Annotated in this window: 55 protein-coding genes (1 of these 55 cut by a window edge); 29 read left to right on the forward strand and 26 right to left on the reverse strand. The window is 50.2% G+C overall.

Annotated features, from left to right (window positions below; all coding sequences use genetic code 11):
* Positions 1-163: 163 nt before the first annotated feature.
* Genes nfi through ACFMKP_RS05375 form a run of 4 tightly spaced genes read right to left on the reverse strand, consistent with a single transcriptional unit; the run spans position 164 to position 2,482 of the window.
* Positions 164-871 carry a deoxyribonuclease V gene (gene nfi, locus ACFMKP_RS05360; protein ID WP_382289758.1) on the reverse strand — a complete coding sequence of 236 codons (708 nt, stop codon included), beginning with the start codon at positions 869-871 and terminating at the stop codon, positions 164-166.
* A 15-nt stretch (positions 872-886) separates the two neighbouring features.
* On the reverse strand, positions 887-1,639 hold the full coding sequence (locus tag ACFMKP_RS05365) for a sirohydrochlorin chelatase (protein ID WP_382289760.1): 753 nt from the start codon (positions 1,637-1,639) through the stop codon (positions 887-889).
* A gap of 13 nt (positions 1,640-1,652) precedes the next feature.
* Entirely contained in the window at positions 1,653-2,153 is a 501-nt protein-coding gene (locus tag ACFMKP_RS05370; protein ID WP_382289762.1) for a tetratricopeptide repeat protein, read from the reverse strand.
* Between the two features lie 26 nt (positions 2,154-2,179).
* Entirely contained in the window at positions 2,180-2,482 is a 303-nt protein-coding gene (locus tag ACFMKP_RS05375; RefSeq protein WP_110515122.1) for a DUF3467 domain-containing protein, read from the reverse strand.
* Positions 2,483-2,585: 103 nt separating this feature from the next.
* On the opposite strand from ACFMKP_RS05375, the gene ACFMKP_RS05380 reads away from it, so the two are divergent.
* Genes ACFMKP_RS05380 through ACFMKP_RS05390 form a run of 3 tightly spaced genes read left to right on the forward strand, consistent with a single transcriptional unit; the run spans position 2,586 to position 4,898 of the window.
* Positions 2,586-3,515 carry a DNA methyltransferase gene (locus tag ACFMKP_RS05380; protein WP_382289764.1) on the forward strand — a complete coding sequence of 310 codons (930 nt, stop codon included), beginning with the start codon at positions 2,586-2,588 and terminating at the stop codon, positions 3,513-3,515.
* The gene (locus ACFMKP_RS05385; RefSeq protein WP_382289765.1) at positions 3,512-4,225 is read left to right on the forward strand and encodes an SDR family oxidoreductase; all 714 of its coding nucleotides are present in this window, start codon (positions 3,512-3,514) and stop codon (positions 4,223-4,225) included. Before ACFMKP_RS05380 ends, ACFMKP_RS05385 begins: the two co-directional genes overlap by 4 nt.
* 16 nt (positions 4,226-4,241) lie before the next feature.
* Positions 4,242-4,898, forward strand: a complete 657-nt coding sequence (locus tag ACFMKP_RS05390; RefSeq protein WP_382289767.1) for an alpha/beta hydrolase — start codon at positions 4,242-4,244, stop codon at positions 4,896-4,898.
* A 148-nt stretch (positions 4,899-5,046) separates the two neighbouring features.
* Here ACFMKP_RS05390 and ACFMKP_RS05395 read toward each other — a convergent pair whose 3' ends face one another.
* A complete protein-coding gene (locus tag ACFMKP_RS05395; RefSeq protein WP_382289769.1) occupies positions 5,047-6,276 on the reverse strand; it encodes a hypothetical protein in 1,230 nt (409 codons plus the stop codon).
* A 154-nt stretch (positions 6,277-6,430) separates the two neighbouring features.
* Here ACFMKP_RS05395 and ACFMKP_RS05400 point away from each other — a divergent pair, with 154 nt between their 5' ends.
* Positions 6,431-7,441 (forward strand): MBL fold metallo-hydrolase, encoded by a 1,011-nt coding sequence (locus tag ACFMKP_RS05400; RefSeq protein WP_382289771.1) that lies wholly within the window; start codon positions 6,431-6,433, stop codon positions 7,439-7,441.
* Between the two features lie 332 nt (positions 7,442-7,773).
* On the opposite strand, the gene ACFMKP_RS05405 is transcribed toward ACFMKP_RS05400, so the two are convergent.
* Entirely contained in the window at positions 7,774-9,234 is a 1,461-nt protein-coding gene (locus tag ACFMKP_RS05405) for a hypothetical protein (RefSeq protein WP_382289773.1), read from the reverse strand.
* A gap of 399 nt (positions 9,235-9,633) precedes the next feature.
* Between ACFMKP_RS05405 and modA the strand changes: the two genes are divergently transcribed.
* The gene (gene modA, locus ACFMKP_RS05410; protein WP_382289775.1) at positions 9,634-10,827 is read left to right on the forward strand and encodes a molybdate ABC transporter substrate-binding protein; all 1,194 of its coding nucleotides are present in this window, start codon (positions 9,634-9,636) and stop codon (positions 10,825-10,827) included.
* Between the two features lie 44 nt (positions 10,828-10,871).
* On the opposite strand, the gene ACFMKP_RS05415 is transcribed toward modA, so the two are convergent.
* Positions 10,872-11,216, reverse strand: coding sequence for a zinc ribbon domain-containing protein (locus ACFMKP_RS05415; RefSeq protein ID WP_382289777.1), 345 nt, complete (start codon positions 11,214-11,216; stop codon positions 10,872-10,874).
* Positions 11,217-11,337: 121 nt separating this feature from the next.
* Between ACFMKP_RS05415 and ACFMKP_RS05420 the strand changes: the two genes are divergently transcribed.
* The 4 genes from ACFMKP_RS05420 to ACFMKP_RS05435 all read left to right on the forward strand — a co-directional run bounded on the left by ACFMKP_RS05420 (position 11,338) and on the right by ACFMKP_RS05435 (position 13,341).
* The gene (locus ACFMKP_RS05420) at positions 11,338-11,544 is read left to right on the forward strand and encodes an HNH endonuclease (RefSeq protein ID WP_382289998.1); all 207 of its coding nucleotides are present in this window, start codon (positions 11,338-11,340) and stop codon (positions 11,542-11,544) included.
* The gene (locus ACFMKP_RS05425; protein WP_382289778.1) at positions 11,528-11,719 is read left to right on the forward strand and encodes a helix-turn-helix domain-containing protein; all 192 of its coding nucleotides are present in this window, start codon (positions 11,528-11,530) and stop codon (positions 11,717-11,719) included. The genes ACFMKP_RS05420 and ACFMKP_RS05425 overlap by 17 nt, the downstream gene beginning before the upstream one ends.
* Positions 11,720-12,058: 339 nt before the next feature.
* Positions 12,059-12,850 (forward strand): ABC transporter permease, encoded by a 792-nt coding sequence (locus ACFMKP_RS05430; RefSeq protein WP_382289780.1) that lies wholly within the window; start codon positions 12,059-12,061, stop codon positions 12,848-12,850.
* Between the two features lie 119 nt (positions 12,851-12,969).
* Complete coding sequence (locus ACFMKP_RS05435) at positions 12,970-13,341, forward strand: hypothetical protein (RefSeq protein WP_382289782.1); 372 nt, start codon at positions 12,970-12,972, stop codon at positions 13,339-13,341.
* A gap of 61 nt (positions 13,342-13,402) precedes the next feature.
* Here ACFMKP_RS05435 and ACFMKP_RS05440 read toward each other — a convergent pair whose 3' ends face one another.
* Positions 13,403-13,696, reverse strand: coding sequence for a hypothetical protein (locus ACFMKP_RS05440; RefSeq protein ID WP_382289784.1), 294 nt, complete (start codon positions 13,694-13,696; stop codon positions 13,403-13,405).
* 212 nt (positions 13,697-13,908) lie between these two features.
* Here ACFMKP_RS05440 and ACFMKP_RS05445 point away from each other — a divergent pair, with 212 nt between their 5' ends.
* Positions 13,909-14,205: a hypothetical protein gene (locus ACFMKP_RS05445; protein ID WP_110515137.1), complete on the forward strand. Its 297-nt coding sequence runs from the start codon at positions 13,909-13,911 to the stop codon at positions 14,203-14,205.
* A gap of 55 nt (positions 14,206-14,260) precedes the next feature.
* Positions 14,261-15,325 carry a DUF6745 domain-containing protein gene (locus ACFMKP_RS05450; protein ID WP_382289785.1) on the forward strand — a complete coding sequence of 355 codons (1,065 nt, stop codon included), beginning with the start codon at positions 14,261-14,263 and terminating at the stop codon, positions 15,323-15,325.
* A 220-nt stretch (positions 15,326-15,545) separates the two neighbouring features.
* Here the strand turns inward: ACFMKP_RS05450 and ACFMKP_RS05455 are convergent, their stop codons facing one another.
* The gene (locus ACFMKP_RS05455; protein ID WP_382289786.1) at positions 15,546-16,916 is read right to left on the reverse strand and encodes a cytochrome P450; all 1,371 of its coding nucleotides are present in this window, start codon (positions 16,914-16,916) and stop codon (positions 15,546-15,548) included.
* A gap of 379 nt (positions 16,917-17,295) precedes the next feature.
* On the opposite strand from ACFMKP_RS05455, the gene ACFMKP_RS05460 reads away from it, so the two are divergent.
* On the forward strand, positions 17,296-17,946 hold the full coding sequence (locus ACFMKP_RS05460) for a TetR/AcrR family transcriptional regulator (protein WP_382289787.1): 651 nt from the start codon (positions 17,296-17,298) through the stop codon (positions 17,944-17,946).
* 67 nt (positions 17,947-18,013) lie between these two features.
* Here ACFMKP_RS05460 and pyrE read toward each other — a convergent pair whose 3' ends face one another.
* Positions 18,014-18,667, reverse strand: a complete 654-nt coding sequence (gene pyrE / locus ACFMKP_RS05465) for an orotate phosphoribosyltransferase (protein WP_382289789.1) — start codon at positions 18,665-18,667, stop codon at positions 18,014-18,016.
* Between the two features lie 117 nt (positions 18,668-18,784).
* Between pyrE and ACFMKP_RS05470 the strand changes: the two genes are divergently transcribed.
* From ACFMKP_RS05470 to ACFMKP_RS05480, 3 genes are read left to right on the forward strand one after another with little or no spacing between them, the layout of a single operon-like run.
* Positions 18,785-19,255, forward strand: coding sequence for a phosphoribosyltransferase (locus ACFMKP_RS05470; RefSeq protein WP_054533723.1), 471 nt, complete (start codon positions 18,785-18,787; stop codon positions 19,253-19,255).
* Entirely contained in the window at positions 19,255-20,061 is an 807-nt protein-coding gene (locus ACFMKP_RS05475) for a metallophosphoesterase family protein (RefSeq protein WP_382289791.1), read from the forward strand. Before ACFMKP_RS05470 ends, ACFMKP_RS05475 begins: the two co-directional genes overlap by 1 nt.
* 26 nt (positions 20,062-20,087) lie before the next feature.
* A complete protein-coding gene (locus tag ACFMKP_RS05480; RefSeq protein WP_382289793.1) occupies positions 20,088-20,660 on the forward strand; it encodes a Uma2 family endonuclease in 573 nt (190 codons plus the stop codon).
* Here ACFMKP_RS05480 and ACFMKP_RS05485 read toward each other — a convergent pair.
* Positions 20,657-21,313, reverse strand: coding sequence for a Crp/Fnr family transcriptional regulator (locus tag ACFMKP_RS05485; RefSeq protein ID WP_204756142.1), 657 nt, complete (start codon positions 21,311-21,313; stop codon positions 20,657-20,659). The genes ACFMKP_RS05480 and ACFMKP_RS05485 overlap by 4 nt on opposite strands.
* 222 nt (positions 21,314-21,535) lie before the next feature.
* On the opposite strand from ACFMKP_RS05485, the gene ACFMKP_RS05490 reads away from it, so the two are divergent.
* Positions 21,536-22,582 carry an NAD(P)-dependent oxidoreductase gene (locus ACFMKP_RS05490; protein WP_054533727.1) on the forward strand — a complete coding sequence of 349 codons (1,047 nt, stop codon included), beginning with the start codon at positions 21,536-21,538 and terminating at the stop codon, positions 22,580-22,582.
* Positions 22,583-22,651: 69 nt separating this feature from the next.
* Positions 22,652-23,554, forward strand: a complete 903-nt coding sequence (locus tag ACFMKP_RS05495; RefSeq protein ID WP_382289795.1) for an isoaspartyl peptidase/L-asparaginase family protein — start codon at positions 22,652-22,654, stop codon at positions 23,552-23,554.
* A 149-nt stretch (positions 23,555-23,703) separates the two neighbouring features.
* On the opposite strand, the gene ACFMKP_RS05500 is transcribed toward ACFMKP_RS05495, so the two are convergent.
* Positions 23,704-24,162, reverse strand: a complete 459-nt coding sequence (locus ACFMKP_RS05500; protein WP_382289797.1) for a MarR family winged helix-turn-helix transcriptional regulator — start codon at positions 24,160-24,162, stop codon at positions 23,704-23,706.
* 178 nt (positions 24,163-24,340) lie between these two features.
* Between ACFMKP_RS05500 and ACFMKP_RS05505 the strand changes: the two genes are divergently transcribed.
* On the forward strand, positions 24,341-25,369 hold the full coding sequence (locus tag ACFMKP_RS05505) for a zinc-binding dehydrogenase (RefSeq protein ID WP_382289799.1): 1,029 nt from the start codon (positions 24,341-24,343) through the stop codon (positions 25,367-25,369).
* Here ACFMKP_RS05505 and ACFMKP_RS05510 read toward each other — a convergent pair.
* The 7 genes from ACFMKP_RS05510 to ACFMKP_RS05540 form a co-directional block, all read right to left on the reverse strand.
* A complete protein-coding gene (locus tag ACFMKP_RS05510; RefSeq protein ID WP_382289800.1) occupies positions 25,366-26,226 on the reverse strand; it encodes an ABC transporter permease in 861 nt (286 codons plus the stop codon). The genes ACFMKP_RS05505 and ACFMKP_RS05510 overlap by 4 nt on opposite strands.
* Positions 26,227-26,438: 212 nt before the next feature.
* Positions 26,439-27,323 carry an ABC transporter permease gene (locus tag ACFMKP_RS05515; RefSeq protein WP_382289802.1) on the reverse strand — a complete coding sequence of 295 codons (885 nt, stop codon included), beginning with the start codon at positions 27,321-27,323 and terminating at the stop codon, positions 26,439-26,441.
* On the reverse strand, positions 27,320-28,309 hold the full coding sequence (locus ACFMKP_RS05520) for an ATP-binding cassette domain-containing protein (protein ID WP_382289804.1): 990 nt from the start codon (positions 28,307-28,309) through the stop codon (positions 27,320-27,322). The genes ACFMKP_RS05515 and ACFMKP_RS05520 overlap by 4 nt, the downstream gene beginning before the upstream one ends.
* 171 nt (positions 28,310-28,480) lie before the next feature.
* Positions 28,481-29,698, reverse strand: coding sequence for a serine hydrolase domain-containing protein (locus ACFMKP_RS05525; protein ID WP_382289805.1), 1,218 nt, complete (start codon positions 29,696-29,698; stop codon positions 28,481-28,483).
* 12 nt (positions 29,699-29,710) lie between these two features.
* Positions 29,711-30,256, reverse strand: a complete 546-nt coding sequence (locus tag ACFMKP_RS05530) for a hypothetical protein (RefSeq protein WP_382289807.1) — start codon at positions 30,254-30,256, stop codon at positions 29,711-29,713.
* Between the two features lie 319 nt (positions 30,257-30,575).
* On the reverse strand, positions 30,576-30,833 hold the full coding sequence (locus tag ACFMKP_RS05535) for a CPCC family cysteine-rich protein (protein WP_382289809.1): 258 nt from the start codon (positions 30,831-30,833) through the stop codon (positions 30,576-30,578).
* A gap of 107 nt (positions 30,834-30,940) precedes the next feature.
* Entirely contained in the window at positions 30,941-31,984 is a 1,044-nt protein-coding gene (locus tag ACFMKP_RS05540) for a PD-(D/E)XK nuclease family protein (RefSeq protein WP_382289811.1), read from the reverse strand.
* A gap of 105 nt (positions 31,985-32,089) precedes the next feature.
* Here ACFMKP_RS05540 and ACFMKP_RS05545 point away from each other — a divergent pair, with 105 nt between their 5' ends.
* Complete coding sequence (locus tag ACFMKP_RS05545) at positions 32,090-32,443, forward strand: hypothetical protein (RefSeq protein WP_382289813.1); 354 nt, start codon at positions 32,090-32,092, stop codon at positions 32,441-32,443.
* 109 nt (positions 32,444-32,552) lie between these two features.
* Here ACFMKP_RS05545 and ACFMKP_RS05550 read toward each other — a convergent pair whose 3' ends face one another.
* The 5 genes from ACFMKP_RS05550 to ACFMKP_RS05570 form a co-directional block, all read right to left on the reverse strand.
* Positions 32,553-32,696, reverse strand: coding sequence for a hypothetical protein (locus tag ACFMKP_RS05550; RefSeq protein ID WP_382289815.1), 144 nt, complete (start codon positions 32,694-32,696; stop codon positions 32,553-32,555).
* Positions 32,693-33,592 (reverse strand): aminoglycoside phosphotransferase family protein, encoded by a 900-nt coding sequence (locus tag ACFMKP_RS05555; RefSeq protein ID WP_382289817.1) that lies wholly within the window; start codon positions 33,590-33,592, stop codon positions 32,693-32,695. The genes ACFMKP_RS05550 and ACFMKP_RS05555 overlap by 4 nt, the downstream gene beginning before the upstream one ends.
* Positions 33,593-33,667: 75 nt before the next feature.
* Entirely contained in the window at positions 33,668-34,717 is a 1,050-nt protein-coding gene (locus ACFMKP_RS05560) for an S-adenosylmethionine:tRNA ribosyltransferase-isomerase (RefSeq protein ID WP_382289819.1), read from the reverse strand.
* Between the two features lie 295 nt (positions 34,718-35,012).
* Positions 35,013-35,687: an SDR family oxidoreductase gene (locus tag ACFMKP_RS05565; RefSeq protein ID WP_382289821.1), complete on the reverse strand. Its 675-nt coding sequence runs from the start codon at positions 35,685-35,687 to the stop codon at positions 35,013-35,015.
* Positions 35,669-36,070 carry a nuclear transport factor 2 family protein gene (locus ACFMKP_RS05570; protein WP_382289823.1) on the reverse strand — a complete coding sequence of 134 codons (402 nt, stop codon included), beginning with the start codon at positions 36,068-36,070 and terminating at the stop codon, positions 35,669-35,671. Before ACFMKP_RS05570 ends, ACFMKP_RS05565 begins: the two co-directional genes overlap by 19 nt.
* 212 nt (positions 36,071-36,282) lie before the next feature.
* Between ACFMKP_RS05570 and ACFMKP_RS05575 the strand changes: the two genes are divergently transcribed.
* Positions 36,283-36,702 (forward strand): RrF2 family transcriptional regulator, encoded by a 420-nt coding sequence (locus tag ACFMKP_RS05575; RefSeq protein WP_382289825.1) that lies wholly within the window; start codon positions 36,283-36,285, stop codon positions 36,700-36,702.
* 112 nt (positions 36,703-36,814) lie between these two features.
* The gene (locus tag ACFMKP_RS05580; RefSeq protein WP_382289827.1) at positions 36,815-37,834 is read left to right on the forward strand and encodes an NAD-dependent epimerase/dehydratase family protein; all 1,020 of its coding nucleotides are present in this window, start codon (positions 36,815-36,817) and stop codon (positions 37,832-37,834) included.
* Positions 37,835-37,884: 50 nt separating this feature from the next.
* Here ACFMKP_RS05580 and ACFMKP_RS05585 read toward each other — a convergent pair whose 3' ends face one another.
* Positions 37,885-38,910 carry a fumarylacetoacetate hydrolase family protein gene (locus tag ACFMKP_RS05585; RefSeq protein ID WP_382289829.1) on the reverse strand — a complete coding sequence of 342 codons (1,026 nt, stop codon included), beginning with the start codon at positions 38,908-38,910 and terminating at the stop codon, positions 37,885-37,887.
* A gap of 473 nt (positions 38,911-39,383) precedes the next feature.
* On the opposite strand from ACFMKP_RS05585, the gene ACFMKP_RS05590 reads away from it, so the two are divergent.
* From ACFMKP_RS05590 to ACFMKP_RS05600, 3 genes are read left to right on the forward strand one after another with little or no spacing between them, the layout of a single operon-like run.
* Positions 39,384-40,883, forward strand: coding sequence for a CHAT domain-containing protein (locus ACFMKP_RS05590; protein ID WP_382289831.1), 1,500 nt, complete (start codon positions 39,384-39,386; stop codon positions 40,881-40,883).
* On the forward strand, positions 40,883-41,491 hold the full coding sequence (locus tag ACFMKP_RS05595; RefSeq protein ID WP_382289833.1) for a molybdenum cofactor guanylyltransferase: 609 nt from the start codon (positions 40,883-40,885) through the stop codon (positions 41,489-41,491). Before ACFMKP_RS05590 ends, ACFMKP_RS05595 begins: the two co-directional genes overlap by 1 nt.
* 24 nt (positions 41,492-41,515) lie before the next feature.
* Positions 41,516-42,871 carry a glycosyltransferase family 4 protein gene (locus ACFMKP_RS05600; RefSeq protein WP_382289835.1) on the forward strand — a complete coding sequence of 452 codons (1,356 nt, stop codon included), beginning with the start codon at positions 41,516-41,518 and terminating at the stop codon, positions 42,869-42,871.
* A 2-nt stretch (positions 42,872-42,873) separates the two neighbouring features.
* Here ACFMKP_RS05600 and ACFMKP_RS05605 read toward each other — a convergent pair whose 3' ends face one another.
* Positions 42,874-43,668, reverse strand: coding sequence for a carotenoid biosynthesis protein (locus tag ACFMKP_RS05605; protein WP_382289837.1), 795 nt, complete (start codon positions 43,666-43,668; stop codon positions 42,874-42,876).
* Positions 43,669-43,793: 125 nt separating this feature from the next.
* Between ACFMKP_RS05605 and ACFMKP_RS05610 the strand changes: the two genes are divergently transcribed.
* From ACFMKP_RS05610 to thrC, 5 genes are all read left to right on the forward strand, one after another.
* Positions 43,794-47,189 (forward strand): AAA family ATPase, encoded by a 3,396-nt coding sequence (locus ACFMKP_RS05610; RefSeq protein ID WP_382289839.1) that lies wholly within the window; start codon positions 43,794-43,796, stop codon positions 47,187-47,189.
* Between the two features lie 154 nt (positions 47,190-47,343).
* Positions 47,344-47,706: a response regulator gene (locus ACFMKP_RS05615; protein ID WP_054533752.1), complete on the forward strand. Its 363-nt coding sequence runs from the start codon at positions 47,344-47,346 to the stop codon at positions 47,704-47,706.
* 26 nt (positions 47,707-47,732) lie between these two features.
* A complete protein-coding gene (locus ACFMKP_RS05620) occupies positions 47,733-48,599 on the forward strand; it encodes a GNAT family N-acetyltransferase (protein ID WP_382289841.1) in 867 nt (288 codons plus the stop codon).
* Between the two features lie 188 nt (positions 48,600-48,787).
* Positions 48,788-54,421 carry a PAS domain S-box protein gene (locus tag ACFMKP_RS05625; RefSeq protein WP_382289843.1) on the forward strand — a complete coding sequence of 1,878 codons (5,634 nt, stop codon included), beginning with the start codon at positions 48,788-48,790 and terminating at the stop codon, positions 54,419-54,421.
* Positions 54,422-54,470: 49 nt separating this feature from the next.
* Positions 54,471-56,023: the 5' portion of a threonine synthase gene (gene thrC / locus ACFMKP_RS05630; protein WP_382289845.1), read on the forward strand. Its footprint extends 85 nt past the window's final position; the window shows 1,553 of its 1,638 coding nt (coding positions 1-1,553); the start codon lies at positions 54,471-54,473; its stop codon lies off the right edge, out of view.

Here is a 56,023-nt window from a genome sequence, read left to right on the forward strand (position 1 = left end):
ACATAGAACATAGAACATAGAACATAGAACATAGAACATAGAACATAGAACATAGAACATAGAACATAGAACATAGAGGAGTTGCGCTCGAACCACATAATTAAAGCCCCTCGCCCGCGTGCAGTGGGAGAGGGGTTGGGGTGAGGGGATCTTGATTTTGACCTTATTCAAGTGGCAATTGCAACCCGCCATTATTGGCTTTATCTTTGGAGAGTTGGTCGGCATAGCGCGTGGTTTCGGGTAAACGGTATTTGGTTGTGCAGCGTAAAACCAGATCAACTGCTGTTGGAATGCTTACTCGATGGCCTGGCGAGATGTAGAGTGGCTTGGTGCCAGCGCGGGTGCGCACTACGGCCCCAATCTGTTCGCCTTTATCAAAAACCGGAACCCACGCGCCTTGCTCGTCGGGCACTGGCGCATGTTTGCCACACAAATAGCTTTTGCCAACGCCAATTGTCGGCAGATCGGTCAAAATGCCTAAGTGGGCGGCGATGCCAAAGCGGCGTGGGTGCATAATGCCCATACCATCACAGAGCAGCATATCGGGCAAGTGTTGCAATTGCTCCAACGCCGCCAAAACGGCAGGAATTTCGCGAAACGACAACAAGCCTGGAATATAGGGAAACGTGGTTGGTCGCCGTACCAAGGTTTTTTCGCTTGGCTGCAACGCTGGAAAATTCAATGTAACGATCGCTGCGCGGGTCGTTGCGCCATCATCTTCAAAGGCTGCATCAACGCCGGCGACAGTTTGTAATGGCTGGGCAAAATCATCAACGATTCGCACTTGCTGACGCAGCTGCATTTGGAGATCAATCGCTTGCTCTGGAGTTAAATCCCAGCTATGGATTTGGCTATTTGGAAAACGCTGCATTATTCCTCCGCAACCTCAGCCATGAATTGGCCGCCGCTCAGCCGCCCGATCAGTCAAGACATCGATTAATAATTCATCGTAATCGAGATGCTGCGCCAGCACAATCTGCGCGTGGGCATGGCGTTCGCGGCCTGCCTGAATAATTTCGGGCAAATCTTCGCGCACATGGCTGCCAAATTGAATAAAATAGGGCACGGCCACAACTTGCTCAAGCCCTTGGGCAATCAATCCATCAAGCGCCGCAGGGATGCTCGGTTCATTTAAATCCATAAAACAGACCTGCACAGCGGCCCATGGCGTGGTTTGGCGCACACGTTCGGCCACCGCCTGAATTGGAGCATTTGAGGCAGGTCGCGGGCTGCCATGGACTAAAATCAACAACCCTGCTTGACGATGCTCAAGCGCTGGCCATGCTTGATCGGCACGTTTTTGCACTAATTGGGCCAAGGCTGGGTGCTCGCCAAACGCCGGAGCAAGATTAAACGCCACATTCGGATAATGGGTGGCTATTTGTTCAACTTGTTGACGTAACGTGACCTGCACAAAATAGCCATCAATCAAAAAATAGGGCAGCACTGTAATTTCAGTTGCGCCCTGCTCGACCAAACGGGCGGTTGCTTGGGCCAAATCCGGCTGGCTATAATTAAGAAAGCCAGCTCCGGCCAAGCTAGCTACACCACGTTCGCGCAACCGCGCCGCCAAGCGCAGCATAGTTGCGCCCGAAGCCGCCAACAAACTGCCATGACCAATGATCAATAATCCATGCATTACAGTGCTTCCATTATTTTTGCAAAAAATCGATCATATTTTTAGCATTGGCGCGCCAAGTAGGGCTTGGATCACGCGCAACACAGGCCTGAAAATCGGCCAAGGCCTCGGCAGGCGAATCCAAATCCATATACGCCTCGGCGCGATAGCAATAGGCCATATAGCGATCAGGATGATTTTTAATCACAGCGCTAAAATCATCAACAGCTGCCTGAACTGCGTTGGCTCGCAGCGCCAAACTCCAGCGTAAATCAAACGGCTCCTCGTATTCCACGCTCCAATCCATGGCATTAACATAGGCGGCGCGGGCGGTATCCCACTTGCCATTGAGCATAGCATTATCAGCTTGGTCGATATAGATGAGCGACACGGCTGTGCGGCCAAAATATAAGACTGGATAACACAAGACCACCATTAAAAACCCAAGCACAACGACCCAGCCCAAAGGCAAGCGATGATACCAGCGTTTGCGGCTGGCGGGCAATGGTGAAAGCAGGCGTGATGGGGTGGACATAGACATTCTCCTCAAGGGTAATTTGGTTATTCGTTTAAATTAACTTGGCTAATAAAATGTTCTAAGTTGCCAAGTTTCATATCGTTCAACAACGCGCTTGGTAGCTCAATTACGCCGATTGCATGCTCATAGGCGGCGACATGCTTGAGCAACATCAAGGCAAGCACCTTGGTATGTTGCGGGCTCATCATTATCCGTGCTACTGGCTGCACACTAGCAGTGTTATTGCGCACATCTTCGACACAGGCAAAATCGATGGTGAAATCGTAAGGGCTGCCGCTAATTTGCACCTGATTCGCATAGGCAGCGCGTGAATGTTGGTCGCTCATACACAATTCTCCTTAACATAAGTATTCTAAAACAATCCAATCAAAGCCGACTCGTTCAATGCTACAATAGCGCCAGCCTGTGTTAGCGAAAGAAGGAGCCGCTATGAGCGATTCAGAAGCGCAACAGCCGCACCGCCGCAACCAGTTAAACGATTTGCTGGGCCGCGAATGGCTGTATGCAACGCGATCGATTGCGCTTACTGGTACGCCGCCAACGCCACTCAATGATTTAACACCCGAAGAATGGGCGGCTTGGTCGGGGCCAGTTTTAGCCAGTGCCTACCCAACCCGTGGCTCTGCCTCAGCAGCGCATCACATTCGCAAAGCGCATCCATCGCCCAAACCACCAGCCTTGCTCAGCGAAATTATTCGGTTTTTTACCAAGCCAAACGGCTGGGTGCTCGACCCGTTTGCCGGGGTTGGTGGAACCTTGCTTGCTTGCGCTCAAACCCAACGCCAAGCAATCGGCATCGAATTATCGCCGCAGTATATTGAACTCTATGGCCAAGCGGCTGATGCCTTGAATTTGCCACGCTTGCAAGTATTGCAGGGCGATGCTCGCGAAGTGCTCAATAGCCCAAGCATTCAGCACCAGCAATTTGATTTGGTGTTGACCGACCCGCCCTATAGCTCAATGCTCAGTCGGGCGCGAACTGGCCAGCGCCGCAAACAGGGTAATGCTGCTGCCACGCCCTTCACCGACGATCCTGCTGATTTGGGCAATGTGGATTACCCAACCTTCCTGAGCGAACTGACCAAAATTGTGGCGCAAAGCTTGCAACCATTGCGGGTTGGCGGCCATTTGGTCTTATTTGTCAAAGACCTGCAACCAACTCCAGAGCATCATAACATGCTCCATGCCGATATTGTGTCAGCGTTGTATCAGTTGTCGCAATTGCGCTATCGTGGCTATCGGATTTGGTACGATCAAAGTGCAATGTTGTATCCGTTTGGCTATCCCTATAGTTTTGTTGCCAATCAGGTGCATCAATTTTTGTTGATTTTTCAGAAGCAGGCCGAGGAGAATTTATGAGCAATGGTTGGGCAATCGTCACTGGTGGCGCGCGCCGCTTGGGCAAATCTATCGCCTTGGAATTAGCCAACGCAGACTACGATTTAATTATTCACTATAATTCATCGCACGCTGAGGCCGAAGCAACCTGTGCTGAAATTCAGGCGCTTGGCCGCCAAGCGTGGGCTTATAGCGCCGATTTGCGCGATGTTGCGGCGATTGAAGCCATGTTTGCGGCGATTGAAACCCGTTGTGGCTCGCTGGCGGTGTTGGTCAATAGCGCTGCCGATTTTCCGCGCACGCCAGTTGGCAACGTGAGTGTCGAAGAATGGGATTCGTTGATGGCGATTAATCAGCGTGCGCCATTTTTCTGCGCTCAAACAGCAGCCAAACTGATGCCAGAGCATGGCGTAATCGTGAATATTGCTGATGTTGGCGGCGAGGTGCCATGGCCCAGCTTTGTGCCCTATGGCATGACCAAAGCAGCAATCATTATGATGACGCGTGGCTTAGCCTTAGCCTTGGCTCCCAAGATTCGGGTTGGCGCGGTCGGGCCAGGCGTGGCACTCTTGCCCGATGGTTGGCAAGACGATGGCAATGCGCTGAATAAAATTCCGCTTAAACGGCTAGGCGTTCCCGAGGATATTGCCAAAGCCGTGCGATTTATCGTCGAAGCGCCCTATTTTACTGGCGAAACGATCTTTGTTGATGGCGGTCGCCGTTGGGCCTAAGGAGTAACGAAGCAATATGAGTCAATTTTCGCTCACTCACGAGGTTGCCAAACCTCGTCAACCAAGTGCGAATGGCAAACCCCCGCTTTTGGTGATGTTGCATGGTGTGGGATCGAACGAACGCGATTTGTTGCCATTGGCCCAATATCTCGACCCGCGTTTGTGTGTGATTGCTGCTCGCGCGCCGCATCGCTACCAATTTGGTGGTTTTTCGTGGTTCGATATTCAGTGGCATTCCAAAGGGTTTAATATCGATACCAACCAAGCCCAACAAAGCTGGGAAACAGTGCAGCGCTTTTTGGACGAGGCATGCAGCGCCTACGATTGCGATCCGCAGCGAATTTATTTGGGTGGCTTTTCGCAGGGCGCAATTATGAGCTTGGGCGCGACGCTGACCAAACCAGAACTGATTGCGGGCACTATTTTGATGAGTGGCCGTTGGATGCCCGAAGTTGGGCCGCAAACCGACCGCGAGCATATTGCCAACAAGCCAATTTTAGCAATCCATGGCCTCTATGATGAGGTGATTCCGATTCAGTATGGGCGAGCGATTCGCGATTTTCTGCAAACCTTACCTGTGCAGTTGGAATATCATGAATTTGCCATGGGCCACGAAATTAATCTCGATAGTTTGCAAGTGGTGGTGAATTGGCTTAATCAGCAACTTGGTTGAGCTAAACGTCCCCTCACCCCAACCCCTCTCCCGTGGCGCGGGCGAGGGGCTATAACCCTGCGGTTCTGTGGCAATGCGTGGTGAAAACGGGTGCTCCCCCTCGCCCGCGTTCAGTGGGAGAGGGAGCTGGGGGGTGAGGGAACCCAAATTACCCTTTATAACATTGATTTGCTTGCTCGATGACCCATTGCTCAAGCAGCGATGGATAGATTTGCTCGCTAAGCAAGGTCCCAAAGCGTTCGACGCGATCGCCGCGCTCAAACCAGCGGCTAATCATTTGCTCGCCATAGAAATAGCTGAAGATATAGGCTCGCCACAATGGAGCGCTGATAAAGCGCATGCGATGCTGGGCACGTTCCTCACTGGTCAAGCCATAACGCACTAAATAATCAATAACTTCCTTGGCAGGCCGACCTTCGGCGTGCAGCAATAAGGCTGCATTGCCAGCTACCCCAGCTAAGGCTTTCATTGCAAGGTTAATGCGCAGTTCTTGGGCGGGGTCGCCAGTGATGCCAACCTTGGGATAGAGATTTTGAGCTTGCCACTCAACCAATTCTTTGGGCGTGAATAACACGCCTACTGCACTATTGGCGATGCCTTCGGCCATCACACATTCTGGCGTGTTAAGCAAAAAGATCGAGTGTTCGGCCCAGCCTCGGCCTGCGTACAAATCACGTTCTTTGATGCAATGTTCAGTGTGATGGCCAGGATAGGCTTCGTGAGCAACCAAGCTTGTCAAGCCGTTGAGCGCAACTGGCAAGTCGGTATTAATATCAACCGCTGAATGATAGTTACCATAATACCAGTTATAGCCGCTCCATGGCTGGTTGTTGACCAAGCGAAAATCGACTTTTTCGCTGGCAGGCAAGGGATAGAGGGCCAACGTTCGGCTGCGCAATTCAGTTTCGATCACATCGATCAACGGGCGTGCCTGCTCGCCGCTAATATCGAATTGTCGTCGCCAGGTTTGCATGCGCTCAAGCACATCGCCTTGGCCTGGCAACAAGCTATCAAGTTCTTCGATTGCTTCTTCAAACAGCGCTTCGTCGATCATCGCTGGCTCAATATCGAAACAGCGCCGCACTTCCTCGCGGTAATCAAAATGTTCGCCCGCCAATTGGCGACAGGTTGTGGCCATGGCTGCAACTTGCTTGCGCAAATAGGTGCGGCGACGAATTGGCAAATCGCTGGCTTCAATCTGTTCAAGCAGTTGGTCGGCGGCCTGCACCAGTTGGTTGGTTGGCCAAGCAGCGCTCTCTAACACTTGGTCGCGCAAATAATTTGGGCCAGAATAGGCATCGACATAGCCATCAATATGTTGGTTAATCCGAAAGGCTAGCTCGATATAGGCGAGGCCGATTGGTTCAAAAATAGGCATTGCTGAAGATCCTCACAACACAACATCGCAATTTATTGTACCCCAAAGAATCGCCGTTAATGGTTGATCACAACTTATTCATCATTCTGGCAGAATATTCGATTGCCAGCGTGTTATGCTCAATTCAGCTACATTTTCTGTTTGAGGAACGCTCATGCGCAGTCGAAAACAACGTATTTTGGCATCGCCATACTATCGCAATAACCAATTTCAAAATTTGTATCCAACCACGATGATGCAAGCTAATTCGATGTTTTCGACCTTGCAGCGCCAGTTTTTTGGCAAGGAACAACGACGGCCGAGCAAGCCACTGCCAAGTGCATGGCCTGGTCAGAGCTTTCATCAAACGCCGCCAGCATCGGGCTTGCGGGTGACGTGGCTCGGCCATTCAACCTTATTAATCGAATTTGCCGGGATCACGATTTTGACCGATCCGGTTTGGGCCAAGCATTTATCGCCAGTCCAAGGCATTGGGCCGCAGCGTTTTCAACATGCGCCGATTGCGCTTGAGCAATTACCAGCAATCGATTTGGTGTTGCTTTCGCACGACCATTATGATCATCTCGATAAACAAACGATTCGCTGGCTGGCGCGGGGCACGATGCCGTTCGTCACAGCGCTGGGAGTTGGCGCGCATTTGGAGCATTGGGGCGTTGCCAGCAGCCGCATCCACGAGCTTGATTGGTGGGAAGAGCTGCATTTGGCCGAATTTGATTTGATGATTGCCGCCGTGCCAGCTCAACACTTCTCTGGCCGTGGGATCAAACGCAATAGCACGCTGTGGGCTTCGTGGGTTGTGATGAGTCCAATCTCTCGCATTTATGTTGGTTGCGATAGCGGCATGTTTGCTGGCTTTGAGGATATTGGCCAACGCTATGGCCCATTCGACTTTGCCACTATCGAAATGGCTCAATACGATGTTGCGTGGCCAGGCGTGCATATGCAGCCAGAAGAAGCCTTGCAAGCAGCCGAAATGTTGCAAGCGCGCACGATGTTGCCCGTACATTGGGGCGCATATTGCCTCTCGCTGCACGCATGGGATGAGCCGATTGAGCGTTTGCTCAAAGCCGCTGAAGGCAGCCCGATCACCATTCTCACACCGCAACTTGGCCAGCCAGTCGAGCCAAGCCAGCCCGCTGGCTTAACCACGTGGTGGCGGGATTAAGTCAGAAGTCAAAAGTCAAAAGATGAGAGTTGGCAAGGAAGAACAAAGAGCATAGAACATAGAACATAGGGCTCTAGGCTTTGAGCTATCAGAACAATAATCTGAATAATCTGTGCCAATCTGTGGCTAAAAATCATAGCTCTTGGCTAGCGGAGATGGAGTTGACCTACCAGCAATTGTTCCGCTAGCCGAACGTTAATAGCCCATAGCCTAAAAGCTTCGTGCTCTTCGTGCTCTTCGTGGTTTCAGCGCCTCATAAATCGGGTTTTAACGCAGAGATTCGGCTTTTAATCCTCTGCGGCTCTGCGTTAAAACGAGCCGATTAACCTTTATTAGCGGGGATAGACGATCAGCGGCACGACCTTGCCAAGCGCCAGCGGGATGGTTTGTTGGCCAGTCGTAAGATCGCAGAAAATTAACAATGCTTCGCCTTTAACATACGCAATCATTGCCAACAGATTGGGGCGAATCAACTTGATCGAGCCAGTACGGGCCGGTAAAACAATATCAGCTAGTTGTTGTTGATCGGCGATGCGAAACACGAGTGCGTGGCGTTGCTGTTCAACTGGCGACGTATCATCGCAGGTTGCGGTGGCTCTAGATTGGTTCCATTTCCATGGAGTCTGTGGGTCACAGGTCAAGGCTAAGAGATATTGGCTATCAGTTGACCACAGCAGCATCGTTCCATCAACTGCTGAAATATAATGAGTTAACTTCTCACGCACAGTATCAGGATTCACACCCATTGCCAATTCACCCAAGGCGCGTTGCTGTTCAATCGAATATAGGCGAATGTTGCCTGGGGTCGGATCAATATCTTCGGTTCTTGTTGGGTGATAAAGATAGGCTAAATAACGGCCATCTGGCGAGATTGATAAATGGTCAATCTTAACAGTATCATTCGCTGGTTCAACACCTAGATCAGTATCGGTTTGTAGATTCTTAATCCCAACCATGGATTTTTCGCCTGTTTCAGCAAACGCCAATAGGCCATGCTGAATATCGATGAAGTAATCATCAAAACCACCCTCACCGCCAACTTTCCAATACCCACCCTTAGTATTTGAGTCAGGACTGCTTGGATCAAATCGGTGGATTGATGAGCTATGTCTCCCTGAAACCTCATAAATGCCGCTATCCGACCACCCAATGAAATAGTGTTGTTCGCGCAGATCGGTGCTGACCTCGCTGACATAGCTGGGAACGCCCGTTTGCACATTGATTAGTTCGAACCTGGTTTTATCCAATGAAGTGGATGCGCCAACCTTCAAGCTGCGAACGGCTACATAATCAAGCTTGGGTGAAAATTGAGCGTCAATTTGCCATGAAATCTCGGCATGATCCTTAAAGACGCGAGCTGAAAAGGGTTTGTCGTGGAGCGGGTTGGGTACATAAATTGGTAACGGCAAGCCTTGTTCACGATAAATCAAGCCATAGGTTTCGGTGGTAATAGTGGTTTGCTGGCCGAGGCCATTGATAGAAAGTAATGGGGCTGGATAGATACCTTCCTCAACACCGACCTCAGCTGGGAGCAATGCACTTATGGATGGGTCTTTTTTAGCTAATGCCAACCAAACCAACGGCTCGGTTTGGGTCAGCACCAAGGGGTTGGTCAACGAGGCGGCCTGCAAGTTAGCGCTGGTCGTAATCACAATCCTCAAGGGGCTGGTTTGGGCCGACGGTAGGGTGGTTTGATCTGCCCGACTACTGTGTTGGTCTGGAACGCCACACGCCACCATAAGCCATAAAGCGCTGAAGATTCCAGCCAAGCCAAAGAACCATGATCGTCGCATTCGTCTCGTCCTCACTCACACATGTGGATTGCTCCTACTATACCAAGCTGATCCTGAACTCAAATGCTAAGCAGCTGAGAAATTGCTGATATGTGCTAGTGAATTGTTGGGGTTGGAGATTGGAAAGGAAGAACAAATCGCATAGAACATAGAACAGAGCGAAATTATGAAGTATGAAGGATGAAAGCCAATAGCCAAGAATCCAAAGCCCAATCCTCAACATCTGTGGCAATCTGTGGCAAAAAAACTTAACCTTCGCGCTCTTTATGCTCTTCGCGGTTTCAACGCTTCGTGTTCCTTTTTGATTTTGCCTTCTGCCTTTTGATTTTACCTGTGGTATGCTAGGCGCTTGAAAACGGCAATAAACCCTGATTGTGGGGCTGGATAAGGATGTTGAGAATGAAGCTAATTCGGCAAATAGGATTATTCGCGCTGAGCCTGAGTTTGTTGGCCTGTGGTGCTACAAACGCCCCTGCACCAACAACCCCCGCCAACCCAACCAACGGCGCGCCAAGTTTGAGTGGCGAGATTAATGTTTTTGCGGCAGCCTCGCTTACTGGCGCATTTACTGAAATTGGCAACGAATTTCAGACAAGCCATCCTGGCACGAAGATTAATTTCAATTTTGCTGGCTCCGATCAATTGGCAACCCAAATGATCCAAGGTGCGCCCGCCGATGTCTTTGCTTCGGCAAACTCGCAACAAATGCAAGTTGCGGTTGATGCTGGCGTAATTAACGAAGCAGCGCGTCAGCCATTTGCCCGCAATCGCTTGATCGTGATTTATCCCCAAGATAATCCTGGCCAAATTCAACGCTTGCAGGATTTAGCCAAGCCCAATTTAAAACTGGTTTTGGCCAGTGCCAGCGTGCCAGTTGGCAATTATGCCTTGGATTTTCTGGCCAAAGCTTCCGCCTTGCCCGAATATGGCACCAGCTATAGCCCAACCGTACTGTTGAATGTGGTTTCGTATGAGGCCAATGTTAAAGCCGTGTTGAGCAAAATTTCGCTTGGCGAGGCCGATGCTGGCATTGTGTATACCACCGATGCCGCTTCGATCAGCGATGGCAATATTGGCACGTTGACAATTCCTGATGAGCTGAATACCATCGCCACCTATCCGATTGCAAGCACCCAAAATAGTGCCAACCCCAGCTTAGCTCAAGCCTTTATCGATCGGGTTTTGGCGACTGAAGGCCAGCAAATTTTGCTGCGTTATGGCTTTATCACCGTCAGCGATGCTCCAGCGAGCACGACCAACCAACTGCTGATTGAAGGCAATCTGACGACTCCGCTCACGTTGACCGCCGATTTGCTCAAAACCTACGAACTACAACAAGTCGAGTTTGCTGAGGAACGTTTTCGTGGCCTAGGCATTGGCCAATTGTTGATTCAAATTCAACCCAAGGCCGATGCTAAAACCTTCACCTTTATTGGCAGCGATGGCAACCAAAGCGTTGTGCCAATTGCCGACTTAACTGCCGACCCGCGGGCAATTATTGCGCTTGATAGCGATGGCACTTTTACCAGCATTGTGCCAAGTGCCATGAACGCCAACCAAATTAAAAAGCTGGTCAAAATCACGGTAGAGTGAACTACCACGCCCACGAGGGGCGTGGCTTCTGCCTTCAACGACAGCTACCAGCATTTCGCTGGGTTTACACCATCTCCAGCAGCGTTTTGGCTTTCCGTCGTCCCAACGGCAAGCAGGCGTATTCCTCCATGCAACATGTTGATCGCGGCGTTGCCATCTCGATCATGGGTCGTGCCACAGGTGGAGCATGTCCACACCCGATCCGCCAGCGTCAAGGCGGTTTTGGTCTGGCAGTGATGACACGTCTTTGATGAGGCGTAGAACCGCAACGGCGTTAGGGGTAACTGTTTCAGATCTTTTCGGCGGCAAGCCAGGTGTGCCACAGGAATCCGATCAAGGGTCGGATGAGGGCTACACGAAGCGCAGTGGGGTATAACAATGGATGGCATAACAGATGAGTTGATAGCAGCATTTTGGGCAAAAGTGGATCATTCTGGTGGTCCTGATGCCTGTTGGCCTTGTGGCAAGGGATACAGCCCTCGATCTATTGAGATTTCGCCGGGCAGATATATGGTCGCAAACAGACTTGCCTACGCGCTTATCTATGGGGCAGTTGATAGCAAACTGGTGGTTCGACATCGATGCGCGAATAGTGTTTGCTGTAATCCCTCGCATCTCGTGTTGGGGACACAACGCGATAATAGCCTTGATTGGGTCGTGCGTAAGCGATTGGGCGTGAAGCGGGGTGTATTACTCATGCATGAAGAAATCATTTAACATGTCACAGTTGCAGCGCCAAAGCGGCCTGACCATTGGAATGATCCGGCGTTACTGGTATAACGAAACAACAGAGGTAAATCTAGAGGCGCTAGACAAACTGGCAACATTGCTAGGTGTTGCACCTGGTGAGCTACTGAAACACGGAGAGCACAAAGCCGAGGATAATAATTGAAGCCCTCGCGCTGCTACCAACAGCCGAGGGCGCGGCTACACCGAACCAAGGAAGGCATAGCGACGGCTATTATACGTGATAATAGTCGTTTTTGACTGTATGGAATAGTGTAGGTTGCACGCAGTCAAAACAACCGAACCACGTTTGATTACTATTCATAAAAGAGCCTGCTATTGCTATCTTTAAAACTACTCTTCGTCAGAACGAGCACGCATGCATCCCACGCGGATAACCCACAGCGTGGGTCTTGGGGCGTGGTGTTCTGCGGCATAAACTGGATATTTGCCCAAACTTGGCAACAGGATAGGCTCCAACCTATCCTGTTTTTATGGAAGATTCATGCGAAATAAGCGCTTTGGCCGTCAATGTTGGCTTATCCTTGCTAGTTTGCCGTTGCTGGGCTTTTTGCTGATTCCATTAATTGCCTTAGCGTTACGCGTGCCAATTGCTGCCCTAGCCAGCACCTTTGCCAAGCAAACAGTCCGCGAAGCCCTCAGTCTCAGCATTTTGACCACAAGCAGCAGTATGCTGATTACGCTGCTTTTTGGTACGCCAATTGCGATTTTGCTGGCGCGTCCGCGCTTTCGCGGCCAAAGCTTGCTCGATACCTTGATCGATTTGCCAATGATTTTGCCGCCCTCAGTTGCGGGCATTGCCCTGTTGATGGCCTTTGGGCGGCGTGGTTTGCTTGGGCAATATCTGCGCATCGTTGAAATTGAATTGCCCTTTACCACAGCAGCGGTGGTGTTGGCGCAAGTGTTTGTGGCCTCGCCGTTCTATATCAAAGCTGCTAGTGCTGCCTTCGCCACCATCGACCATGATCTTGAGGATGCAGCGGCGCTTGATGGAGCTAATGCGCGCCAAATTTTTTGGTTTATCAGCATTCCCTTGGCTTGGACAGGTTTGGTGAGCGGAGCCGTGATGACGTGGGCGCGAGCCTTGGGTGAGTTTGGGGCAACAATCATTTTTGCTGGCAATTTCGTGGGCCGCACCCAAACCATGCCCTTGGCAATTTACCAAGGCTTTGAGCAAGATTTAAATGTGGCGCTGGTTTTGGCCCTGCTGCTGCTGGTTATTTCATTTGTGATCCTCGGCTTGGTTAAAGGCTTATTGGCGCAACGCCTGCGTTAATTTAATATTTATTAATGAAATATTCATGAATCGCCTATTGATTAACACTGTCAAATGAATAATAATCTTGAGCTACGTACCTATCTAGGACATTTGCTGTAGTATGGAAGGATTTGGCAGTGATTAAAGCTTCACGACGGCTCATTGGTTTGTTGGTTGCAACCTCTGTTTTGGCCGTAGCGCCCTTGGTTCCGGCGGCAGCAGCGCCGCTGGCTGGGCCATTGACCGCTGGCGTTGACTGCTATAGCGTAGGCATTCAGCATAATCGTGGTGCATTTGCATGCGATGCCTACGCGAGCGGTGGAACCGGTCTCTATAGCTATACGTGGAGTGCTGGGCTGAATGCAGACATTATGCAGCATGCTGGTAGCTCGGTGTATGGTGGTTGTACGCTTGGCCGCACGGGGCGGGTAAACTTGGTTGTTACCGATAGCAGCGGCGCGAGCGTCGCGGTTGTTGGCCGTTGGTATTGTAGCAGCGATGCCTCGTAAGCCTGATTAAATTGGGCAATGGGCATCGCTTTTTAGCTTCGATGTTGTACGTGATGCCCAATTAGTCATCAATAATCCCCAAATGGGCCAAAATAGTATAAACATAGGCTGTATTGAAACGGGCATTGGGCATCTGTTCAGCAATCTCAGCTCTGGTTAAACGCTTCAAATCAACCCCGCTCTGCAATAAAACCTCAAAATCTCGGCGGCGCAGCCAACGCTTTTTACGCGTTCGATGTGGTTCGAGCCACAGCTCATCTGCATCGACACTGAGAATTGTAAATAAGCGCTGTTGGGCTGTGGTTGCCAAGGTTTCGCCAGCTAAAGCCTGAACTTGTGGCCAAAAATCGCGCATAATGGCTCCTTGTTTATGCTCATTCATAAGCTAGTCACAGTATAGCGCTGTTAGGCAATAAATCAATTGGCTCGTATTATTTAACATTGTTTTTGCAAGCTTGCTGTGACATTGTTTGACACGGCGCGGCGTTATACTAGCTCAGGAAGGGTCGCTGGAACGGCAGCATTCGCAGCGGCATTAGTGCTCACCTGAGCAGAAAGGGCTTGCAAATGTGGCGACATGGTGATGTCCTCATCGCAGCAATTGATCAAATTCCGAGTGATGCAACGCCGCGCAATGGCTCAACCTTGGCTTATGGCGAAGTCACTGGCCATAGCCATCGTTTCAAATTGGCCGATACGGTTGCGCTTTGGCAACGCGGCGATTCACTGTTCGTCGAAGTGACCGCTGATAACGCCCAACTGATTCACGAAGAACATGCCATGATCGAATTGCCACGCGGCAACTATCGGGTCTGGATGCAACGCGAATATTCACCGCAAGAAATTCGGCGGGTTGTTGATTAATGCTGCTGCTGGTGGTAATGCTCGCCCATTACCACCAGCCTTTGAGGATAGTTTGATGCACGATGAAATGATGACTGCCGCCACAGCCTTAGCTCAAATTCGCGCTGGTGTCGAAGATCTTGGTGGCCGCCCAATTAGTGGCACGTTGGTGTTGGATAAAGATATTGAATTTTTGCCACGCGGCATTGTTGCAACCGCAATTGAAGCCAAAAATTGTATCAAATTGCGCTATTTGCCCAAGGATTTACACGCAGGTCGCTTGGATTTGAGCGGTTGTACTGGTTTGACCAGCATTCCCGAAGGCTTGCACTGCTTTGAGCTTGATTTGCGCAATACCAACATTGAGCATTTGCCCTTGGTGCATGTGCAAAATCGCTTGAATCTCAGCAATAATATTCATCTCAAAAGCTTGCCCCGCAATCTGAAGGTTGGCTCGTTGGTGCTGCGTGGTTGTAGTGCGCTCGAAAGCTTGCCCGAAGGTATTGATGTTAACTTTCTTGATTTGACCGATTGTGTTAATTTTCGGCGTTGGCCAAGTGCAGGCCGCATCAGCGTTGGACGAATTGTGGCGCGCAACTGTATCAACATGCCCAATTTGCCAGCTTGGCTTGGCGAATTAGCCCAATTAAGCGTGCGTGGATGCAGCAGCCTCACCGAATTACCAGCTGGCTTGGTGGTGCATTCGTGGCTCGATTTGGGCAATACCGAAATTACCAGTTTGCCCGAAAATAGCCAAGTGAGCCAATTGCGCTGGAATGGCGTGCCAATCGATGAGCGCATTGCCTTCCAACCTGAAACGATCAGCGTCAGCGAAATTATCGACGAAGTGAATGTTGAGCGTCGCCGCGTGTTGCTTGAACGCAAAGGCTACGAAGAGTTTTTTGCCCAAGCAGAAGCCAAAGAGCTTGATCGCGATCGGGATACTGGTGGCGTGCGGCGGTTGCTGCAAATGCCCATGCCCAACGATGAAGATTTGGTCTGTTTGGCGGTGCAATGTCCTTCGACCGACCGCCGCTATGTTTTGCGCGTGCCGCCATCGATGCGCAGTTGCCATCAAGCAGCCGCTTGGATCGCTGGCTTCGATAATCCCGATGATTATAAATTGTTTAAAGAAACCTAGTTCCACAATAAATCTTCCAAGCATTTTTTCTTCTAGCTCGTGGTTGTAATGGTACATTGGATTAGCAACACGTAGCATTCCCTCACCCCCAACCCCCTCTCCCACTGAACGCGGGCGAGGGGGAGCCGTCATTTTGACGAAGAATCGGGGCAAAACCATGGAATGAAAGCCCCTCGCCCGCATTATTGTGGGAGAGGGGTTGGGGTGAGGGAACGCTCGCTTAGCGCCGTTTGAGCAGCATTGGCATGCCGCCTTTGGCACGCATCGTAATGGCCATTTCGGGCTGAACTTGATGGCCCGTTTGCAGTTGCGGGTTGTAGTGTTGCGCCACGCAGGCCAACAAGAGTACGCCTTCCATCTCGGCCAAATTATTGCCAATGCACTTGCGCGGCCCCGCGCCAAATGGCATAAATGCTAAATGATTGCGTGGTTGTTGAGCAGCAGGTGCAAACCGAGTTGGATCAAACTCCAACGGGTTTGCCCAAAATGCTGGATGGCGATGCAAATTGGTGATGCTGACGATCACTCGCGAATCGATTGGCAAATCGTAGCCACCAAGTTGGGTTGGCTTGGTTACGCGGCGCGGCCCAGTAATTGGCGCTGCCGGATATAGGCGCATTGCTTCTTTAAACACTTGGTTGGTGTAGGGCAAATTTGGCAAATCGTTGACGCTTGGTGCGCGGCCTTGCAGCACGTGGTCTAGCTCCGCTTGCAATTGGCGGCGAATTTCGGGATGTTCGTCGAGTAAATACCAAGCAAAGGTCAAGGTGTTGGCAGTGGTTTCGTGGCCAGCAGCAAAGATTGTCAGTACTTCATCGCGAATCTGCTCATTGCTCATTCGCTCGCCAGTGTCCGCATCTTGGGCTTCAAGCAACATATCGAGCAAATCTCCAAGCGGCTCGTTCATTGCCCGCCGCTGCTGAATCAAGCCAAAAATCATGCTATCAAGCACTTTGTGCGCTTGCATATAAGCCCGATTGCGGCTGGTTGGCAATGGCAACGGCAAACTGAACGGATTGAAAATTTGATAATTGGCATAATCAACCGCTGCCGTGACTGCTGGAGCCAATTTGCCGACTTCGCCCAGCATATCGGCGCTAAACATCGTTTGCATAATGATGTCGAGCGTTACTTGCAACATCTCGTGGTTCATATCGATCGGCGCTGCATTGGGCAAGGCTTGCCAGCGTTGAAGCATGCGCGCTCCGGCGGCATCGATTTTTTCGCCCATTGCGGCTAAGCGTTTGCGATGAAACATCGGCTGCATCATGCGGCGTTGCACCAGCCACGATTCAGGGCTGGGATTGGAAATCAAGCCATTGCCTGCGATAATTTCTAAGCCACCGTTACCGCCAACTTTGGGGAAATCACGCTGATGATCGACCAAAATATGCTGCGCATAATTGGGATTTGAAACCACATGCACCACGCGTGAGCCAATGCGGTAGCGCACAATATCGCCATAGGCAATAAAATCGCGATCCATCGTCTGCAAAAAATCATCGATAAAATCGTGTAAATTGCCAATCAACAAGCGTCCACGTGGGCCTGGCGCAATCAAGACGCTGTTTTTCAAAGCAGTTTCAGTCATCAGCATGTCCTTTTTGATTTTTATGCTATCCATTTGTGTAGTATTTGACAGTAACTATACAATCGGATAGCATAATTTGTCAAGAGTGATTTTTAACAAGATTTGGTATTCCCTCACCCCCTAGCCCCCTCTCCCGCCCGCGAGGCGAGGGGGAACCACAGAACCAAAGGTTTGGCTGCGACACCGCAAGTCATAGCGCTCAATCCCGCCCGCGAGGCGAGGGGGAACCACAGAACCAAAGGTTTGGCTGCGATACCGCAAGTCATAGCGCTCAATCCCGCCCGCGAGGCGAGGGGGAACCACAGAACCAAAGCCCCTCGCCCGCTCCGTGGGAGAGGGGTTGGGGTGAGGGAATTATTTGAACTAGAATCGATGAAGCATGAACCAACCCAACGAAAAACTTAGTGGCCGCCAATCGGAGAGCACGGCCCAACAAACCCGCCAGCGGATTTTGCTCAGCGCGCGCCATTTATTTGCATTGCAAGGCTTCGAAGGCATTAGCTTGCGCGATATTGCCAGCCATGCAGAGGTGACCCATGGCTTATTGCGCCATCATTTTGGCTCAAAAGAGGCAATTTGGCAGGCGGTGGTTGATGCTGCGCTGGCGGAATATTTGGCAGCGCTCTTGCCCTTGGTCAATGCAGCAATTGCCGAGCAACACGAGCCAAACGCCGTGATCAAACGCTCGGTTGGAACGATTATTCGGCTCTCGGCCAGTTTTTGCGAGGTTCCACGCTTGATGGTTCACGAAAGCATTAGCGGCGGCGAACGCTTGAATTATTTTATGCAACAGCTACGCCCGCTGAGCGCCATGATGCAGCCATTTTTTGAGGCAATGCAGGCCGAGGGCAAATTTCAACAATTTAGCCACCCAACTTTTTTATTGGCCGTCATTTCGTTGGGGATTTTGCCCTTGGCGCTGGCTTCGTTTAGCAATGCCTTGGCCCAAATCGATATTCTTGAGCATGCCGAACTAGAGCGCCATATCGAACGCGTGATTGCGACATTAATGCCTTGGACAGCGGTTTAAATGCAAAGAGCGCGAAGAGCTTAAATCTTCGTGCTCTTAGATTGTTATCTGCAAGTTGAGGGGAATATTATTCGGCGTTGATTCCAGCACGGCTAGCCCAACCAGCGGGATCGGTGGCCCAATCGCTAATTAGGCTGCGATGTTCTGGACGAATATAGTTTTGCTGGGCGGCGACTTCCAGCAAGGTTGAAAGATTGGTTAAGGTCATTAAGCGCACGCCAGCTGCATTAAAGCGCTGCTTCGATTCTTCCATCTCGTAGGTAAAGATTGCACAACAATCGGCCACAAGTGCGTTAATCTGGCGCAACCCAGCAACCGCATCCAAGGCACTGCCGCCAGTGCTGATCAAATCTTCGATTACAACGACTCGTTGATTGGTTTGCACGCCGCCTTCGACCTGTTGGCCACGGCCATATTTTTTGGCTCCTGAACGCACATAGGCCATCGGCAAACTTAATTCATGGGCCACCCATGCCGCCCAAGGCACGCCAGCAGTGGCAGTTCCTGCAATCACTTCGGTGTTCAATAATTCATCGCCAATTTGCTGGCAGATTGCCTCGGTGATGGTGCGGCGGGCGCTGACTTGGGCCAAAAGCAAACGATTATCGCAATAAATTGGCGAAAGAATGCCCGATGCAAAGCGAAACGGCTTATCTGGAGCCAGCACGACAGCTCCGGCCTCAAGTAACAGTTGCGCGATCGCAGTTGAAGAATGTTTCATACTAGCTCCTATCTGGTACAATATCGCGAATAGCTTAATTGACGGCGCTCATTACCGCCTAGTGTGGGGAGGTACCCCACGGTGAGAGGCCTAATGCGATTCAACGAGGCAGAACGTATGACGATCAAACACGTCCTTTCATGGGATGAAATCCAATCACTAGTTGAAATTATTAACGAACAATTACATAATGATTATGATGCCTTGCTGGTTGTCACGCGTGGCGGGATGATCCCAGCCTGTCTGATCAGCCAACGTCGCAACTGGCGCAATATTCTGGTTGCTGCGGTGCAATTCTACACTGGAATTGGTACAACCCGTGAAATTCCTACGTTCTTGCAATTTCCCAGCGATCCGCTGATTGTGGGCAAGAAATTATTGGTGATCGATGATATTTGGGATAGTGGGCGCACGATTGCTGCGGTGAAGCAACGGCTCGATACTGCTGGCGCAAATTATGAAGTTGCTGTGCTCCACTTCAAACCAGGTTCATCCAAAGTCGAAGGTCGGCCCGATTTTTATGCCGCTGAAACCGATCAGTGGATTGTGTATCCGTGGGAACCACCCACAGATCCTGATGCAGAATAATGCGCATTGCCATCCTCAGCGATATTCATAGTAATTTAGCCGCCTTCGAGGCTGTGCTTGAGGATTTACAAGCCCAAGCGGTTGATCACGTCGTCATTAATGGCGATGTGATCAACGGCGGGCCTGATCCCCAGGCATGCTTGGATTTAGCGCGAGCTACGGGCTACACGCTCTTGGCGGGTAATCATGAACGCTATATCCGCGATTACGATTTGCCGGTGCGGCCAGCAGAGTGGGCTAGCGATTTGTGGAAGCCCTCGCTTTGGACGGTCAATCAGTTTAGCCAAGCTGAACGGGCCGCCCTGCACGATTTGGCCACAACCTACCACACTGATGAGCTTTTGGTGGTGCATGCCTCGCCGCGCCACGACCAAGATTCGGTCTTTGCAATTACGCCGCAGCGCGAATTAGCAGCGATGTTTGTTGATACGCCCCAAACGATTATTCGCTCGCACAACCATATTCCGCAATTTCGGCCTTGGGGCGAGCGCATGATCGTCACCACGGGCGCGGTTGGCCAGCCGCTTGATGGCAGTCCTTGGGCCAAATATGCAATTGCCGAACGCAAGCCCCAAGGCTGGCGGGTCAAGCATCGGGTTGTGATGTACGATGTTGAAACTACGGTCGAACGCTTTCATAGCTCTGGTTATTACGAGGCAGCCTACCCCATGAGCAGGCTCTATTTGCGCGAAGTGCAGCTTGGCACCCACCATATTGTGCCATTTTTACGTTTGCAGCAACAATGGCTCAAAAGCGACCCCCAACTTAGCGCCGAGCAAGCAGTCAAGCGCTTTTTGGAATTATGAAACCAACGTATACCTAAGGAGTCGTTATGAGCGCAGAGTCTATACCATTTAAAACATTTGCTGATTATCTTGCAATTGAAAAACAAACTGGGATTAAACATGAATATTATCAAGGTAAAGTGTATGCAATGACTGGGGCAAGTGCACGACATAATTTAATTGTCAGCAACATAATTGCAAGTTTGCATCAACAATTACGCAAAAGCACTTGTCGTGTTTTTCCAAGCGATCTGCGTTTACAAATCAGCCAAACTGGCTTGTATACCTATCCTGATATTTCTATTGCATGTGGAGTATTTGAATTTGGAAGTGAGCGGCCAGACACATTACTTAATCCAACATGTTTAATCGAAGTATTATCTCCGAGCACAGAAAATTATGATCGAGGAATGAAATTTGAACACTATCGAACTATCAGTAGCCTTCAAATTTACCTTGTAATTGCCCAAGATCGCTGTCATTGTGAGTTGTATTTACGTCAAAATGATCACCGCTGGTTGCTGATTGAGTTTTGGTCGCTAGAGCAAACAATTCAGCTTGAGGCGATCAATGCGCACCTCAAGCTGAGTGATGTGTACGAATATATAGAATTAGCTTAATTTTCGATCAGTGCCGCTAAACCATCCACATCAAGCACCAACACATGACCGCGCGCCAACTCCACCAAGCCTTCATCGGACATTTGGCGCAAGGTGCGGCCAATAATTTCGCGCACTGTGCCAGCGCGCGCCGCCAATTCTTGATGAGTTAAAGCAGCAGTCCCATCAGCAGCCTCGTGCAACAAAATTCGTGCCAAACGGGCGCGTACCGTGCGAAACGCCAAATCTTCCAACAAAACCGCTAAATCACGGGCTTGGGCTGCCAAATCGCGTAGCAAAATCAAACTAAATTCAGGGTGACTGCGCAACACATCGGGCAAGGCTGCAGTTGGCAAATGCACGCAACGGGTGGGAGCCATCGCGCGGGCGGTTGCTGGCGCTGGGCCTGCATCAACAAACGGCTCGATATTAAACAACTCGCCAGTTTCGGCGATTGAAAGTACCTGCTCGCGTCCATCGCTGGCAGTACGCGAAAGCCGCACTCGGCCTTCTAAAATTCCAAATAAGCCAAAGCGCGGGTCATCCTCAAGCACCAAATATTGGCCAGGCCGAAACGAACGAACTTCCATTGCTCTGGCAAGATCGCGCAAAGCTACTGGATCAAGTGCAGCAAAACGGGTCAATTGCCGCAGAACTTCAACGTCAACACTCATATCAAACAGCGCCTCATGCGCGAAATTGTTATTTGAAGGGGCCAGGGGCTAAGATTCAGGGGTCAGATTATGCTTGAAAGAATGTATAGAATCCCTATCATCCAAAGCCTGATCCCTAACCCCTGATCCCTGCTCCCTAATCTCTAGTGTAGCATAGCAGCAACAATTTGTGATATTATGTGCAAATAATCTAAAATGAATTATTTGAGGATGTATACAATCATGACTCGTCAAAAAGTGTTAGTAACAGGCGGCGCTGGCTTCCTTGGGATTAACCTCTTGCGCTACCTTGATGCCAAAGGCTACGACCTTATTTCATATGATTTTGCTGATTGGACGTATCCTGATCTCAAAGATCATATTACGATCATTAAGGACGATATTCGCAACGTTGCAGGGCTTGATCGCGCCATGCAAGGGGTCGATTTCGTGGTGCATACTGCTGCTGCCTTGCCACTTTATTCAGCCGAGGATATTTTCTCGACCGATATTGATGGCACGCGCAATGTGCTTGATGTGGCCAAAAAACATGGCGTAAAACGGGTGGTTCACGTTTCATCAACTGCCGTCTATGGCATTCCCGATCATCACCCATTGGTTGAAAATGACCGCTTGGATGGCGTTGGCCCGTATGGTAAAGCCAAAGTGATGGCTGAATATGTGGCCTTGGAACATCGCGCTAAGGGCATGGAAGTGGCAATTATTCGGCCAAAATCGTTCATTGGGCCAGAACGGCTTGGCGTTTTTGCCTTGCTCTTCGATTGGGCTCTCGATGGCCACAACTTCCCGATGATTGGCAATGGCAAAAATCGTTATCAATTGCTTGATGTTGAAGATCTTTGCGATGCGATTTATTTGTCGATGACCTTGCCTGCTGAAGTTGCCAACGATACCTTCAACATTGGGGCCAAAGAATTTGCCACCATGAAGGAAGATTATCAAGCAGTGCTCGATTATGCTGGCCATGGCAAAAAGATTATTGGCTCGCCTGCAACTCCAGCAATTTGGACGCTGCGCGCCTTGGAATTTTTGCGGGTTTCGCCGCTCTACAAGTGGGTTTATGAAACCGCCTCGAAAGATTCGTTTGTCTCAATCGAAAAGGCCGAAACCCAACTTGGCTGGAAGCCTAAATTCTCGAATCAAGATGCTTTGCTGCGCAACTTCAAGTGGTATATCGACAATCGCCACGCCTTTGCTAACGCTTCAGGGGTAACCCACCGCGTGCCATGGAAACAAGGTGCGATTGGGTTGCTCAAAAAAGCCTTCTAAACATAAAACTACGCCTAGCGTATAATGCTGGGCGTAGTTTTTTAATTTAATTCGATTAATGAGGTATGTATGCCCTTAGCAATTGCCGTTCACGGTGGCGCTGGCGATATTCCCGAATCATTGCGCCCAGACCATGCCGCTGGAATCCAAGCAGCTTTGCGTGCAGGCAAAGCAGTGTTGCAAGCTGGTGGCACGGCGCTTGAAGCCGCAATCGCCGCAGTTATCGTCTTGGAAGATTTGCCCGCCTTCAATGCTGGTTATGGCAGCGTGCTCAATCGCGAAGGCTTTGTCCAAATGGATGCTGGCTTGATGGATGGCACGAGCCTTGATGTTGGCGCGGTTGGCGCAATCGAGGGCATCAAAAATCCCATTTTGGCCGCTCAAGCGGTTTTAAAAACCCCCCATATTTTGTTTGCCAAGGCTGATGCTGAGGCGGTAGCGCGCGCGGCTGGGGTTGAGTTTGTTGATAATGCCAGCTTGATCACGCCTCGGCGGCATGCCCAGTGGGCCAGCGGCGACCGCGATTTCAAAGTTGATTCGGGCAGCACTGATGCCGAAACGATTGCCGATACCGTAGGTGCGGTTGCGCTCGATGGCTTGGGCAATATTGCGGCGGCCACTTCAACCGGTGGCATGAGCGGCAAACCACTTGGTCGCATCGGCGATTCGCCAATTCCTGGCGGTGGTTTTTATGCAGATAGCCATGCTGGCGGTTGCTCAACCACGGGCTGGGGCGAAACGATTGCGCGGGTGTTGCTGGCGAGGCGAGCAATCGAAAATCTCGAACGTGGCATGGATGTGCAAGCTGCTGCCGAGGCCGCCGTGGCCGTGTTGGGCCAACGGATCGAAGGCGGCGAGGGTGGCTTAATTTTGGTTGCCAGCAATGGCCAAATCGGCGCAGCCTTCAACTCGCAACGCATGACCCACGCCTATTGGAACAATATCGACGATCAAGAACAGATCATTGCCTGAGGGTTCTTAAGATTCCCTCACCCCAACCCTTCTCCCGTCCGACAGGCGAGGGGCTTTAACGCTGTGGTTCTTGCACAATTCCTTGGTAAAAACAAATGCTCCCCCTCGCCCGCGTTTTCGTGGGCGAGGGGGCTGGGCATGAGGGAATTTTAGCCCTCAGATTCCTCGCGATACATCCGCTCCAAGGCCTCGACTGCTCGATTCATCAGGACTAAAAATTGGGCTTGATCGCTGGGCGAAAGCCCGCTCAGCAATTGAGTAAAACGATCAAGATGGGCATTGTGCATTTCGGCCAGCATACGTGCGCCATCAGTGCTCAGCCGCAACAAAACCCGCCGACTATCAACCTGATCTTGCAGGCGTTCAAGCAAGCCACTGGCTTCAAGTTTACGGGTCAGCACCGTCACCGAGGGCGGAGTCATGGCCAAGGCCTCGGCTAAATCCTTCATCGGCAAGCCTGGCTGGTTTTCCAAAATAAACATGGCGCGTAAGTGCGAATGCGATAAGCCTAAATCATGAATTTTGGCGTAGGCTCCATCCATCGGCATGCGCTTGGTTCGGTCGATCAATTGAATGAATTGTTGGGCATATTCACGGCTTGTTGTCATGGCAGATCACTATATCTAACGGCTACATTGCCGCTTACAATTTAGTTAAGTTAACTAACTATCTTGATCATACTGCAAAATAATGCAGCGTCAAGTAGCGAATTACTAGAATCGGGCGACCATTCAGGCCAAAACGCGGTATGATAGCAGCGCAAAGCCTAGAGAAGGATCTGGATTTATGAGCGAACAACCAACCTTTGATCCGACGATTATTCGTACCAAAGCCTTGATTATCAGCGATTACAGCGGCGATTTGGCAAAACTTACGCTGGTTGAGCGCAATTTGCGTCCGCTCAAAGCGCACGAAGTGCTGGTCAAAGTTGCTGCTACGCCAATTAATCCCTCGGATATGATGTTTATAAATGGTAGCTATGGTATCACAAAGCCGCTACCTGCGGTGCCAGGCTTTGAAGGTAGCGGTACAATTGTGAGCACTGGCGATCAATTATATAGCAAAGTGCTGCTCGGCAAGCGGGTTTCGTTTGCCACCCAAGCTCCCGAAGATGATGGCGCGTGGGCCGATTATGTGATTGTGGCGGCTCGCCAATGCTTGCCCTTGGCCGAGAGCCTGAGTTTTGAGCAAGCAGCCTCGGCAATTGTCAATCCCGTTAGTGCTTGGGCATTAATTGATATTGCTCGCCAGCGTAATGCCAAAGTTGTGGTGCAAACCGCTGCCGCCAGCCAATTGGGCCGCATGCTCGTTCGTTTGGCCCAACGCGAAAAATTAACGTTGATCAATATTGTGCGCCGTGAAGCCCAAGTTGAATTATTGCAATCGCTGGGAGCCGAATATGTGCTGAATTCGAGCAGCCCTGATTTTGCTGAAGCGCTGAGCAAACTGTGCCACGAACAGCAGGCACAATTGGCTTTTGATGCAGTTGGCGGGGAATTAGTGGGGCAGGTGTTGAGCGCAATGCCCAAAGGCAGCACAATGATGGTCTATGGAGCTTTGGCTGATAGTGCATGCCAGATTGATCCACGGAGCTTAATTTTTGAACAAAAACATGTCACCGGTTTTTGGCTGACCGATTGGATCGGCCAGATTAATCCATTAAATTTTGCGCGGATTACCAAAAATGTGCAAAAACTGCTGCTTGATGAACTGACTTCAACGGTTCAAGGGCGCTTTAAGCTCCACGAAGCCCAAAACGCCCTTGAATTGTACCAAGCCAATATGACTGGCGGCAAGGTTTTGTTTACGCCCTAGTAGGCCGTGTTCATATCCAACAAGCCTTTTTCTTTGGCGCGATGTTCGGCGCGGCGCTGCAATGGAATTGAAATGACAGCCATCGCCACTGCTGAAGCCAGCAAAATCAGCAACAAATTGCTGGTGCTCAATTGATTCAGCCCCGTGTTATAGACAGGATTCTGCGCATCGACCCACAAGGCGCGGCGCATGCCCTCAAGCCAGTAGGTTAGCGGTACGGCGCGGGCAATCGCTTGCATCCAATTTGGCAGCACCGTAATTGGAAACAACGCGCCAGTGAAGAGATACAGCGCGCCGGAAACTGCTTGGCCCACAAAGCCAGCATGGCGCGCAATCATCAAGGTTACGCCTGCCAAAATCTGGGCAGCAAAGGTCACAATCAGCAGCCCAAGCAAAGAAACGGCCAGCAACAACGGCCAATTAATTGTGCTCAGCCGAATCGGAATATCCAAAACCAATGCGCCAAAGGTCAGGGTTAATGGCACGGCCAAAAAGTTGATTGAAACTTTGGCAAAGCCACGGCCCCACAAATAGCCATACATCGACGATGGTGTGATCGCAATGTATTTGAGCATGCCCATCCGTTCGCGATCTTCGAGCACTGCCCACGCCATGCTATCGAGCAACAAGGCTACAATCGAATAGACAACCGTGCCGATGAAGACGTAGGGCAAGAGATCTGCGCCGCTTGCATTGCCCGTGCGCTGCAACACCCGCAGCATCATCGTCATAATCAAGCCATTCGACATTGGCAGCAAAAGCGACCACAAAATATAAAAAAGCGGATTCGTCCAGTTGCTCTCGGTTTTCCAACCCAACCAAGCGCCAACCCGAAACGCCTGCAAAAATCGCTGCATAAAAACCCCTTTGGAAGGATGAAGGATGAATTATGAAGGATGAACCTTTTGGAAGGATGAATTATGAATTATGAGAGATGAATTCCCGATCAATACTGCTCGTTCATCTTTCATTCTACAAATTTGTAGCCCTTTTTCATCCTTCATCCCTCATAATTCATCCTTTATTTATAGCCTTTTTCATCCTTCATCCCTCATAATTCATCCTTTTATTAATTGCCTCGTTCCGTCAGGCGGCCATCTTGGCGCGATTTGCGCTCCATACGCTGCAACGACCAGCGAGCTAGGAGGCCGAAGAATAAGGCTAGGCCTGCTAAAATTGCGGCTTCGGTGCCCACACTCAGAAATTGAAATTGCTGCATCATCTCAGGAAACAGCAATTGGCGCATTGCATCAAGACCCAAAGTTAATGGCACGACCGAAGCGCCAGTCGCGACCACCGTACCCAAGGCTTTGACCGGAAAGTGAAAGCCAGAGACAAAGAAAACCGGCTCTTGCAAGGCGGCGGTCATTTGCCACGCACCTCGACCATAGACCAAGAAAATTGAGCTAAGCAACATGCCCATGCCATACAAGGCAATTAGCGACAAGAAGAAAACCCCAATCAAGGCCAACCAGCTGGTTGCTTGATAGCTAATGCCAAAAATCAACGAGCCGCCAGCTAAGATAATTGCCGCTCGAAGCGTAGTCGAAAATAAGCCACCCAAGGCCATTCCAGTCAAAATGGCCATACGCGAGGTTGGCGCGAGCATATACAATTGCAAATTGCCCTGCTCTTTATCCCAATACAATTGCATAGCCATCGACCAGAGCACATTCAGCCAAAAGGCCGTCATTGCGCCACCAACCAAAACCAAGCCTTTGTATGATTCGGGTGCGCCAATTGCCTCGTAAACCAGCACATACGACATTGTTGCCATAAACGGCAAGAAGATGTCAAAGAACAACCAACTAAGTTCGCGTTGAATGCCGATGACCCGTGGATAGGCGCGCCCAATCACCGAGCGCCAAAAGATTGTAAAAGCGCTTGGCCCTTTGCCACGCCGTGGATTTGGCTCGCGCTCAACTGCTGTGTGTTTATCTAAAATCACGCTCATGCAGTGGCCTCACTTTCGGATAACGAGTGGCCGACGAGGTTAACAAAAACATCTTCGAGCGTTGGTTGGCGTTTTTCGAGCGATAACAATCCTGCATTATGGTTGGCAAGTTGGCTCAAGACTTGGGGCAAAATTGCATCGTCACGCAGAATCAGGCTTAATTCATCACGTTGGTCGCCGCTGCGCTGGCTGATGCTTTGCACGCCCGCAATCTGCTCGACTGCTTGCAAAAAGGCTGGCTCAACTGGCGTGGTAAACAAACGGAACACAACATCTTGTTGCAGCGAATATTTAAGGCTGGTTGGCGTATCGCAGGCCAAAATCGTGCCGCCGCTGATAATTGCCACCCGATCACACAATTCGTCAGCTTCTTGCATGTAGTGGGTGGTCAAAACGACGGTTTTGCCAGGGTTGGTATCAAGCCAGTGGCGCGTGTAGGTGCGTAGGGTTCGCGCCGCTTCAACATCAAGCCCAAGCGTCGGCTCATCAAGAAACAACACATCAGGGTCGGTCAATAAGCCGCGAATGTAGTTCATTTTTTGGCGCAAACCAGTCGAAAGAAAGCTCACGCGGGTTTTGGCCCGATCAGCCAAGCCCATGACTTCAAGCAATTCGTCGATTCGTTTATTGGCGACTTTGCTATCCATGCCATGAAACTGGGTAAACATCCACAAGTTTTCGCGCACAGTGAGCAAGCCATAGCCCGACGATTCGCCGCCAGAAACCATGTTGATATGGCGGCGAACTGCATCGGCTTCGTGCAACACGTCAAAGCCCCAAACCTCGGCAGTGCCGCCGCTGGGCAGCAACAGCGTGGTCAGAATTTTGATTGTGGTGGTTTTTCCAGCGCCGTTCGGCCCCAAAAAACCAAATAATTCGCCTGGGCGTACTGCTAAATCAACCCCATCAAGTGCCTTCAAGACGCGCTCTTTGGTTTTATAAGTCCGTTGCAAATTGACGGTTCGAATGGCATATTCAGGCTGCATATTCCCTCGCACAGAAAGTAAACACCGCCTCGCGGCAGTGTAGCTCGATTTGCTATCAACAATTGATCATCTGGTGATTAGCATAGCTCAATCGTGCGTTTGGAGTATGGGTCTAGAGAACGATTGATCGTTCGCTAAATATTTTAGGGTGAATGGTGCTGAAAGTATTGCTTATTGTAAGGCGGCAATTAAGCTCGGCATGGCTCCCATCGCGGCATAAAATTCCGAGCCATCGGGCGTAGGAGTGGGATACGAACTCATTTTGGCGAATACCAGCTCGGCTTTGGGCGCAATGTAGAGCATTTGACCGCCATAGCCATTGGCAATATAAGCCCCGTGCTGGTTATGGGTATTCCACCATTGATAATTGTAGGAATAGTTGGCATTGCTTGGATGGGCAATTGCGCTGTTGGCAAAGGCCGCTTGATCACCGCCAGCCTCAATTGCTGCAACTGCCGCTGCGGGCAGAATTTGCTGGCCATTGAACGACCCTCGATTGAGCAACATTTGACCAAAGCGCGCCATATCGCGCAGCGTCGAGCAAAAACCAGAGCCAGCGGTTTCAGCACAGGCCGAATCGACCACCCACAGCGCATCACGCTCAGCGCCAAGTTTGCGCCATAGATGCTGCGATACTGCCTCGGCCAAGCTGCAATTCAGCACCCGCTTGATAATCCAAGCCAAAACATCGGTATTGGGCGTTTGATAGCTAAAGCGCTGGCCATGCTCACCAGTTTTCAGCATCGTCGGCAAAAACTGATAGACATTGCTTGGGCCGTCATATTGGCTAGGCCGCGCGTTCCAGCCTAAGGCCACGCCATACTTGAAATTTTCAGTCACCAAATTGCCAGTTTGCTCGCTAAACCCAACCGCTGTGCTCATGCCAAGCACGTGGGCGAGGGTGGCCGTGCCAAAGCCACTATCGGCTAATTCGGGCAAATAGCTGGCAACCGTTGCCTGCGGATCGAGCAATTGCTGAGCAACCAATAGCGCCGCCAAAGTTCCAGTAACCGATTTGCTGCCCGAAGCCCAGGCATGCAAGGTTTGGGGTTGCATACCATTCAAATAGCGTTCGTAAATCACTTTGCCACGGTGTAAAACCATAATTCCATCGGTGTAACTTTGCTCAACCATATGATTAAAGTCAAATTCCTGGCCAAGATAATTTTTATAGCGAATTGAATCCAAATTCTGTAAATCGTAGCGAAATTCGCTGCTTGGCCCATTGCCATGCCACACATCAGCCACCGGATTGAGCAACTGAATGTTTTGGAAGCTCCAGCGATTGTAGGGCTTGAGCAATTGTTGCGAATGCTCGACGCTTGATGCAGCTGGAAAGCCCTGCATCAAGCCTAATTCAACCGCAGTTTGAGGGATTGGATGATTCATGATGACTCCTTTTTATTCGCCAAGTTCTGGCAAGCGACTCAAATCTCGCAAACGCTCGACTTGCGAACGCAAGACCCGCCGATTTTGCTGCGGGTTGGCAACCGACGGATCGGGAACCCAATCCAAAAGCCCATTGTCGATCGCGCGAGCAATTCGCATGCGGTTGGCTTGGTTATTTTGTCCAAACGCCAAGGCTGCTGCATTGCTGATCGTAATCAGGTCTTCGGCGGAGAGCCACCAACGGGTGCGCGAGACCAAAATCCCAATCTCGCTTTGCCAAAAATCTTCTGGAAAAACCGCTTTGCTTTGCAGCGCATTGCCCAACAACAGATCGAGCAATTGCTCAAGTGCCAATTCAATTCGCCGCAACATAATTTCGTTGCGCATATGTCGCCCGTTGGCAACCTCGATCAACAAATTAAGATTATGTTGAAAAGCAGTTTCGGCTGCTGCTTCCTCGGCCAAGGTGGTTGCACCCAAGGCTTGGCCCAAGCTGCGATAGCGTTGCAGCACTAAGGCGGTTATTTCTTCGGCTAGTTTATGGTCAAACAGTGCCATCGTTCGAGTTCCTTTATAGATAACGTAACTATCGTTAGTTGATGGGGGGGTAGCATAACGTAACTATCGTTAGTTGTCAAGGCCTAATTGACGAGGTTTTTTCGCTTCGAACCACAGCATGATAAGTTAATCAGACATTGTTTGACTGCTATCAAATGCCCTTTAGGGGGTGCAGGGGGATTAAAGCCCCCTGCGTTTCCCGCCTTGAGGCGGGACGGAAGGGTGGTGACTAAACAATTGAATTTATCTATTCATAATCAAGCCAATGCGGTTCCTGTAGCTGAAACATTTACGCGTCTTTAACGAGACATCCATCGCATTAATCTGGATATTCGTCGGGATGCGGTTTACGAACATATGCTTTAGAACTCAATGAAATTGCTCCATAGGCTTTGAAATTCTGGCGAGCCTCGTTCAATGATTCTGCATTTGCACCGCCACGTAAGTCTGGGTTGTCTGATTGTTGTTCATCATCTTCCCACCAACACACTTCACAGAGATCATAACGGCCTGGGTCTTCGACAGTTTTGTAGCCACAGCATGGACAAGGATAACGAATAGGTTTGTTTAGACTCATGTTTTAATCACTCTCCCGATTAATAAGCATCTCGATAGTTGATTCTATACTAGCAATTAGCTTGCTCAACCATTGATAACGCAGCAAAGGCTCAAAATAGATTTTGGCTATGGCAGTAATCGCTGAATAATTCCCACTACCCACTCAGCCACAAGCCCAAGATCAGCGTTATAGGGTAAGTTTTCGGTTTGAGCAAGCCGTAAACGCCAGAGTGGTTTGCTATGCAGTTCATAAACAATATTCCGTTGATCAATCCAAGTTTGAGTGCTAGCTTTATCGCCGCGTCGATTGAAGAATTGCATCTGCCAACCTTGCAAATTTAACATAATATCGATTTGCAGGCTTGCTTGATCATTAAGCACTATTTCATAATGCAAAATCTCAAATAATTCGTTATCAGGACTCCAATAGCCTTGCTTTAGTTTTTTCGGTGTATCTTCAGGCTGAATCAAAGCTGCTAATTGCGTTAATTTTGTTCGCATTTCATTGCGTAAAACTTTAGTTTCATTTAAGAGTTCTTGAATTTGTTGTTGATTCGATTGAAAAAAGGCTAATCGTTCAGCACTCATGGTTGTTCCTCGCGATAAATGCAATATTGTTTCAGAAAAATCATGGAAGAAGCCTGTATATTTATCTGAATTGGCGTGATTCTCTGTTTGCCACAGGTTTTCAAAACTTGTGAATAATTGTTGATAACTAATACTTTTAAAATACGATTCTGTTGGGAGTTTGACGGAATACAGGCCTAAAACAAAAGCATACAGCGTGCGGCCATTGGCAAGCGTTTTAAGATGGTTATGATAAATGCCCAAATCATTATTAAGTTGATGATAAATTTTATTCTCGATGCCAATCACAAACTCAGGAGTTTCAAGCACCAAATCAATTCGTTTATTGCCTGAGGTTACATCTTCGCGGCGGGCAGTAACCGCATACTCGCCTTGAACATCGCAATCAACGAGCTGCATGAGCGCCCGAAAAAGCAGATTGCCAAAATTGTGCTGGTTGGTTGATTGCAGATAAAAGGCCAAAATATTGCTGGCAACATTTTCTAAATGAGGATAACCTGCAATTTCCAAGAAGGTCGTTGAAGCTTTGGGCTGTGGCGGAAGTTTGGCAAACGCTTGGAGCATCGCTGAGATTTCTTGCATGATTCTACTCCATCACAGAGAATTGCATTCATATCGTATCGCAATTGTCAACTCTTGGAAAGGCTATTGCCGCTGAAAGTAAACTCTTTAGTTGATGGAGCAAAGATGCAGCCTTTGATTATGCTTGTTGCCCGAACTGCGGCCATTCCACCAACAGCCGAAGAATTAATTGAAAAGGGCTATAGAATCGTTGGTTGTGATAGCATTCAGCAAGCCTTAGATACAATTGATCAATTGAAACCAGATTTGATCTATATCATTGATCATTTTATTGAAGGCTTTCGCGATCCACTAGAAATTTATTTTTATACCAGAGATATACTAAATCAGCCAATTCCAATTATTTTGGTTGGATTTCGGCATATAGCTGAACATTTGGTCGATCTCGATCTCGCTTGTTTCGATTTGATGCAGATCGAAGCGGCGCTGAATTTGGTTTATGAGTTATTACCAATTTAAAGCGTTGTTCCTTGAATAACCAAGCTTGTGCGAATCGATTGGGCTTTCAAAATCGGCGCTTGAGGCAAATTCAAGCAGCTGAATTTCATCGGGCTGCTCAATATGTTGCTTAATTACCTTTGTCGGAGTTGGCCGAATGCGTAACAACAAACGTATACTGCGCAAGCAAGGGCAAAACTAAGGCTTCGAATTGCTCAAAGGCTGCGCTTTGGTCTGCGTGCAGATAGATTAATTGGGTCAAATAGATGCTCATTTTTGCTCCAAATCCCAATCATCAAGCACTTGCTGAATGCTATAACGCGCCATATTGGCCAAAAATGGATTGCTATGTTGATAGTAGGGCAAGGCAATCAGCGCTATCGACAAGGCCCAGCCTCGGCCCCGTAACCATGTTGCTTTATCAACGTCCATCGCCGCGCGAAACGTAAGCCGCGTCTGACGATCGAACAAATTCCAGGCTGGCAGCAAATCGCAGGCCGGATCGCCAATTGCCAACGCACCAAAATCAATCACCGCGCTAATGTGCGCATCAACAACCAATAAATTGCCAGCATGCAAATCGCCATGAATCCAGACTGGCGCATGTGGCCATGGCTCAATGTGGATTGCATGCTCCCAGACTGCCAGAACCCGTTCTGCATCAACAAGATTTTGGGCTTCGGCGAGGGCGGCGCGAGTGGCTGCATCGCGCTGAATCAGTGGTACGCCGCGCGCAGTTGGCGATGCAGGCACAGGGCCATGCTGCGAATCAATCCGTTGCAAGGCATGCAGAAATTGGCTCAAATCAAGCTGAGGATTTTTGGGTATTGCAGTAACTGCATTTTCGCCAGCGAGCCAGCCATAAACTCCCCATTGCCAAGGATAAGCAGCGCTTGGTTGGCCTTGGGCAATTGGTTGGGGAATCTGGAGCGGAAGTTGGGCTTGCAACCATGATAACCAACGAAAATCACTGGCAATTTGATCAATTGCCCAAGCGATGCGCGGCAAACGAACAACCATGCTCTCGCCCAAGCGATAAAGTGCATTGTCGGTTCCCGCCGATTCAACCTTGTGCAACGGCAAATCAGCCCATTCGGTAAATTGGCTGGCAATTAAGCTTTGAACTAGCGCCTGATCGATTGGAAACTCATTCGCATGCATAGTTGCCATAAATTATCCTTAAACAACGTCGTGCAAGCATTATGCTCGACAATGCTTGCACGAAGATCAACCTAGCGAACGACATTAGCCCAAGAGCAGATGTAAATCGCCAAATTCATGCCAGAGATAGTGCTGCTCCAAGGCGGCACGATAGCATAACTCTAAATGTTCGTAGCCTGCTAAGGCCGCCAACATTGCCAAATGAGTGGCTTTTGGTTCATGCAAACCAGTCAAAATGCCATCAACTGCCCGCAAACCGCGCTCTGCGGTGATCACCAATTCGGTCCAGCCAGTGTGCGGATGCACCAAACCACGTTGATCGACAGTGCTTTCGATGGCCCGCACGCTGGTGGTGCCAACTGCAATCACGCGGCGGCCATCGGCGCGGGCGCGATTGATCAAATCGGCGCTGGTTGCTGGCAAGCTATACCATTCTGCATACGGCGGCTCGTGATCTTCGAGGCTGGCCACGCCAGTATGCAGCAGCAAGGGCGCAATTTGAATACCTTGAGCAACCAACCGCGTCAGCAAGCGCTCGGAAAAAGCGCGACCTGCCGAGGGCATTTCGGCGCTGCCAAGCTCGGTTGCATAGACCGTTTGATAGTAGCTGCTGGGCCAATCTTGGTCGACATAACTATAATGGATTGGTTTCGCATGCTCGGCCAGATACATTGGCAATGGTTTGGGCAAGCTCAAACTAGCAATCCATAAGCGATTGGTGGTTGCGCCATTGGCTGCATAGCCGCGATGAATTTCAAGCGTGCCACCAGCAGGCAAATCAAGGCTCGTTGCGGCGAGGGCTGCGCGATAGGGCAGGCTGCTCGTGCCATGGGGCTGGCGAATTTCAACCAGCCACAGCTCGGCCAACAATTGGGTTGAAAGATGCACGATTAATTGCTGGCCCGCCTTGGTTGTGGCCGGAATTGCTGCATTCAGCGTGCCACTGGTATTGATTGCCAGCACATCGCCTGCTTGTAAAATTGTTGGCAATTGGTCAAATCGATAATGCTCAAGCTGGTTTGAGCGACTATGCGAAACCATCAAGCGCACTTGGTCGCGCTCTAGGCCGCGCGCCTCTGGCGGTTCACCCGCCTCAAGAATGGTCGGTAGTTCAAAATCTATTGTTGCAAGCATAGCAAGCTCACTTTCATGATGAGAAGAACATAGAGCATTCAAGAAAATCAAAAGTCAAAAGGCAGAAATCAAAGGAAAAATTAGGCTATTGGCTTGACAATCACGGGCATACCCTCACCCCCAGCCCCTCTCCCGCACGCGGGCGAGGGGAGCACTCCAACGCATTACGCAAGAACCACTGTCTTGAAGCCCCTCTCCCGTCGAACGGGAGAGGGGTTGGGGTGAGGGGAGCTTAAAACCTGACCCCTAACCCCCGACCTCCGACCCCTGATCCCTGATCCCTATTTACTATGTTCTAATCCTTACGATAGCGACCACTTGGCACATCATCGTTAATCAGCCGTAAGACTGCTGGCACGCTGGCTTCTGGTGGCGGGCGGTCGCTAATATCTTCGCCAGGAAACGCCTCTTGATGCATTTGGGTGTTCATATCGCCTGGATCAAGGCTATAGACCCGCCAAGTTGGCTGTTCGGCAGCTAAAATTGCGGTCAATTGATCGAGCGCCGCTTTGCTGGAGCCGTATCCACCCCAACCTTCGTAGGCTTGAAGTGCTGCATCGCTACTGATATTGATGATGCGAATGCTGGGCTTGAAGCTTGGCGCGAGAGTTTGAATTGCTGCCAGCGGCGCAAAAACATTGATTGTATAAACCTGGGCCAACTCAGCGAGTGGATATTCGACTAAACTTGGCAACGGGCTTGGCCCCAAAATGCTGGCATTATTGACCAACAGATCCAAGCCCCCCCATTCTTGGGCGGCAATCGCCAAGGCTTGGCGATGGGCTGGGTCGGCAATATCGCCATCGATCGCTTGGACGCTAGTGCGAGTTGCCAAGGCGGCGCGGGCTTGTTCCAGCGCTGCTGCGCCGCGACCAGTAATGATCAAATGCCAGCCATCCAAGGCTAATTTTTGGGCGAGGGCGAGGCCTAAACCACGTGATGCGCCAGTAATTAATCCAATGCGTTGCATAGTATTTGCTCCTCAACTACCTTGGCCAACCACCATTCGCGCAGTTCGCTGGCTTGACCTTCGGCATCAAAATTCACAATAAAGATTCCGGCTAAATCTTGGGCTTGTTGCTGTTGTTGATGATAGAGTTTGGTGTGCCATTCGGCCACGCCGCGCCCGCCTGCAAACAGCACTGGCGTAATTGCACATTCGACATGGTGATGTTGGGCCAGCATGTTGCGCCAATAGCCAACTACCGCCGCCAGCCCACGCAACGCAGGCTCAAACGGATGCTCTTGATAGCGAATCGTGGGGCTAAATAAGTGGGCTAATGCTGCAAGATTACGCTGGTTCCAGACCGTTGCTAAGCTTGCACACCAGTCTTGAAAATCGTTGTTGTTCATAGCCAACTTCCATCTGCCAAGCAGTATAGCGAGCGGAATTGGTTGGCAACTCGGCCAGCAGTGGGGCAATTGGCAGCGCAACTAGACAGGCCCAGACCTGTCCAATCGGCCAGCAAATAGATTATTATTGATAGCCATTGAGCTAAAATTGATGCTTGACAAACTGGAAACTCAATATACAATATATCTAGTATAAGTTATTGCTGAGCATTATGAGTTATTCACTGGCGTTTTCGCAGGCGATTGCCATCAGCCTCTACATCACCTATAAAGTCGAGGAACATTGCTACGATTTCGTGCCAACCCACGAAATTGCCGATTTTTTAGGGATTGCCAAACCAAGCGTGGTCAAAGTTGTGCAAGCCTTGACCAATAGCGGCCTAATTGAAACTCGCGAGGGTTCCAAAGGTGGCGTGCGGCTGACTCGTGCAAGCACAGCGATTACCTTGTTGGATATTTTTAATGCGATTGAGCAAGCCAAGCCCTTGTTTCGAGTCAATATCACCTTCAAAGAGCAAAAAGAATCGGCGCTGGCCGCTCGTCAGCGCATGCTCGATAGTTTTCAACGCGCCGAGGATGCCATGAAACGTGAGTTGCAAGCAGTTTCTTTGGCCGATCTTTCGATCGATTGATTTTTTTGGTATAAACTAGCCCTATTTTGTATCTAGTTTATTGTGTTCGCCATGTTTTTTACTTGAAACTCGATAAACTGTTTATCTAGTTTATTAATTGAAAGGAACTCTGATGAGCAAGCGTGTATTGGTTACTGGAGCAAATGGTCATTTAGGCTCGGTGTTGGCCCAAATGCTGGCCGAACGCGGCTTTGAGGTGCGGGCAAGCGTGCGTAATCGCAGCCACATCAAGCCTGAGCTTGGCTACGAACAGGTGTATGCCGATTTGATGGATATTAATTCGTTGCAACAAGCCTTGGTTGGCGTTGACACGCTGTATCAAGTAGCTGCGGTATTCAAACATTGGTCGCGCAATCCGCAGCGCGAAATTATTCAACCCAATGTTGAAGGCACGCGCAATGTTCTGCGGGCAGCGGCCCATGCTGGGGTCAAACGGGTGGTGTATGTTAGCTCGATTGCGGCGGTGGATAAAAATAATCCACACAGCCAAATCCCTGCTGATGAAACCAGCTGGAACCAATATACCTATGGCAATCCCTATTATCAATCGAAAATTGCTTCGGAACAGCTGGCTTGGAAGTTGGCGCAGGAATATGGGTTGGATATGGTGGCGGGCTTGCCAGGCACTATTATTGGCGACCCAAATGGCCGCACCACGCCATCGCTGGGCATTTTGGAGCTTGTGTTGAGCAATAAACTGCCGCTTGACATCAATATGGATTTTAATTTTGTTGATGTGGCTGATGTTGCTGCAGGTTTGATTGCCGCTGAGCGCTTGGGTCGGGCCGGCGAACGCTATATTTTGGCTAACGATCAATCATTGCCCTTGCGGCGCTTGTTTGAAATTGGCCAAGAATTCAACCCTAGAATTAAAATTCCAATGCGGGTTTCCAAAGGCATTACGCGCGTTGCCGCTAGTATGATGGAATTGGTTGCGAATCTGACAGGGCGTGAGCCGATGATTTTGCGCAGTCAAGTTGGCTTATATTGTGGGGTCGAACAGCGCCTATCGATTGCCAAAGCCAAGCGCGAGTTGGGCTATAATCCGCTACCTGCGGTCGAGGCGGTGCGCAAAACCTTCGCAATTCTCGCCCAACAAGCTCCCAACCAAGTTGCCTTAGGTCAAGCCTAAGTTAAATAAAACGTGGTGGCAGTGGTTCAGGCTGCCACCACTGTTTGCAATTAATCGCGTTCGACGATTGTATTGCGCAAGATGCCAATTCGTTCAATTTCTAGCTCGACCACGTCGCCAACTTCGAGCCAAGGGCCTTTGCCGTGGGTGGTTTCGAGCAAGCAGCCAGTACCAACCGTGCCAGAGCCGATAATTTCGCCTGGCAGTAGCGTCACATCACGCGAGGCATGGGCAATTAGCTCGCCCAAGGTGTAGTAAATATCGGCAAACGAGCCACGCCCGCGTTCTTCGCCATTAACCCGCACGACCATTGCCAAATCGTAGCGGCCATCGCCCAGCGCTTTATCCTCAATTTCGTCGAGCGTGATCATTGCTGGTCCAAACGAGGTGGCAAAATCTTTGCCCTTGGCTGGTCCTAAGCCAACGCTCATCTCGCTGGCTTGAATATCGCGCGCTGACCAATCGTTCATAATCATCAAGCCAGCAATATAATATTCGGCCTCATCTGGCTCAATATCGCGGCATGGCCTGCCAATAACCGCCGCAATTTCCAGTTCGTAATCAAGCTGGCTGGTGCGTGGCATTACCAGATCAGTATCTGGCCCAACGACCGTGGTGGGATTGCCAAAATAAAAAACTGGCATATCGTACCAAGAATTCGGTACGTCACGGCCATGTTGAGCACGAATTTCGCGCACATGTTGCTCGAAAGCATAGAAATCGCGAATCGTTGGGGGTTGGGGAATTGGCGCTAATAAACGCACGCTATCTGGCGGGTAAATCACAGTTTCGCCGCCCAGCGAAAGCATGCTATTAATCGCATCGGGATCATCCCACTCGATGCCATCGCCACCACCGCCAAGCAAATCGACCACTGCTGAAACGATCTGGATTGCAGCATCGATGCCAAAGCCATCGGCTTCGTGTTGGAGCATGCTCATCAGCGACCAATTGTGGGGCAGATCCTCAAAAACCAAGGCAGCCGCCGCTTGCAGATCGATAATACCCATTGGCAGCCATGCTCCAGCTCGTGCCTCCGAGCCTTCGCCATACCGTCGAAATGAAACAAATTTCATAAAAAGCCCCCGTTAATTGTGTTTCAATTATAGATGAAGTGTTAGAGCAAAGAACATAGTAACTGGGGATCGGTTGTTGGGGATTGGGGATCGGGGAGCAGGTGCAAGGGATTAGGATTCAGGGGTTAGGCTTTTGGCTAGCGGGGTGTTGCGGTTCTTGCGTGGGTGGGTTTTTAACGCAGAGCCGCGGAGCAGAGGATGAAGGATGAGGGATGAGGGATGAGGGATGAGGGATGAGGGATGAGGGATGAGAATTCGTGGCTAAAAAAGACCTTGGCGATCTTCGCGCTCTTCGCGGTTTCGTCTTTCGTGGAATTCGTGGCTAAAAAACTCAACCTTCGCGTCCTTCGCGCTCTTTGTGGTTGCAAGCCTTCGTGCTCTTCGTCGATCAAAAATAGTACCCTTGCCCTGACAAGATCTTTCAGTGTATGATGCTGCTAGTTTCGCACCTTAGCGCCATGGAGTTGTTGCTGATGAGCCAGTATCTTGATCTGCGAATTAGCGTTGATGCCAAACAAGCCGACCAATATCCAGTTCGAATTTCGACTGCCGATGGCCAAGAGTATCGGGCAACCTTAACTCTGCCTGCTGAGGATAATCCAAGCTACTCGACGTTTAATATGTTGCTTGGCTATGGCAACCAAAGCTTAAATCAAGATCAAGTGATTGAATTTGGCAGCTTGCTTTATAATTGCTTGTTGGCTGGTGATGTGCGGACGGCGTTTATTAGCGAGCGTAATCGTGCCAAGGCAGAAGGCAAAAATTTACGCATTCGCTTATCGATTGAGCCAAACGAAGTTGATGTTGCCGCGATTCCGTGGGAATTTGCCTGTGATGATGCTGGCATTCCCTTGGTTACAAAGCACTCAATTTGTCGGTTTTTGCCGCGTAACGAGCCACTTCCAGCGCTTAGTTTGGCGGCAGATACAACCTTAAAAATGCTGCTAGCTTGGGCCGCCCCAGCTGAACTTGATCAACAATTAGGCTACAGTTTAAATATTGCTGGCGAGGTAGCGGCAATTCGCCAGCAGCTTCAGCCTTTAATTGACACGAAAAAAGTCGAACTAATTGAGCTAGCCCATGTTACTGGCAGTAGGCTTAATCTCGCAATTGAAGATCATCAGCCACATGTGCTGCATTTTATTGGCCATGGCATCATGAATGGGAATAGTGGCCAATTAATTTTTGAAGATTCGAATGGAAAACGCAAAGATTTTTCGGCTCTCCAACTTTCAATTGCCTTGGAAGGCTCGCCAATTCGTTTGGTTGTGCTGAATGCCTGCCAAACGGGCACGGTTGTAACCCGCTTGTTGGGAAGTATCGCGCCAGCACTGATGGCGGTGAATGTGCCAGCGGTGGTGGCAATGCAAGCTTCGGTTGCCGATAGTGCTGCCAATGTGTTTGCGAGTGCGTTTTATCGCGCATTTGCCGATTTTAAGCCGATTGATGAATGCGTTTCGCGTGCCCGTCGCATGGTGATTGCCGAAGGCATTAATAATGTCGATTGGGGCTTGTCAACTCTGTATATGCGTGCCAAGGATGGCTTGCTCTTTACGCCACCAAGTACCTCAGGCCCGAGTAATCAGGCTGATGCCTCAACTGCTACAGCCCTCCCACCCAATAGCATCAGTAATTTGGCGGGTAGCGGTAATACGTTTAATCGCGATGTTAATTTTGGCACGATCCAAGCTGGGCATACGATTCAGGGCAATACCTTCAATGGCAGCAATGTTGCAATTGGCAATACAGTCCAAGGCAATCTCAATCAAACAAATACCCTGAATCAGCGCGATAACTCAGATTTGGATAATTTAAAACAACGCTTAGCAATCAAACAACGGAATTTGCAAACTATCGAGAGCCAGATTGAAAGTTATGGCATTAAAATTCCGGTTTATCTCGTTAATCAACGTAATAATCTGGCCGATGAGATTGCAGCGCTTAAACGTGAAATTGCTGAATTGAGCCGCTAATGCCAACCGATTTAAGCTGTGTGATTATTGCTGGTGGCCAAGCGCGGCGGTTTGGCAGCGATAAACGCCGTCTGCGCTTGTGGGGCGAAGCAGGCCCAACCTTGCTTGAACATACGCTGGCAGTTGCCCAAACTGTTTGCGCGCGGGTCGTCGTGAGCCTCAATGATCCCAGTGCTTGGCCCGAATTAGGTGTGCCTTTGGTGCAAGATCGTTATGCCAACGCAGGCCCATTGGCCGGAATTGTGGCTGGCATGCAGCATTTTGCCAGCGAATGGACGTTGGTGCTTGCCGCCGATTTGCCCTTGCTGGCAACGCCGTTTTTGGCTGAATTGCTGGCCCAACCTCGCCATGGCTTGGCGGTCGTACCACAGCGCCAAACAGCTGAGCAACGTGGTGGCTGGGAACCGTTATGTGCGCTCTATCAGCGGGCAGCCTTGCCGTATTTTGAGCAAGCGTTGGCTGCTGGCCAGCATCAATTAATCAGGATTATTGCTCAATTGCCGCCCCAAATTTGGCCAATTGCCAGCACTAGCCCATGGTTGCAATGTTTACATAATCTCAATCGCTTGGACGATATGCAGCAACTAGCGGCATTTAAGGTACTATAGCCAAAATGTTAGTTGAGGCGTGTCATGCAGCGTGTGGCTTTTTGCACTCCGGTTAATCCGGTTGAATCGGGCATTTCGGATTATAGCGAGGAATTATTGCCCTACTTGGGGCAGTATGTTGATTTAACCGTCGTGGTTGATGATGAGGTTCAGCCAACCAATCAACAGTTAATCGCCACGCTGCCCGTTATCCGAATTAGCGATTTAGCCAAACAGCATGCGCGCCAACCCTTCGATGCAATTATTTACCACATGGGCAACAGCCCAGCTCATAGTCGCTTTTGGCAAAGTTTGCAGCGTTTGCCTGGGATTGTGGTGCTGCATGATTATGTGTTGCACCATTTAATGCTTTGGCATGCAGCCAATCGGCTGAAACACATGCCCAGCTATCGCCAACAAATGCAACACTATTATGCCGAACAGGGCACACAAATAGCGCAACGGATGGAGCGCGGCCAACTTGGCGATGCAGTCTTTGATTTTCCGCTTTCCGAGCCAGTGATTGCTCAAGCAAGCAGCTTGATTGGCCATAGCAACTATGTGCTTGAGCGAGCGCAGAAGCAACGCCCCGATTTGCCAACCTCACTTGTGCCAATGGGCGTGCCGCTTTTGCCGTCAGCCGATCGATTGGTCGCTCGTCAATCCCTGCAACTGCCCGCCGAGATTCCAATTTGGGCTAGTTTTGGCCATATCAACCCCTACAAACGAATTGAACAGGCCTTGCATGCTTTTGCCCAATTTCGGCGTAGCTATCCCACGGCGCGCTATATTTTAGTTGGCAGCGTTTCGCCAAGCTACGATCTTAAAGCGTTGCTGCAACGTTTGCAATTGGGCGATAGCGTGCAGGTGACAGGCTATGTTGATCACGCTGATTTTAATCGCTATGTTGCTGCCGCCGATATTTGCTTCAATGGCCGCTATCCTTCTGCTGGCGAGACTTCGGCCAGTTTGCTGCGCTTATTGGGCGCTGGGCGGGCCGTGTTGGTCAGCGATATTGCCACATTTAGCGAATTGCCTGCCGATGTGGTGGCTCATGTGCCAGTTGACCACGATGAAGTTGGCTTGATCGCGGCCTATGCCGAGCGTTTATGGGCCGATGTGGCGTTGCGCGAAGCCTTGGAGCAGAATGCACGGCGCTTTGTGGCCGAAAAGCATAATCTGCCCTTGGCCGCGCGGGGCTATGCCGACCATCTGAGCAAGGTGCAGGGCTGGCCACGCTTAGAAATTCAACGTGAACCATTATGGGATCTGAATCAGGTCACGATTCAAACCTCGATTCCGCACGTGATTGGCCATAAAGCGGCGCAACTTGGCTTGGTTGATGCAGATGCGCCGTTGCTTGATCGGTTGGCTGCGCGCTTGCGGAATCTGCTGCCATAAGCTCAATTGGTTAATTGATCATACTTCCAATGCCAGCGGGTTTGCTGTTGCTGCAAGCGCCAGCCAAATCCGGCGAGCAGCAATAAACCCAATGTGCCAGCGGCCAGCTGTTGATGGGTCAGATTCACAATCGTAAACAAGGCCAAGTTCAGCAAATAAATCGCAATTGGCAACGTTAAGCTCGCAGCTTCTGCTGGCTGATTAATTGGTTTGCGACAAAGTGCTTCGGTTGCAAGGGCCAAAATCAAGGCCAAGGCCCACCATGCTATAAAATTGGCGGTTGGAATGCCAAAGATCGGGCCTGATTCAAGCCATGTCCAATAGCGGTTGATATACACGGCAACTGGCTCGATCACCAAATCAAACAACATTGCCAAGCTAGCAGCCCCAAGCACCCGTGGCCAAAACCTCGCCGTGGGCATGAGCATGCGGCTTAATTCGAGTGCACCTGGCACAACCAACAACCATGCAAACGGAATCGCTAAGGGCACAACGCCCACAATCTCTGGCAGCAGCACGCCGTTATATTGATATGCGCCGAATGGCCAGCCAGTCGTCACGCCCAAATGCTCGGTTAGCCATGAGCCAATGCCAATGATGCCAGTGCTTAGCCAGCCCATGTTGCCGTAGCGTTGAATTAACCACCAAGCAGCAAGCCCGCCCGGCACAACCAACATTAGGGTTGCCATAAATTCGCCGCCAGCAGGCACAAGGTCAAACGCCAATAAAGGCACACTCCAAGCCCAAACAAACAAATAACCTACCCATAACCAATGTCCAAGGCGTAAAGTAGCCACAAAGTTCACCCCTGAAATAGTAAAATCGTCTCTTGCGATCTTACTCTAGTCCCGCTAGGATGGATGTATTCATTCTAAGCTTAATCCACGTTCAGCGTTGATCGTTTGATAAAGGACGCACCTGCATGGCCGCCAATCCTCAGATCAGCAGTTTTCTGCCACGCTATGTCCTGCAACGGCTCATTGACGAGCAACAACTCCGCCAACCGCTGGCCGAAGATCAATTGGCTACGGTCTTGTTTGCCGATTTTTCTGGTTTCAGTCGGCTCAGCGAGCAATTTGCCTACGATCAAACCACGATCCTCGAATATATTTCCGATGTGCTCAACGATTCATTTAGCCAATTAATTGATACCGTCATTGCCCATGGCGGCGATGTGGTTAAATTTGCTGGCGATGCATTAATTGCCATTTGGATGGCCGATGATCTTGAGCAACTGCGCCAAACAACCCAGCTTGCAGCCCAATGTGGCCTAGCGATTCAAGCAAGCTTCACGCTGCCCAGCGCTGCTGAACGCTTGGCAATTCGGGTCCAAATTGGGGCTGGCTCAATTTCAAACTTTATCGTGGGCGGCGTGAATAATCATTGGGAACAGTTGATCAGTGGTGAGGCTTTGCTGCAAGTCCATTTGCTTGGCTCGCAAACCCATGCTGGCCAAGTCGTTATCTCGCCAGAAGCACGCTCGTTGATTCGCGCGCAAGGCCAAGGCGAGGATTTACGCGCCCAAGCTTTTCGATTAACTGGCTTAGCTGAAAACCTGCCCTTGCCTGAGATCAATCAGTCGCTGCCCAACTATCCAACTGAACAATTGACTCCGTTTATGCCAACTGCCGTAATAGCACGCATTAATGCAGGTTTGCACGAATGGCTGGCCGAATTGCGCCATTTGAGTGTGATGTTTATTAATGTACCAGCCTTGAGCTTTTTCACCACCCTTGAGCAAGTGCAAGCGGCAATTAGCGCGTTGCAAACAGTTATTTTTCGCTACGAAGGCAGCATCGATAAATTATCGGTTGACGATAAAGGCGTAAGTTTGTTGGCGGCCTTTGGCTTACCGCCACTCTCGCATCGCGATGATGCTGAACGGGCTGTGCGAGCTGCACTTGAAGCATCGACCGCGCTGGCCAAATTGAGCCTAACCCACACAATTGGCATCGCAACTGGCCCAGCGTTTTGTGGCGAAATTGGCAATAGCCAGCGGCGCGAATTTACCATGATTGGCGATGTGGTGAATCGGGCTGCGCGCTTGATGGAAGCCAATCTTGCACCAATTTTATGCGACCAAACCACCGCCCAAGCTAGCCAACAACAGGTGCGTTTTCAGGTGTTGCCGCCAATTATGATCAAAGGCAAAAGCCAGCCAATTACGATCTATCGTCCGCAACAAACCAACTATAGCCCCGACCAGATTCGGCCTCGGCGCTTGATTGGCCGTCGCCGCGAGCGCGGCCAGATTGAGCAACTTTTTACCCAAGCTCAGCCCTCAATTCAACATTTGATGCTGACTGGCGAGAGTGGCATGGGCAAATCGGCTTTGTTATATGAGGCAGTCGAAATTGCCGAGCACTACGAGCGCCAAGCCTTGCTGATTACCAGCAGCAGCCTGCGTCAATCGGCCCAATATCCAGGCTGGCGCTTGTTGCTTGAGGCCTGTTTGGCGGTTGAGCAATGGCCACATCAAGCCAGCCAATGCTATCAATTAATTATTCAACGCTTGCAATTGCCCGACCAATTGGCCAAATCGGTGCAGCTGTTGCACGATGTTTTGGAATTACCTGGCCGTGCCGAAAGCAACGCTACGCTTGATCAAGCGCAACAAGTGCAAATTATTCATGAATTAATTGGCCATGCACTCAGCCAACTCCATCAGCAAAAACCCTTGGTCTTGTGCATCGATAATTTGCAATGGTTCGATTCGCTGGCGCTCAACACGCTTGAGCAGCTCTTGCAACAACAGCCTGAGCTTATTTTGATTACGACAGCACCAACCAAACTAGCAGGCCTTGCAGCCCAGCAGCTTTTACACTTGCAAGCGCTTGATCCGGTGGCTTGTATTGCAGTCGTCGCCCAATCGTTGGGCGTGCAAGCAATTCCGCCAAGTGTGGCCGCGTTTATTAATCAACGGGCTGCTGGCCATCCTTTGTGGAGCATCGAGCTTGCTCAGGCCTTGCGCAATGCCGGCATGATTCGGATCAACAACGGCATTTGCAAGCTTGATCAATTTAGCCAGCTTGAAAAACTCAATTTGCCAAGCACCATCCAAGGCGTGCTGGTCAGCAGAATTGACCAACTGCCGCCGCAGCCCCAATTGACGCTGAAAATCGCCAGCGTGATTGGCCATGAGTTTCAGGTGCAGCTGCTTGAGGCGATTTATCCGTTAGCCCACGAACGTGAGCATATTCCAGCTCACCTCAGTTTGCTCGTCCAACAAGGCTTTATTCACGAGGCCAGCGAGGGCTATCGATTTAGCCAAGCGATTATTCACGATGTAGCCTATTCGTTGTTGCTCTTTGGCCAACGGCGAGCGTTGCATCGGGCAATTGCCGAATGGTACGCCATCGAACATCCGCATTTGGCCGAGGCTGGCAGTAGCCTTTTGGCCCACCACTGGAGCCATGCGATTGATCCTGATGAGCCAGAAAGCCGTCAGCCGGCGATTGAGGCCTTGCAACGGGCTGGTGAGCAAACGCTGCTGCGCTGTAGCTATCGCGAGGCAATTCCATTTTTTGAGCGCGCCTTGCATTTGTTGGCGGTTGATGATGATTTTGCTGCGCAACAACAAATTGTGCGTATGCAATTCAATTTGAGCCAAGCTCGCTGGCGTTTGGGCGACCACAGTATGGCCCTGACCAATTTGGATTCGGCGTTGGTAACCGCTCAACGGATTGGCGATGGCGTGGGTGAGGCCGATGTGCTCCGCCAATTTGGTAATATCGCCTATGTTCAAGGCGATTTGTACACCGCGCAACAACATTTTTCAGCCAGCGTTAATCGGGCGCGCCATGCCAACTACCACAGCGGGATTATCAGCGGCGTAAGTAATGTTGGGGTTGTAGCCTTTGCCCGTGGCGATTATCAGGTTGCGCGTGAAGCCTATCGCGAAGGCTTGGCAACCTCGCGCGAGCAAGGCCACGATTTTGGCATCGCGGTCAACCAGCTTAATCTTGGTGGTTTGGCAATTGTCGAGCAAGCATGGGACGAAGCACGCCACTATCTTTATGAAGCGTTAAACTTGGGCTATACCAAACATATGACCTTAGTATGTTTACATAGTTTGGTTGCTTTGGCAGAATGGCGGTTAGCAACTAATCAAGCTGAAGCAAGCGCCAATTTGATTCAGATCGTGCTGCATCACGAAGCCATTGACAGCGAAATCCATGCAGCGATCGATAAACTGAAACCACAGTTGATTCAAATTTTGGGCGAAACCCAATGGCTGATTTTGAGCCAGCGTCCAACCACGCCATTTGAGCAAATTATCCCAGCGATTGTGCAAGAATTGGCGACTGAACAGCACTAAAACTGCTCTGCGAATGGCTTGATTGATATGAATCATTGCCGCCTGCAAACGCCAACTTGGGCCAAATTGTTAAGATCCCGTCAGCAAATGGTCTAGGCACGATCTACCAAACCCGTTACAATAGACGACGGTACGATCAAGAATAGAGGTATTTATGCCGACGATTTTAGTGATTGAAGATATTCCTGACAATGCTGCTTTGGCGCGCCGAGTTTTGAATGCCTATGGTTATTCGGTGCTCGAAGCGGCTGATGCTGCCAGTGGCTTGGATATGGCGCTCGAACAACATCCCGACTTGATTTTGCTTGATTTGGGCTTGCCTGATGCCGATGGCCAAACAGTGGCTGGGGTATTGCGCGGTACGCCTGAAACCCAAAACATTCCGATTGTGGTTTTTACCGCTTGGCCCGAAGAAACTGCCCGCCAAATGGTTCGTGCCTATGGATGTAACGGCTTTATTCGCAAACCGCTGTCAGTTGTTGATTTTGCCCAAGCGATTGCCAGTTACCTCTCCTAAATAGGTTCCAGCTATCAAGGATCTATATGACAACAGATGGTTTTCACGATGGTTCGGCCATAGAGCTTACTCCCGCAGCCAGCTTTACCATTGATGAATTGGTCGCAATTTATAACCAGACTCGGATCGATTATATTGTGCCAATGCCAATGAACAGCCAGCGGCTCGCTGAATATATTCGGTTATATGATGTTAACTTAGATGCCTCGTTTGTCGCCAAGGCCGATGGCGACATTATGGGCCTTGCAATGCTTGGGGTGCGCCGCGACCATGCCTGGGTTACCCGGCTGGGCGTGTTGCCCAATCGGCGCAAGGGTGGCATTGGCCGCGCCTTGATGATCGCAATGGTTGAAGCAGCGCGTCAGCATTGGCTCAAATATGTGCAGCTTGAAGTTATTTTGAATAACACGCCAGCGCATAAGCTTTTTTTGGCGCTCGGCTTTGAAGAAACCAACCAACTGCTGGTGATGCGGCGGCCACCAGGCCCGGTCAAAATTCCCGCAGTTGGCTCAGTCGAATGGCTCGATTGGTCACAACTGCAACGGCTCGTGCGCCAACAAGCGCAAGGTGTGCCATGGACCAACCAAGCTGATTCCTATGACCATATGGCTATGGTCGAAGGTTGCCGCGTAAGTTTGCCCGATGGTGGTCGTGGTTGGTGCATTTTCCGTCGCCAACCATTGGTAATTTCGCATATTCGGCTGCATACCGAAGCTGGCGATCCAGCGGCGGTTGGTTCGGCCTTGCTGAGCCAAGTGCACCAACGCCATAGCCGTTTGGATACGCAAGCAGAAAATATTCGCTGCGATGACCCACATTTGACCGCCTATACCAACCATGGCTATATCGAAGCCTTCCAACGAATTGAAATGCTTTTAAACCTTATCCAATGATCGGGTCAATAAATATCCCCCCCAAGTTGCAACATAAACGGGACTAAGGACAACCAGCAATAGCAGTCAATTTGGGTTGGAAATAGGTATAATCACACAATGCAGTTCTTCCCTTTAGGTTAACTTGCAACAACGGTTGGCAGCATTGTTCCTAAGCGCAAATTTGGCACAGTATACGAGGTAGGGTTATGGCTAGTGGAATCTCGCATAGCACATTGAATAACATTCGGCTCAAGCGCATTCTTCGCTTTGGTATTTTTACCATGATTGTTGGTTTAATCATGGCAATTCCCTATGGCTTAGAAGCAGTGCGCGTGCCATCGTGGCAAAATTACATGAGCCTGATCAGCATTGTTGTGGCAACAATTGGTGGCTTGTGTGCAACGATCTCCGCCAGACAAGGCTGGCTGATCGCTGGGGCCTATAGTTTAATTATCGCGATTGCCGTTGCCACCTTCCCGAGCCAGCTCTTTATTGCTGAGTTTGGCTTTATGCTCTCGATTTTAAATGTCTTCTTTGTGCTGGTTATCTCGATCCAAACCCTCCCCGAACGCCATATTTTCCCAGTTATCTTGGGGATTATTAGCCTTGGCGTGATTGCAACCTTGCTCAAAACCTTCCTCAATATTCAAGAGGTTCGGGTTTCGGGCAATCAAGAAATTTATATGCCTGTGATGGCTATCGCAGCCATATTAATCTTGATTTTCTTTGTCTTTCGCGAATTTGGCACGCTCTCAATTCGCAATAAAATTCTGATCTCGTTTGTGTTGGTAACAACCCTGCCAATTGCGATTATTTCATTTATTACCTTGCGCTCAACTCGTACTTCGCTGACCAACCAAGCTAATAGTTTGATTTTGGTCAACGCGACCAATATTGCCAACGAAATTGACGATTTTGTCAATCGGAATATCAACCGCGTCAGCGCGCTCTCACGGATTCCTGAACTCAGCGAATATTTGCTGGCTGCCGAACAAAACACCTTGGTCCCCGACCAAGATCGCGATACGCGTAACTTGTTCCGCGCAGTTACGACCGAAAATAACGATACGCTCTCGGTTGCTTTGCTGAATAATCGCGGCATCGTGTTGGTCGATACCGTGCCAACCAATGTCGGGGTTAATGATTCAGGCTTGTCGTATTATCAAAATGCGATTCGCACGGGCCAAAGCATTATTTCGCCAGTTACCTTCGGCAATGATAATTTGCCTTCAATTTATTTCAGTACGCCGGTGCGTAACCCGCAAAGCCAAGAAATTATCGGCGTTTTGCGGATTCGCTACAGTGCCAGCATTATTCAATCGTTGGTTGCGCGCAGCAACGACCGCGCTGGTCAAAACTCATTCGGGGTTGTGCTTGATGAATATGGCATGCGCATCGCCCAAGGTAGCGAATTAACCCTTTTGTATAAGATCGCCGATAGCTTGCAACCAGATGAAATTAAACGCTTGCAAGATGAACGGCGTTTGCAAAATATCAACGCAGCCAACCTGCTTGTGCCATATCCAGCTCTTATCAGCGCTATCAAGGGTGTGGTGCTCGATCCCCAAAGCACTGGTCAAGTGATCACGATTCCAAGCTCGATTGCTGAAGAGCAAAAACCAGGCGATCCCGATCCTGAAGGCAATGATATTTATGCCTACACAGCGACCAAAACCGTGCAATGGCGGATTCTCTATCACCAAAGCGAATCGACCTTCTTAGCCCCAATTCGCCAATCCGAGCGTTCGACAACCTTGATTGTGTTGGTACTTTTGGTTGGGATTAGTATGATCGCTGTCTTTGCAGCGCGCATTCTGACTACGCCAATTGAACGTTTGACCGCCTTTGTGGAGCGCTTCCGCGCTGGCGATTTATCAACCCGTGCACCAGTAACCTCGCAAGACGAAATTGGCCAGCTCACGACAACCTTTAATAGTATGTCAGAGCAATTGGCTCAAACGCTGCAAGGCTTGCAACAACGGACAATTGCCTTGGAAACCTCCAACGAGGTCAGCCGCCGACTCTCAACGATTTTGAATCCCAACCAATTGGTGTTGGAAGTGGTTGAGCAACTCAAAAATACCTTCAACTACTATCACGCCCACATCTACTTGGTTGATCAACAAACCAATGATTTTGTGATGATGGGTGGTACGGGGCAAGCAGGTCGCACCTTGTTGGCCCGCAATCACCGCATTCCCCAAGGCCGTGGTTTGGTTGGTCGTGCTGCCAGCACCAAAGATGTGGTCTTGATTCCCGACGTAAGTAAAGAAGCAGGCTGGTTGGCAAACCCCTTGCTGCCCGAAACCAAGGCTGAAATTGCTGTGCCAATTATGCTGGGCGATGAAGTGCTCGGCGTATTGGACGTGCAAAATGCTGAAGTTAACTCGCTGACCAACGATGACGCAACCTTGCTCCAATCGATTGCAGCCCAAGTGGCGGTTGGTTTGGAAAATGCCCAATCGTTCGAAGAAATCAATCGCACCCAAGAACTGCTGCGGATTCGCGAACGCGCAATCACCGCCAGTAACGACGGGATTGTGATTGTTGATCCCTATCAGTTTGATATGCCAGTGGTGTATGTCAACCCAGCCTTCGAGCGGATTACTGGCTATACGCCTGAAGATGTACTGGGCAAAAACTGCCGTTTCTTGCAAGGCGATGATAGCGACCAACAAGGCTTGCGCGAATTACGTCATGCGATTCGTGAAAAACGCGCTACGCGCGTCTTGTTGCGCAACTATCGCAAAGATGGCACCTTGTTCTGGAACGAACTCGACATCAACCCAGTCTTTGATGAAAACGGCGAGTTGATCAACTTTATCGGCGTTCAACAAGATGTAAGCGAGCGGGTCGAGGCTCAACAAGCGTTGCAAGAATCCTTGGGCTTCCAGCAAACCATGCTCGATAGCGCCAACTATATGATTATTGCCACCTCGCTCGATGGCAAAATTACCTCGTTCAACCGCACTGCCGAGCAAATGCTTGGCTACGCTGCCCACGAAGTGATTGGCAAAAATCTGCTTGACTTAGCCAATGATCCTGGAGAAGTTGAGCAATTTACCAATCAAATGAGCAAACAAACAGGCATGCCCTTGAGCAGCCACGATGCCTTGGTCTATGATGCCCAGCGCGGGCGACCATCGAATATGGAATGGACATATGTGGCCCGTGATGGTCGCCGCTTCCCAGTCTTGCTTTCGATTACGGCGTTGCGCGACCGCCAAGGCGAAGTAACTGGCTACCTCAAAATTGCCAATGACATTAGCGCTGCCAAACAACAACAACAAGCCTTGCGCGATAGTGAAACCCGGTATCGCTCGCTTGCTGAATCATCACGCGACTTGGTCTTCATCTTCGACCGTGAGAATCGCTTGCAATATATCAATGATTTTGCGGCTGGGATTTTCGACAAAAAACCTGATGACTTGGTTGGTTTACTTGATGAGCAAATTTTCTTGGCCTCAACGGTTGAAGCACGCCGCGAAGATGCAGAAATTATTTTCAATACTGGTCAGAGCCTTACTCGTGAGTCAATGTTTACCTTGAGTGGCGATGAAACTTGGTTCGACTTTCAGTTGCTGCCAATTCTTGATGATCAAACCAACAGCCCAGATTTGATTATGAGTGTTGGCCGTAACATTACCGACCGCAAACGCGACGAACAAGAACGCGAGCAAACCTTGCTCGAAATTGACCGCCAACGTCGAACGCTGCAAGGGATTCTCGAAGCCTTGCCAGTAGGGGTTGTGGTCTACAACGCGCAGTTCGAAATGCAATTGCGTAATCAAAGCGCTGAATTAATTGTCGGTCAGCCATTGGGTGACGTTGATTCCGAGCAGTTGGAATCGATTAGTGATGCCTATAAGCTGTTTATTCCTGGGACGGACACACCATTTGATCCCAACATGATTCCTGTGTTCCGCGCTTTGCACCATGGCGAGCGGGGCCAAGCTGAATTTGATATTCGTCACGCTGATGGCCGCAACTTCACAGTGTTGGCCAGCGGTGCACCAGTATTCAACAACGAAGGCCAAGTTATTAGCGGCATTGCCTTGCTACAAGATATTACTGACCGCAAGCTGAACGAACAAGAACGTGAACGCTTGTTGCAAGCAACAATTGAACAAGAACGCTTGCTCACAGCGATTCTCGATAACATGCCGATTGGCGTGTACGTGGTCAATAACAAGGGTGTCAGCCAGTTGATCAACCGCTCGACGATGGAAATCTTGGGCGTAGCTGGCCAGATGGGCGCTGCGGTCTTAGACCAAGCAGACTTGCCACGACCGAAGTTCTTGCATGAATCCACCGATAAAGAATTGGAAGTGCATGAAACTGGCTTGTTCAAAGCCCTAAGCAACAAAAAGGTCACCCACGAGTTGGTTGATGTGCTGCGCTTTGATGGCAGTCGGGTTTCTGTCGATTCGACCTCGGTGCCAATGTTCGACGAGAACCAACAATTGACCGGCGTGCTTTCGCTGATTCAAGATGTGACTGAACAACGCAACGCTCAGCGCGAGCGTGAACAACTGCTGACCCAAGTGGAATATCGCGCACTCGAACTCGAAACCGTGGCCCAGGTGAGTACCTCGGCGGCTGGTCTGTTGAATGTGGAAGAATTGCTGCAAACGGTGGTTGATCTGACCAAACATCGTTTCGGTCTCTACCACGCTCACATCTATTTGTACAATCCTGATGACCAACAGTTTGAATTGGCCTTCGGCGCTGGCGAAATTGGCCGCACCATGGTCAAGGAAGGGCGCACGATTCCATTAGATCGCGAGCAATCGCTGGTTGCACAAGCTGGTCGGGCGCGCCGCTCAATTATTGAAAATGATGTGCGTTCGAACCCAAGCTTCTTGCCGCACCCGCTCTTGCCCGAAACCCGCGCAGAAATGGCTACGCCGCTGATCGCTGGCTCGATGCTCTTGGGTGTGCTCGATATTCAATCAGACAAAGACCACATCTTTACTGATGATGACCGCAAGATTCAAACGACCTTGGCCAGCCAAATTGCGATTGCCTTGCAAAACGCGCGCTTGTTCGTGGAGCAAACCGCCACAATGCAGCGCTTGCAAGAGCTTGACCAACTGAAATCGGCCTTCTTGGCCAATATGTCGCACGAATTGCGCACGCCACTTAACTCGATCCTTGGCTTTACCGAGGTTATTCTCGAAGGTATCAACGGGCCAATCAACGACCTGATTCATAATGACTTGAGCATTATTCATCGTAACGGTCGCCACTTGCTCAACTTGATCAACGACATCTTGGATATGGCGAAGATCGAATCTGGCAAGCTCACCTTGTTCCGCGAAACCTTCGATGTGGTTGAAGTGTTGCATGAAGTTGCTAGCACGGTTGGGCCATTAGCCACCCAGAAACATCTGGAACTGAAGGTCGATATTGAACCGCATCTCAAACTGCCAGTCTATGCCGACCGTTTCCGCATTCGCCAAGTATTATTGAACATCGTAGGCAATGCCTTGAAATTTACCGAGCAAGGTTCGGTGATAATAGGCATTGACACAACGCCAACGACCCGTATGATTAAAATCCAAGATACAGGCATCGGGATTCCGCTGGATAATCAAGACACGATTTTCATGGAATTCCATCAGGTTGACAATTCGACAACCCGTAAGGCGGGTGGTACGGGCTTAGGCTTACCAATTAGTCGCCACTTGGTAGAAATGCACGGCGGCAAACTTTCAATGGTCAGTAGTGGCAATCCTGGTGAAGGCTCGCTCTTCACAATTGAATTGCCAATCAACGCCAGCGAAGATGAAGTTGATCCTAACGAAGCGCCAGCCAATCAGCCTATATCTGTAGAGTAATGGTTATGCGCATTGTGCCAAGGCATAAGCGCGTGGTGGTAAGGGCGTTATGACAGATTTAGTTTGCCAAAACTGTGGCCATATTCAGCCATACACCTTTCGTAGCTCGAATAGCTGTGCCCAATGCGCGAACGATTGGCTTGAAACCCATTACGATTATGCGAATTTTCGCGATTTGGTGAATAATCAACAACTGACTGGCCAGACGTTATGGCGCTATGCCAGCGTCTTGCCAGTGCCTGCGCCAAGCTCGCCAACCTATGTTGGCGGCACGCCCTTGGTGCATGCCCAACGCTTTGGCGGTTTGTTGGGCTTGACCCGCTTGTACATCAAAGATGAGCGCTATAGCCCAACCAACTCGTTTAAAGATCGGCAGGCGGCGGTGGCGGTGGCGGCTTTGGTTGCCAACAACATTCGCGAATGTGTGATTGCTTCGACTGGCAATGCAGCGGTAGCTTATGCAGCGGCCTGTGCTGCAGCAGGCATCAAACTTTGGGTCTTTATGACCAGCGTTGTGCCAGAGGCCAAATTGCGCGAGGCGGCCTTGTTTGGGGCCGAGGTCATCAAAGTGAGTGGCAATTATGATCAAACCAAGCAGATTGCCGCTGATTTTGCCCAAAACCGCAATATTATCTACGACCGTGGGGCCAATAGCATTCCTGCGCGCGAAGCCATGAAAACGATTAGCTATGAGATTTGCGAGCAACTTGGCTGGCAAGCGCCCGATTGGTATATTCAGGCGGTGAGCGGTGGCCTAGGGCCGTTAGGCGTGTATCATGGCTTTGCAGAATTGCATGCCATGGGCCTGACCCAGCGTGTACCGCAAACCGCCATTATTCAAGCTGATGGCTGCTCGCCGATGGTCCAAGCCTTTCATGCTGGCAAATCGGTGGCCGAAAAAGTTGTGCCCAATACGCGAATCGCGATTCTTTCGACTGGCGATCCAGGTAAAATCTATACTCGGCTCTGGCAGCGCATTCAAACCTCGGGTGGCACGATGGAAGCGGTGACTGATGAAGAAGCGTTTAGTGCTATGCGCTTGTTGGCCCGCACCGAAGGCATTTCGGTCGAGCCAGCGACGGCGGTGGCATTTGCTGGCCTGCAAAAGATGGTCGCCCAAGGCCAAGTTAACCCAGAAGAACTAATTGTGGTAAATTGTACCGGACACACCTTTCCGGTCGATAAGCATGTGCTGAACGATCAATGGCACATCGATGTGCATGTGAGCGATACGCAGCAATCAGCACCTCAAGAAGGCCTGCAGGCGGCGCTTGAGCAATTGAACGAAAAAGCAACAACGGTGTTGTTGATTGATGATAATCCTGACGATGCAGAATTGGTGCAACGAATCTTAGAGCGCCGCAAAGCCTATCGGGTCTATCGGGCTAACGATGGCGCTGATGGCGTGCGCCAAGCAATTGAGCGCTTGCCCGATGCAATCGTGATGGATTTAATGATGCCCAACATGGATGGGTTTCAGGTGATGAGCACCTTGCGTCAGCACCCCAAGACCCGTGATATTCCGATTATTGTGGTGAGCGCTAAGGATATTACGCCCGATGAACGCCATCATTTAGCCACCCATACCCGTGCTGTGTATCA

This window comes from Herpetosiphon sp. NSE202, from assembly GCF_042688385.1.
GTDB lineage: Bacteria > Chloroflexota > Chloroflexia > Chloroflexales > Herpetosiphonaceae > Herpetosiphon.

Bases quoted from the DNA above. Each gene is read 5' to 3' on its own strand.
- ACFMKP_RS05390 (WP_382289767.1), top strand. From the start codon at position 4,242: ATGAGTCAATTTTCGCTCACTCACGAGGTTGCCAAACCTCGTCAACCA.
- ACFMKP_RS05380 (WP_382289764.1), top strand. From the start codon at position 2,586: ATGAGCGATTCAGAAGCGCAACAGCCGCACCGCCGCAACCAGTTAAAC.
- ACFMKP_RS05375 (WP_110515122.1), bottom strand. From the start codon at position 2,482: ATGAGCGACCAACATTCACGCGCTGCCTATGCGAATCAGGTGCAAATT.
- ACFMKP_RS05480 (WP_382289793.1), top strand. From the start codon at position 20,088: ATGAGCGCAGAGTCTATACCATTTAAAACATTTGCTGATTATCTTGCA.
- ACFMKP_RS05420 (WP_382289998.1), top strand. From the start codon at position 11,338: ATGGTCGCAAACAGACTTGCCTACGCGCTTATCTATGGGGCAGTTGAT.
- ACFMKP_RS05500 (WP_382289797.1), bottom strand. From the start codon at position 24,162: ATGACAACAAGCCGTGAATATGCCCAACAATTCATTCAATTGATCGAC.
- ACFMKP_RS05415 (WP_382289777.1), bottom strand. From the start codon at position 11,216: ATGCCATCCATTGTTATACCCCACTGCGCTTCGTGTAGCCCTCATCCG.
- ACFMKP_RS05510 (WP_382289800.1), bottom strand. From the start codon at position 26,226: ATGCAGCGATTTTTGCAGGCGTTTCGGGTTGGCGCTTGGTTGGGTTGG.
- ACFMKP_RS05430 (WP_382289780.1), top strand. From the start codon at position 12,059: ATGCGAAATAAGCGCTTTGGCCGTCAATGTTGGCTTATCCTTGCTAGT.
- modA (WP_382289775.1), top strand. From the start codon at position 9,634: ATGAAGCTAATTCGGCAAATAGGATTATTCGCGCTGAGCCTGAGTTTG.
- ACFMKP_RS05595 (WP_382289833.1), top strand. From the start codon at position 40,883: ATGCCAACCGATTTAAGCTGTGTGATTATTGCTGGTGGCCAAGCGCGG.
- ACFMKP_RS05625 (WP_382289843.1), top strand. From the start codon at position 48,788: ATGGCTAGTGGAATCTCGCATAGCACATTGAATAACATTCGGCTCAAG.
- ACFMKP_RS05440 (WP_382289784.1), bottom strand. From the start codon at position 13,696: ATGCGCGATTTTTGGCCACAAGTTCAGGCTTTAGCTGGCGAAACCTTG.
- ACFMKP_RS05470 (WP_054533723.1), top strand. From the start codon at position 18,785: ATGACGATCAAACACGTCCTTTCATGGGATGAAATCCAATCACTAGTT.
- ACFMKP_RS05580 (WP_382289827.1), top strand. From the start codon at position 36,815: ATGAGCAAGCGTGTATTGGTTACTGGAGCAAATGGTCATTTAGGCTCG.
- ACFMKP_RS05570 (WP_382289823.1), bottom strand. From the start codon at position 36,070: ATGAACAACAACGATTTTCAAGACTGGTGTGCAAGCTTAGCAACGGTC.
- ACFMKP_RS05550 (WP_382289815.1), bottom strand. From the start codon at position 32,696: ATGAGCATCTATTTGACCCAATTAATCTATCTGCACGCAGACCAAAGC.
- ACFMKP_RS05425 (WP_382289778.1), top strand. From the start codon at position 11,528: ATGAAGAAATCATTTAACATGTCACAGTTGCAGCGCCAAAGCGGCCTG.
- ACFMKP_RS05485 (WP_204756142.1), bottom strand. From the start codon at position 21,313: ATGAGTGTTGACGTTGAAGTTCTGCGGCAATTGACCCGTTTTGCTGCA.
- nfi (WP_382289758.1), bottom strand. From the start codon at position 871: ATGCAGCGTTTTCCAAATAGCCAAATCCATAGCTGGGATTTAACTCCA.
- ACFMKP_RS05590 (WP_382289831.1), top strand. From the start codon at position 39,384: ATGAGCCAGTATCTTGATCTGCGAATTAGCGTTGATGCCAAACAAGCC.
- ACFMKP_RS05545 (WP_382289813.1), top strand. From the start codon at position 32,090: ATGCAGCCTTTGATTATGCTTGTTGCCCGAACTGCGGCCATTCCACCA.
- ACFMKP_RS05370 (WP_382289762.1), bottom strand. From the start codon at position 2,153: ATGTCCACCCCATCACGCCTGCTTTCACCATTGCCCGCCAGCCGCAAA.
- ACFMKP_RS05365 (WP_382289760.1), bottom strand. From the start codon at position 1,639: ATGCATGGATTATTGATCATTGGTCATGGCAGTTTGTTGGCGGCTTCG.
- ACFMKP_RS05475 (WP_382289791.1), top strand. From the start codon at position 19,255: ATGCGCATTGCCATCCTCAGCGATATTCATAGTAATTTAGCCGCCTTC.
- ACFMKP_RS05555 (WP_382289817.1), bottom strand. From the start codon at position 33,592: ATGGCAACTATGCATGCGAATGAGTTTCCAATCGATCAGGCGCTAGTT.
- ACFMKP_RS05505 (WP_382289799.1), top strand. From the start codon at position 24,341: ATGAGCGAACAACCAACCTTTGATCCGACGATTATTCGTACCAAAGCC.
- ACFMKP_RS05515 (WP_382289802.1), bottom strand. From the start codon at position 27,323: ATGAGCGTGATTTTAGATAAACACACAGCAGTTGAGCGCGAGCCAAAT.
- ACFMKP_RS05600 (WP_382289835.1), top strand. From the start codon at position 41,516: ATGCAGCGTGTGGCTTTTTGCACTCCGGTTAATCCGGTTGAATCGGGC.
- ACFMKP_RS05565 (WP_382289821.1), bottom strand. From the start codon at position 35,687: ATGCAACGCATTGGATTAATTACTGGCGCATCACGTGGTTTAGGCCTC.
- ACFMKP_RS05405 (WP_382289773.1), bottom strand. From the start codon at position 9,234: ATGCGACGATCATGGTTCTTTGGCTTGGCTGGAATCTTCAGCGCTTTA.
- ACFMKP_RS05560 (WP_382289819.1), bottom strand. From the start codon at position 34,717: ATGCTTGCAACAATAGATTTTGAACTACCGACCATTCTTGAGGCGGGT.
- ACFMKP_RS05455 (WP_382289786.1), bottom strand. From the start codon at position 16,916: ATGACTGAAACTGCTTTGAAAAACAGCGTCTTGATTGCGCCAGGCCCA.
- ACFMKP_RS05400 (WP_382289771.1), top strand. From the start codon at position 6,431: ATGCGCAGTCGAAAACAACGTATTTTGGCATCGCCATACTATCGCAAT.
- ACFMKP_RS05615 (WP_054533752.1), top strand. From the start codon at position 47,344: ATGCCGACGATTTTAGTGATTGAAGATATTCCTGACAATGCTGCTTTG.
- ACFMKP_RS05450 (WP_382289785.1), top strand. From the start codon at position 14,261: ATGCACGATGAAATGATGACTGCCGCCACAGCCTTAGCTCAAATTCGC.
- ACFMKP_RS05445 (WP_110515137.1), top strand. From the start codon at position 13,909: ATGTGGCGACATGGTGATGTCCTCATCGCAGCAATTGATCAAATTCCG.
- ACFMKP_RS05495 (WP_382289795.1), top strand. From the start codon at position 22,652: ATGCCCTTAGCAATTGCCGTTCACGGTGGCGCTGGCGATATTCCCGAA.
- ACFMKP_RS05395 (WP_382289769.1), bottom strand. From the start codon at position 6,276: ATGCCTATTTTTGAACCAATCGGCCTCGCCTATATCGAGCTAGCCTTT.
- ACFMKP_RS05575 (WP_382289825.1), top strand. From the start codon at position 36,283: ATGAGTTATTCACTGGCGTTTTCGCAGGCGATTGCCATCAGCCTCTAC.
- ACFMKP_RS05460 (WP_382289787.1), top strand. From the start codon at position 17,296: ATGAACCAACCCAACGAAAAACTTAGTGGCCGCCAATCGGAGAGCACG.
- ACFMKP_RS05585 (WP_382289829.1), bottom strand. From the start codon at position 38,910: ATGAAATTTGTTTCATTTCGACGGTATGGCGAAGGCTCGGAGGCACGA.
- ACFMKP_RS05525 (WP_382289805.1), bottom strand. From the start codon at position 29,698: ATGAATCATCCAATCCCTCAAACTGCGGTTGAATTAGGCTTGATGCAG.
- ACFMKP_RS05535 (WP_382289809.1), bottom strand. From the start codon at position 30,833: ATGAGTCTAAACAAACCTATTCGTTATCCTTGTCCATGCTGTGGCTAC.
- ACFMKP_RS05520 (WP_382289804.1), bottom strand. From the start codon at position 28,309: ATGCAGCCTGAATATGCCATTCGAACCGTCAATTTGCAACGGACTTAT.
- ACFMKP_RS05620 (WP_382289841.1), top strand. From the start codon at position 47,733: ATGACAACAGATGGTTTTCACGATGGTTCGGCCATAGAGCTTACTCCC.
- ACFMKP_RS05540 (WP_382289811.1), bottom strand. From the start codon at position 31,984: ATGCAAGAAATCTCAGCGATGCTCCAAGCGTTTGCCAAACTTCCGCCA.
- pyrE (WP_382289789.1), bottom strand. From the start codon at position 18,667: ATGAAACATTCTTCAACTGCGATCGCGCAACTGTTACTTGAGGCCGGA.
- ACFMKP_RS05610 (WP_382289839.1), top strand. From the start codon at position 43,794: ATGGCCGCCAATCCTCAGATCAGCAGTTTTCTGCCACGCTATGTCCTG.
- ACFMKP_RS05385 (WP_382289765.1), top strand. From the start codon at position 3,512: ATGAGCAATGGTTGGGCAATCGTCACTGGTGGCGCGCGCCGCTTGGGC.
- ACFMKP_RS05490 (WP_054533727.1), top strand. From the start codon at position 21,536: ATGACTCGTCAAAAAGTGTTAGTAACAGGCGGCGCTGGCTTCCTTGGG.
- ACFMKP_RS05530 (WP_382289807.1), bottom strand. From the start codon at position 30,256: ATGGCACTGTTTGACCATAAACTAGCCGAAGAAATAACCGCCTTAGTG.